The 57,671-nt window shown below is 64.3% G+C and carries 50 protein-coding genes (2 of these 50 running past the window's edge); 22 read left to right on the top strand and 28 right to left on the bottom strand.

Annotated elements, in window-relative coordinates:
• The 3 genes from DCM79_RS23820 to DCM79_RS23810 form a co-directional block, all read right to left on the bottom strand.
• A protein-coding gene (locus DCM79_RS23820) for an extracellular solute-binding protein (RefSeq protein ID WP_257176616.1) crosses the window boundary here: on the bottom strand, window positions 1-1,820 show its 5' portion. It extends 64 nt beyond the left edge of the window; the window shows 1,820 of its 1,884 coding nt (coding positions 1-1,820); it begins with the start codon at window positions 1,818-1,820; the stop codon falls past the left edge of the window.
• Between the two features lie 14 nt (window positions 1,821-1,834).
• Window positions 1,835-3,736 carry an extracellular solute-binding protein gene (locus DCM79_RS23815; protein WP_257176615.1) on the bottom strand — a complete coding sequence of 634 codons (1,902 nt, stop codon included), beginning with the start codon at window positions 3,734-3,736 and terminating at the stop codon, window positions 1,835-1,837.
• 211 nt (window positions 3,737-3,947) lie between these two features.
• A complete protein-coding gene (locus DCM79_RS23810; RefSeq protein WP_257176614.1) occupies window positions 3,948-4,502 on the bottom strand; it encodes a cytochrome c family protein in 555 nt (184 codons plus the stop codon).
• Window positions 4,503-4,748: 246 nt separating this feature from the next.
• Here DCM79_RS23810 and DCM79_RS23805 point away from each other — a divergent pair, with 246 nt between their 5' ends.
• Complete coding sequence (locus DCM79_RS23805; protein ID WP_257176613.1) at window positions 4,749-5,489, top strand: 3-deoxy-manno-octulosonate cytidylyltransferase; 741 nt, start codon at window positions 4,749-4,751, stop codon at window positions 5,487-5,489.
• 21 nt (window positions 5,490-5,510) lie between these two features.
• A complete protein-coding gene (locus DCM79_RS23800; protein ID WP_257176611.1) occupies window positions 5,511-6,371 on the top strand; it encodes a prephenate dehydratase in 861 nt (286 codons plus the stop codon).
• A 127-nt stretch (window positions 6,372-6,498) separates the two neighbouring features.
• Here DCM79_RS23800 and DCM79_RS23795 read toward each other — a convergent pair whose 3' ends face one another.
• Complete coding sequence (locus DCM79_RS23795; protein WP_257176610.1) at window positions 6,499-7,515, bottom strand: LLM class flavin-dependent oxidoreductase; 1,017 nt, start codon at window positions 7,513-7,515, stop codon at window positions 6,499-6,501.
• 408 nt (window positions 7,516-7,923) lie between these two features.
• On the opposite strand from DCM79_RS23795, the gene metF reads away from it, so the two are divergent.
• Window positions 7,924-8,844, top strand: a complete 921-nt coding sequence (gene metF, locus DCM79_RS23790; RefSeq protein ID WP_257176609.1) for a methylenetetrahydrofolate reductase [NAD(P)H] — start codon at window positions 7,924-7,926, stop codon at window positions 8,842-8,844.
• A 6-nt stretch (window positions 8,845-8,850) separates the two neighbouring features.
• Window positions 8,851-12,699 (top strand): methionine synthase, encoded by a 3,849-nt coding sequence (gene metH / locus DCM79_RS23785; RefSeq protein ID WP_257176608.1) that lies wholly within the window; start codon window positions 8,851-8,853, stop codon window positions 12,697-12,699.
• Between the two features lie 329 nt (window positions 12,700-13,028).
• On the opposite strand, the gene DCM79_RS23780 is transcribed toward metH, so the two are convergent.
• A complete protein-coding gene (locus DCM79_RS23780; protein ID WP_257176607.1) occupies window positions 13,029-13,658 on the bottom strand; it encodes a glutathione S-transferase family protein in 630 nt (209 codons plus the stop codon).
• A gap of 140 nt (window positions 13,659-13,798) precedes the next feature.
• Window positions 13,799-14,101: a helix-turn-helix transcriptional regulator gene (locus tag DCM79_RS23775; protein ID WP_257176606.1), complete on the bottom strand. Its 303-nt coding sequence runs from the start codon at window positions 14,099-14,101 to the stop codon at window positions 13,799-13,801.
• Window positions 14,102-14,128: 27 nt separating this feature from the next.
• Between DCM79_RS23775 and DCM79_RS23770 the strand changes: the two genes are divergently transcribed.
• From DCM79_RS23770 to DCM79_RS23760, 3 genes are all read left to right on the top strand, one after another.
• Window positions 14,129-15,112: a threonine/serine dehydratase gene (locus tag DCM79_RS23770; RefSeq protein WP_257176605.1), complete on the top strand. Its 984-nt coding sequence runs from the start codon at window positions 14,129-14,131 to the stop codon at window positions 15,110-15,112.
• Window positions 15,113-15,346: 234 nt separating this feature from the next.
• Complete coding sequence (locus tag DCM79_RS23765; protein WP_257176604.1) at window positions 15,347-16,345, top strand: ParA family protein; 999 nt, start codon at window positions 15,347-15,349, stop codon at window positions 16,343-16,345.
• Complete coding sequence (locus DCM79_RS23760; RefSeq protein ID WP_257176603.1) at window positions 16,342-17,202, top strand: SIR2 family protein; 861 nt, start codon at window positions 16,342-16,344, stop codon at window positions 17,200-17,202. The genes DCM79_RS23765 and DCM79_RS23760 overlap by 4 nt, the downstream gene beginning before the upstream one ends.
• A gap of 114 nt (window positions 17,203-17,316) precedes the next feature.
• Here the strand turns inward: DCM79_RS23760 and DCM79_RS23755 are convergent, their stop codons facing one another.
• From DCM79_RS23755 to DCM79_RS23710, 10 genes are all read right to left on the bottom strand, one after another.
• A complete protein-coding gene (locus tag DCM79_RS23755) occupies window positions 17,317-17,874 on the bottom strand; it encodes a hypothetical protein (RefSeq protein WP_257176602.1) in 558 nt (185 codons plus the stop codon).
• A 161-nt stretch (window positions 17,875-18,035) separates the two neighbouring features.
• The gene (locus tag DCM79_RS23750; protein ID WP_257176601.1) at window positions 18,036-18,629 is read right to left on the bottom strand and encodes a GNAT family N-acetyltransferase; all 594 of its coding nucleotides are present in this window, start codon (window positions 18,627-18,629) and stop codon (window positions 18,036-18,038) included.
• Between the two features lie 267 nt (window positions 18,630-18,896).
• Complete coding sequence (glpK, locus tag DCM79_RS23745) at window positions 18,897-20,402, bottom strand: glycerol kinase GlpK (RefSeq protein WP_257176600.1); 1,506 nt, start codon at window positions 20,400-20,402, stop codon at window positions 18,897-18,899.
• A 281-nt stretch (window positions 20,403-20,683) separates the two neighbouring features.
• Window positions 20,684-21,136 carry an endonuclease domain-containing protein gene (locus DCM79_RS23740; RefSeq protein ID WP_257176599.1) on the bottom strand — a complete coding sequence of 151 codons (453 nt, stop codon included), beginning with the start codon at window positions 21,134-21,136 and terminating at the stop codon, window positions 20,684-20,686.
• Between the two features lie 74 nt (window positions 21,137-21,210).
• Window positions 21,211-21,984: an SDR family NAD(P)-dependent oxidoreductase gene (locus tag DCM79_RS23735; RefSeq protein WP_257176598.1), complete on the bottom strand. Its 774-nt coding sequence runs from the start codon at window positions 21,982-21,984 to the stop codon at window positions 21,211-21,213.
• Window positions 21,985-22,140: 156 nt separating this feature from the next.
• Window positions 22,141-23,283, bottom strand: a complete 1,143-nt coding sequence (gene pimD / locus DCM79_RS23730; RefSeq protein WP_257176597.1) for a pimeloyl-CoA dehydrogenase small subunit — start codon at window positions 23,281-23,283, stop codon at window positions 22,141-22,143.
• A 183-nt stretch (window positions 23,284-23,466) separates the two neighbouring features.
• Window positions 23,467-24,657: a pimeloyl-CoA dehydrogenase large subunit gene (gene pimC / locus DCM79_RS23725; protein ID WP_257176596.1), complete on the bottom strand. Its 1,191-nt coding sequence runs from the start codon at window positions 24,655-24,657 to the stop codon at window positions 23,467-23,469.
• A gap of 170 nt (window positions 24,658-24,827) precedes the next feature.
• Entirely contained in the window at window positions 24,828-26,015 is a 1,188-nt protein-coding gene (locus DCM79_RS23720; protein WP_257176595.1) for an acetyl-CoA C-acyltransferase, read from the bottom strand.
• Complete coding sequence (gene pimA, locus DCM79_RS23715; protein ID WP_257180832.1) at window positions 26,012-27,694, bottom strand: dicarboxylate--CoA ligase PimA; 1,683 nt, start codon at window positions 27,692-27,694, stop codon at window positions 26,012-26,014. Before pimA ends, DCM79_RS23720 begins: the two co-directional genes overlap by 4 nt.
• A gap of 143 nt (window positions 27,695-27,837) precedes the next feature.
• Window positions 27,838-29,934: a 3-hydroxyacyl-CoA dehydrogenase NAD-binding domain-containing protein gene (locus DCM79_RS23710; protein ID WP_257176594.1), complete on the bottom strand. Its 2,097-nt coding sequence runs from the start codon at window positions 29,932-29,934 to the stop codon at window positions 27,838-27,840.
• Window positions 29,935-30,065: 131 nt separating this feature from the next.
• Here DCM79_RS23710 and DCM79_RS23705 point away from each other — a divergent pair, with 131 nt between their 5' ends.
• From DCM79_RS23705 to DCM79_RS23660, 10 genes are all read left to right on the top strand, one after another.
• Window positions 30,066-30,932: an IclR family transcriptional regulator gene (locus DCM79_RS23705; RefSeq protein WP_257180831.1), complete on the top strand. Its 867-nt coding sequence runs from the start codon at window positions 30,066-30,068 to the stop codon at window positions 30,930-30,932.
• A gap of 66 nt (window positions 30,933-30,998) precedes the next feature.
• Complete coding sequence (locus DCM79_RS23700) at window positions 30,999-31,796, top strand: ABC transporter ATP-binding protein (protein WP_257176593.1); 798 nt, start codon at window positions 30,999-31,001, stop codon at window positions 31,794-31,796.
• Window positions 31,793-32,506: an ABC transporter ATP-binding protein gene (locus DCM79_RS23695; protein ID WP_028138571.1), complete on the top strand. Its 714-nt coding sequence runs from the start codon at window positions 31,793-31,795 to the stop codon at window positions 32,504-32,506. Before DCM79_RS23700 ends, DCM79_RS23695 begins: the two co-directional genes overlap by 4 nt.
• A gap of 13 nt (window positions 32,507-32,519) precedes the next feature.
• Window positions 32,520-33,398, top strand: coding sequence for a branched-chain amino acid ABC transporter permease (locus DCM79_RS23690; RefSeq protein ID WP_257176592.1), 879 nt, complete (start codon window positions 32,520-32,522; stop codon window positions 33,396-33,398).
• A 2-nt stretch (window positions 33,399-33,400) separates the two neighbouring features.
• Window positions 33,401-34,420 (top strand): branched-chain amino acid ABC transporter permease, encoded by a 1,020-nt coding sequence (locus DCM79_RS23685; RefSeq protein WP_257176591.1) that lies wholly within the window; start codon window positions 33,401-33,403, stop codon window positions 34,418-34,420.
• Window positions 34,421-34,458: 38 nt separating this feature from the next.
• On the top strand, window positions 34,459-35,694 hold the full coding sequence (locus tag DCM79_RS23680; protein ID WP_257176589.1) for an ABC transporter substrate-binding protein: 1,236 nt from the start codon (window positions 34,459-34,461) through the stop codon (window positions 35,692-35,694).
• A gap of 118 nt (window positions 35,695-35,812) precedes the next feature.
• Window positions 35,813-37,036, top strand: coding sequence for an ABC transporter substrate-binding protein (locus DCM79_RS23675; protein ID WP_257180830.1), 1,224 nt, complete (start codon window positions 35,813-35,815; stop codon window positions 37,034-37,036).
• 258 nt (window positions 37,037-37,294) lie between these two features.
• On the top strand, window positions 37,295-38,524 hold the full coding sequence (locus DCM79_RS23670; protein WP_257176588.1) for an ABC transporter substrate-binding protein: 1,230 nt from the start codon (window positions 37,295-37,297) through the stop codon (window positions 38,522-38,524).
• A gap of 178 nt (window positions 38,525-38,702) precedes the next feature.
• Entirely contained in the window at window positions 38,703-39,932 is a 1,230-nt protein-coding gene (locus DCM79_RS23665; protein ID WP_257176587.1) for an ABC transporter substrate-binding protein, read from the top strand.
• Between the two features lie 193 nt (window positions 39,933-40,125).
• Window positions 40,126-41,409: a glycerate kinase gene (locus tag DCM79_RS23660; RefSeq protein ID WP_257176586.1), complete on the top strand. Its 1,284-nt coding sequence runs from the start codon at window positions 40,126-40,128 to the stop codon at window positions 41,407-41,409.
• 120 nt (window positions 41,410-41,529) lie between these two features.
• Here the strand turns inward: DCM79_RS23660 and DCM79_RS23655 are convergent, their stop codons facing one another.
• The 8 genes from DCM79_RS23655 to DCM79_RS23620 form a co-directional block, all read right to left on the bottom strand.
• Window positions 41,530-42,054: an NADH-quinone oxidoreductase subunit B family protein gene (locus DCM79_RS23655; protein ID WP_257176585.1), complete on the bottom strand. Its 525-nt coding sequence runs from the start codon at window positions 42,052-42,054 to the stop codon at window positions 41,530-41,532.
• Between the two features lie 3 nt (window positions 42,055-42,057).
• A complete protein-coding gene (locus tag DCM79_RS23650; protein ID WP_257176584.1) occupies window positions 42,058-43,572 on the bottom strand; it encodes an NADH-quinone oxidoreductase subunit C in 1,515 nt (504 codons plus the stop codon).
• Window positions 43,573-43,575: 3 nt separating this feature from the next.
• Window positions 43,576-45,015, bottom strand: coding sequence for a hydrogenase 4 subunit F (locus DCM79_RS23645; RefSeq protein ID WP_257176583.1), 1,440 nt, complete (start codon window positions 45,013-45,015; stop codon window positions 43,576-43,578).
• Complete coding sequence (locus tag DCM79_RS23640; RefSeq protein WP_257176582.1) at window positions 45,012-45,674, bottom strand: hydrogenase-4 component E; 663 nt, start codon at window positions 45,672-45,674, stop codon at window positions 45,012-45,014. Before DCM79_RS23640 ends, DCM79_RS23645 begins: the two co-directional genes overlap by 4 nt.
• A gap of 1 nt (window position 45,675) precedes the next feature.
• Complete coding sequence (locus DCM79_RS23635) at window positions 45,676-46,632, bottom strand: respiratory chain complex I subunit 1 family protein (RefSeq protein WP_257176581.1); 957 nt, start codon at window positions 46,630-46,632, stop codon at window positions 45,676-45,678.
• Window positions 46,629-48,629, bottom strand: a complete 2,001-nt coding sequence (hyfB, locus tag DCM79_RS23630; protein ID WP_257176580.1) for a hydrogenase 4 subunit B — start codon at window positions 48,627-48,629, stop codon at window positions 46,629-46,631. The genes DCM79_RS23635 and hyfB overlap by 4 nt, the downstream gene beginning before the upstream one ends.
• 13 nt (window positions 48,630-48,642) lie before the next feature.
• Window positions 48,643-48,915, bottom strand: coding sequence for a helix-turn-helix transcriptional regulator (locus DCM79_RS23625; RefSeq protein ID WP_028138585.1), 273 nt, complete (start codon window positions 48,913-48,915; stop codon window positions 48,643-48,645).
• A gap of 222 nt (window positions 48,916-49,137) precedes the next feature.
• Entirely contained in the window at window positions 49,138-49,683 is a 546-nt protein-coding gene (locus tag DCM79_RS23620; protein WP_257176579.1) for a MarR family winged helix-turn-helix transcriptional regulator, read from the bottom strand.
• A 176-nt stretch (window positions 49,684-49,859) separates the two neighbouring features.
• Here DCM79_RS23620 and DCM79_RS23615 point away from each other — a divergent pair, with 176 nt between their 5' ends.
• Genes DCM79_RS23615 through DCM79_RS23605 form a run of 3 tightly spaced genes read left to right on the top strand, consistent with a single transcriptional unit; the run spans window position 49,860 to window position 53,405 of the window.
• Window positions 49,860-50,900: a branched-chain amino acid ABC transporter permease gene (locus DCM79_RS23615; protein ID WP_257176578.1), complete on the top strand. Its 1,041-nt coding sequence runs from the start codon at window positions 49,860-49,862 to the stop codon at window positions 50,898-50,900.
• Window positions 50,901-50,907: 7 nt separating this feature from the next.
• Window positions 50,908-52,677: an ATP-binding cassette domain-containing protein gene (locus DCM79_RS23610; RefSeq protein ID WP_257176577.1), complete on the top strand. Its 1,770-nt coding sequence runs from the start codon at window positions 50,908-50,910 to the stop codon at window positions 52,675-52,677.
• Entirely contained in the window at window positions 52,674-53,405 is a 732-nt protein-coding gene (locus DCM79_RS23605; protein ID WP_257176576.1) for an ABC transporter ATP-binding protein, read from the top strand. The genes DCM79_RS23610 and DCM79_RS23605 overlap by 4 nt, the downstream gene beginning before the upstream one ends.
• A 438-nt stretch (window positions 53,406-53,843) precedes the next feature.
• Here DCM79_RS23605 and DCM79_RS23600 read toward each other — a convergent pair whose 3' ends face one another.
• Together DCM79_RS23600 and DCM79_RS23595 are read right to left on the bottom strand one after the other, a co-directional pair.
• On the bottom strand, window positions 53,844-54,299 hold the full coding sequence (locus tag DCM79_RS23600) for a GatB/YqeY domain-containing protein (protein ID WP_257176575.1): 456 nt from the start codon (window positions 54,297-54,299) through the stop codon (window positions 53,844-53,846).
• Window positions 54,300-54,350: 51 nt separating this feature from the next.
• Window positions 54,351-55,061 (bottom strand): alpha/beta fold hydrolase, encoded by a 711-nt coding sequence (locus DCM79_RS23595; RefSeq protein ID WP_257176574.1) that lies wholly within the window; start codon window positions 55,059-55,061, stop codon window positions 54,351-54,353.
• Between the two features lie 146 nt (window positions 55,062-55,207).
• Here DCM79_RS23595 and carA point away from each other — a divergent pair, with 146 nt between their 5' ends.
• Window positions 55,208-56,398, top strand: coding sequence for a glutamine-hydrolyzing carbamoyl-phosphate synthase small subunit (carA, locus tag DCM79_RS23590; protein WP_257176573.1), 1,191 nt, complete (start codon window positions 55,208-55,210; stop codon window positions 56,396-56,398).
• A gap of 46 nt (window positions 56,399-56,444) precedes the next feature.
• Here carA and DCM79_RS23585 read toward each other — a convergent pair whose 3' ends face one another.
• Complete coding sequence (locus DCM79_RS23585; protein ID WP_024340377.1) at window positions 56,445-56,660, bottom strand: hypothetical protein; 216 nt, start codon at window positions 56,658-56,660, stop codon at window positions 56,445-56,447.
• Window positions 56,661-56,805: 145 nt separating this feature from the next.
• Between DCM79_RS23585 and DCM79_RS23580 the strand changes: the two genes are divergently transcribed.
• Window positions 56,806-57,327, top strand: coding sequence for a hypothetical protein (locus DCM79_RS23580; RefSeq protein ID WP_257176572.1), 522 nt, complete (start codon window positions 56,806-56,808; stop codon window positions 57,325-57,327).
• Between the two features lie 140 nt (window positions 57,328-57,467).
• Here the strand turns inward: DCM79_RS23580 and DCM79_RS23575 are convergent, their stop codons facing one another.
• A protein-coding gene (locus tag DCM79_RS23575; protein WP_257176571.1) for a Dps family protein crosses the window boundary here: on the bottom strand, window positions 57,468-57,671 show its 3' portion. 321 nt of this gene lie beyond the right edge of the window; only the last 204 of its 525 coding nucleotides appear in the window; its start codon lies off the right edge, out of view; its stop codon occupies window positions 57,468-57,470.

Raw genomic sequence — 57,671 nt, 5'->3', positions numbered from 1 at the left:
ACGCCGTTGGCGTAACGCGGCAGCTTCGGCGGATGACCGAACTGGTCCCAGTAAGCCAGCCGATGCGTCTTGTTGTACCATTGCGGCACCCAATAGCGGCCGGCGCGGAACAGACGATCGAACGCGCGGCAAGCGACGGTCAGCTCCTCGCGGCTGTCGGCCGCCATGATCTTCTCGATCATGGCGTCGATGGCCGGGCTGGCGACGCCCGCAAGATTGTACGAGCCCTTGGTATTCGCGACCTGCGAGGAGAAGAACGCGCGCATGGCATCGCCAGGCGTCGCCGACATGCTGAAGCGCTGGATCGTCATGTCGAAGTCGAAATCCTCCACGCGCGCGCGATATTGCACGGCATCGACCAGACGGAGACTTGCTTCGATGCCGAGCGTTGCCAAATTCTTGATATACGGCGCGTGATGCGGCTGAAGCGACGGCTCCTCCGCCAAGAATTCAATCTTGAATACCTCTCCGCTCGGCAGCATTCGCTTGCCGTCCTTGATCGGATAGCCGGCTTCGTTGAGCAGCTGCTGCGACTTGCGCAAGAGCGCGCGGTCCTGCCCCGATCCATCGGAAACCGGCGGCGCGAAGGGCGCAGCGAACACTTCGTCGGGAACCCGGCCGCGGAACGGCTCCAGCAGCTTCAGCTCTTCCGGCGACGGCGGCCCGTTGCTCGCCATGAGATCGGAGTTCTGGAACGGCGACACCGTACGGGCATAGGCGCCGTACATGATGGTCTTGTTGGTCCATTCGAAGTCGAACGCATCGATCAGGGCCTCGCGCACGCGCGGGTCCTTGAACTTATCGCGCCTAGTATTGATGAACCAGCCCTGCGCGCCGGACGGCGTGTCGTCGGGCACGACCTCGAGCTTGACGCGGCCCTCCTTGACGGCGGCAAAATCATAGCGCGTCGCCCAGATGCGCGAGGTGAACTCCTCGCGGTAGAGATAGTTCTTGCCGGTGAATCCCTCGAAGGCGACATCGCGGTCGCGATAGAACTCATAGCGCACGACATCGAAATTATAGGTGCCGCGGCAGGGCGGCAGATCGGCAGCCCACCAGTCCTTGACCCGCTCATACTCGATGTAGCGATTGACCTCGAACTTGCTCACCTTGTACGGACCCGATCCCAGCGGAATCTCCAGAGACGATTCATCGAACGGGCGAGAGGCGTAATAGGCCTTCGAGAAGATCGGCAGGCTCGCGGCATAGAGCGGCACGTCGCGCGCCCGCCCCTTGGCAAAGGTGACGACGAGCGTTGCATCGTCGACCGCTTCCGCGCCGACCATGTCGCGGAGCTGCACCAGGATCAGGGGATGCCCCTTGGTCTTCAGCGCCATCAGCGAAAACGCCGCATCGTGCGCGGTAAGCTTGGTGCCGTCGTGGAATTTCGCCTCCGGCCGGATCGTGAAGCGGTAGACCAGCCTGTCCGGCGAGATCTGCACGGATTTGGCGGCGAGCCCATACATCGCATCAGGCTCGTCGCTCGCGCGCACCATCAGCGGTGCGAATGTCATGTCCATGCCTTGCGCGCCATCGCCCTTCAGGATGAAGGCGTTGAGCGAGTTGAAGGTCTGGTAGGACTGGTTATAGGCCCGCACCGACGGAATCAGCGAGAACGTGCCGCCCTTCGGCGCATCGACGTTGACGTAGTCGAAATGGTGGAAATCGGCGGGATATTTGAGATCGCCGAACGCCGAGATGCCGTGCGCCTCGGTCCCGGCTTCCGATGCACCCGCACGGCGCAACGGCGCCCCCATGGACGCCCCGAGGGCGCCGCCAACACCCAAGGCCAGCACGTGGCGGCGTGACATCTGCGTCATGCGGGGGATATCCTTCACGACTTCTTTGCGATCCGCGCCGCCTTGTCTGCGTCGTACCACCAGATGAACGGGAAGCCGGACTGACCGTATCTCGGCAATTCAGCCGGCCGGCCAAAGCGGTCCCAGCGCGCCGTGCGGATCTTGTTGTAGGTCCACTGCGGCACGACGTAGTGATTCCACAGCAGCACGCGGTCGAGAGCCTTGGTGGCTGCGACGAGATCATCGCGATCGGTGGCGTAGATCAAGCGCTCGATCAGCTTGTCGATGGCCGGATTCTTGATGCCCGCGATATTGCGCGACCCCGCGATATCGGCCGACTTGGACGACCAGAACTCGCGCTGCTCGTTACCCGGCGACTGCGACTCGCCCCACGAGTTGGTGACGATGTCGAAATCCCACTCGCGCGTCCTGTTCTCGTACTGGGTCGGATCGACCGTCCGCACGCTGACGGCAATGCCGAGCCGCTCCAATGACGGCTTGTAGAACAGGGTGATCCGCTCGAAGCTCGGATCCGAGTTCAGCAGTTCCAGGGTGAACTGGGCGCCGGTCTTGACGTCGACCAGCTTGCGGTCGCGCACCTCGTAGCCGGCTTCCTTGAACAGGCGCAGCGCCTCGCGCAGATTCTCGCGCACAGCCTCCGGACTGCCCCCCACCGGATTGCTGTAGGCCGTCGTGAAGACTTCGGGTGGGACCTGGGCGCGCACGGTCTCGAGGATCTCGAACTCCTTGCCCTGCGGCAAGCCGGTCGCCATGAGCTCCTCGATGCCGTCGAAATAGCTGCTGACGCGCTTGTACTGGCCGTAGAAGATCTGCTTGTTCATCTCCTCGAAGTCGAACGCAAAGTTGAGCGCACGGCGCACGCGCGGGTCGCTGAACTTGCCGCGGCGCAGGTTCGGCACGAAGGCCTGCATCACGCCTGAGCTGCGATTGACGAATTCCTCGAGGATCACGCGCTTTTCGGTCACGGCCGGGAAGTCGTAGGCGGTCGCCCAATTCTTCGCGCTGTTCTCGGTGCGCCAATCGACCTGGTCGGCCTTGAAGGCCTCGATCGCCACGGTGGCGTCGCGGAAATATTCGTAGCGCAGCTCGTCGAAATTGTTGCGGCCGACATTGGCAGGCAGGTCGCGGCCCCAATAATCCTTGACCCGTTCAAGTGCGATCGACCGTCCTGCAACGAAGTCCTTAACCCGGTAGGGACCGGAGCCGAGCGGCACTTCGAGCGTCGTCGCCGAAACGTCCCGCTTGCGGCCCTGCGCGTCGGTCCCCTCCCACCAATGCTTCGGCAGGACCGTGAGCTGGCCGACGATCTGCGGCAGCTCGCGGTTGCCCGGCGCATCGAACACGAATTTCACCTCGCGCTCGCCCACCTTCTCCGCCCGGACCACATGGCTGTAATAGGCCGAGTACATCGGGTGGTGCTTCTTGAACGAATCGAGCGAGAAGATCACGTCATCCGCAGTCACTGGCTTGCCGTCGTGCCATTTGGCCTGCGGCCGCAAGCGGTAGGTGACGAAGGAGAAATCGTCGGGATGGCTGACGGCCTCGGCCAGCGCGCCGTACTCGGTCGAGACCTCGTCGAGCGAGGCCGTCATCAGGGATTCGTAGATGAACGCGACGGCACCTGCGACCTGCCCCTTCACGCCCGACACGACGATGTTGAAATTGTCGAAGGTGCCGACGGCGATCTGGCGGGCGACGCCGCCCTTGGGCGCTTCCGGATTGACGTAGTCGAAGCGCTTGAAATCAGCGGGGTACTTGACCTTCCCGAACAGCGACAGCGCATGGCGCCAAGGCAGCTCAGTTGCTGATTGCGCCTGCGCTGAGCCGATGGCGGGAACGCCGGCCGCGGAACCGAGGACGGGAAGCGCTGCGGCCGCAGTGCCTGTGAGCAGGAGATCGCGTCGGGTAATGGCCAAATCAACATCCCTGTCTTGAAGGAGGTTACTCCTTTAAGTTCCCAATATAGGCGAGGTTTCGACCGAATATGTTGCTTTTTCCTCATCTTGAAGGGCCGGACGGCCCGCCAGATGCGGCCAAACGCCCCGATAAATTCACCGGGAGGCCCGGGTACGAAAACGGCCAGGCTTCTCAGCCTGGCCGCCTCTTCCAAGACAGGTTGTTGAGGCCTTACTTCGAGGCCGTCGGCAACGGCTGCGGATGCTCCGACAGCGAATTCAGATAGGCGATGACGTCGGCGCGCTCGGAATCCTTGGCAATACCGGCGAAGCCCATCGCGGTGCCCGGGATAAAGCCCTTCGGATTGGCGATGAACTTGTTGAGATCGTCGAACGTCCAGTTGCCGCCCTTGGCCTTGATGGCGGCCGAGAAGTTGAAGCCACCACGACCCTGGCCCTTCGGCTCGCCGACGACGCCATAGAGGTTCGGCCCGACGCGATTCGGGCCGCCCTTCTCGAAGGTGTGGCAGGCGCCGCACTTCTTGGCGGCGGCGGCGCCCTTCTCGATGGAGGCGGTCTGGAGCAGCTTTTCGATCGGCTCGGACGGTGCGGCCGCAGCGGCGCCTTCCTTGCCGTGGCCGGCATCTTCCTTCACCGCAATCTCGAAGCCCGGCTTTTCCGGCATCTTGGGCGAGAACAGCGCGCCCGCGGTGAAGCTGGTCAACAGCAGGAAGAGACAGGTGCCGAGCACGGCACCGAGAATTTTATTGAGTTCGAAAGAGTCCATTTCCGGCCAGGCCCCACACCGCAAGAAGGATCGAGCGGCCGGGCGGCCGCCAGGACGAGCCTCGGGAGAATCAACCGTTCGCTATCGTTTCCCCGAGTTTTGCCATTGAGATATCGGTTTGCCCGGGGTCTGGCAACCCGTATAAGCGAGCCGCCTTCAGGCTCGTCCCCACCCCCGTGCTCGGCGCGAAAAACGCCCCGTTTCCAGACCCTTGCTCCAAGAACTTGACCCCAAGAACTTGACCCCATGATCGATCCTCGCATCCTGGTGCTGATCCCGGCCCGCATGGCCGCCACCCGCCTGCCCGGCAAGCCGCTCGCCGATATCGCGGGCCTGCCGATGATCGTGCACGTGCTGCGCCGGGCCGAGGCCGCCGCCATCGGCCGGGTCGCGGTCGCAACCGACACGCCGGAGATCGCCTCGGTCGTCACCGCCCATGGCGGCGAGGCGGTGATGACCCGCCCCGATCACCCCTCCGGCTCCGACCGCATCCATGAGGCCATGCAGAAGCTCGATCCGGAAGGAAGGGCCGAGATCGTGGTCAATCTGCAAGGGGATTTCCCAACCATCACGATCGACAACATCCGTGAGGTGCTGCCTCCCCTGCAAGACCCGGCCGTGGACATCGCGACCCTGGCCTCGCAGATCCATACAGAGGAAGAGGACCTCGCGCCCAGCGTGGTGAAGGCGATCGGAACCTCGCTTGGCGGCAGGCGGATGCGCGCGCTTTACTTTACCCGCGCGACGGCCCCTTACGGCGACGGACCGCGTTACCACCATATCGGGCTCTATGCCTACCGTCGCGCCGCGCTGGAGCGCTACGTCTCGCTTCCGCCGTCTCCGCTGGAATTGCAGGAGAAACTCGAGCAGCTCCGCGCGCTGGAGGCCGGAATGCGCATCGACTTCACCATCGTGGATACAGTGCCCCGCGGAGTTGATACGCCGGCGGACCTGGAAACCGCCCGCAGCATCCTTTCCAAATCCTGAGCCGCTGTTACAAGGCCGATCATGAGCAAGATGAAGATCGCATTCCAGGGCGAACCCGGAGCCAATTCCCACATCGCCATCGTCGAGGCCTATCCGGACGCCGAGCCGATGCCCTGCGCCACCTTCGAGGACGCGCTGTCGGCGATCTCGTCCGGCGAGGCCGATCTCGGCATGATCCCGATCGAGAATTCGGTGGCGGGCCGCGTCGCCGACATCCATCATCTCCTGCCGGCCTCCGGTCTCTTCATCATCGGCGAATGGTTTCTCCCCGTTCGGCATCAGTTGATGGCGGTGAAGGGGACCAGGGTCGAGGACATCAAGAGCGTCGAGAGCCATGTGCATGCGCTCGGCCAGTGCCGCCGAATCATCCGCAAGCTCGGCATCAAGCCGATCGTTCACGCCGATACCGCCGGCAGCGCCCGCGACATTTCCGAGCGCAAGGACAAGACGGTGGCCGCGATCGCCTCGCGCCTCGCCGCAAAGATCTATGGCCTCGACATCCTCGCCGAGGACATCGAGGACGAGGCCCACAACACCACGCGCTTCGTGGTGCTGGCGCGCGAGCCGAAATGGGCCGCGCAGGGCTCGGGTCCGCTGGTCACGACGTTCGTTTTCCGCGTGCGCAATCTGCCGGCCGCGCTCTACAAGGCGCTCGGCGGCTTTGCCACCAACGGCGTCAACATGACCAAGCTCGAAAGCTACATGGTCGACGGCAATTTCTTCGCCACGCAGTTCTACGCCGACGTCGACGGCCACCCCGAGGACAAGGGCCTCGCCTTCGCCATCGAGGAGCTGAAATTCTTCTCGCGCGAATTCCGCATCGTCGGCGTCTATCCCGGCCATCCATTCCGCGCGACGTTCAGCGAATCGCAGCAGGACTAGTCTCGTGTCCCGGACGCGCGAAGCGCGAGCCGGGACCCGGAGGCCGCGAGACACGGGGTTGCGATGGGCCCCGGCTCTGCAGCGCACCGCTGAAGAAGCGCTGCGCTGCGTCCGGGGCACGAGACCGCTACGCCGCGCTCTTCGTCAGCCCGAACGCCTCCGCCAGCAGCGAATACGACCTTTTTCGCGCCTCGTGATCATAAACGGCGGTGATGACCATCAATTCGTCCGGCTTGCTCGCCTCGATCAGCGGCTGCAGCTTCCTCTGCACGGTCGCGGGGCTGCCGACGAACAGGCGGGAACGGTTGCGCAGGATCGAGGTGCGCTCGGCGTCGGAGTAGGGATAGGCCAGCGCCTCCTCGACGCTCGGCAGCGGCAGATACTGACCGCGGTCGCGGCGCAGCCGGTTGAGGTCGAACGAAGAGGCGAGCCGTTCGGCCTCCTCATCGGTATCGGCTGCGATGGCGGCGACCGCGAGGATCGCGTGCGGGCTCGCGCGCCAGGCCGAGGGCTGGAAGCGATTGCGGTAATGCACCATCGCATCGACCGCATCGTGGGAGGCGAAGTGATGGGCGAAGGCGAAGCCCATGCCGATCTGTGCGGCCAACTCCGAGGAATAATCGCTGGAGCCGAGCAGCCAGATCGGCGGCAGGGCGGTATCGTCGGGCATGGCGACGACGTTGTTGTAGGGATGCCCGGCGGGGAATTCGCGGGTCTGCCACAGGATCAGTTCGTGCAGCCGCTCCAGAAAATCGTCGCCCTCGCGGCGATCGAGTCGGCTGCGCAGCGCGTAAGCCGTCGCACCGTCGGTGCCGGGCGCGCGACCGAGGCCAAGGTCGATGCGGCCGGGAAACAGCGCCTCCAGCATCTTGAAGCGCTCGGCTACCACCAACGGGGCGTGGTTGGGCAGCATCACCCCGCCGGAGCCGACGCGGATATGCTTCGTCACCGCCGCGATCTGGCCGATCATGAGGTCGGGCGCAGGGCTCGCGACCGAGGCGAGGTTGTGATGCTCGGCGAGCCAATAGCGGACATAGCCGAGGCCGTCGACATGGCGCGCCAGATCGATGCTGTTGCGCAGCGCCGCGGCAGGCTTGGTGCCGGTGGTGACGACGGAGAGGTCGAGAACGGAGAGCGGGATCATGGCGGCCTAACGTAGTGGACGGCCGCGTGGCGGCAATGGGGCGGCTGTGCAGGTCTGACTTGTGCCGGCGCGAGCAGATGCAGCAGCCGGAGGCGATCCGATGGGCCAATTAAGATCTAGATAACGATCGTATCGACTTGCCCACCGACTGAAACTAACCACATCTCGGCTCCACCCCTACGTAATATATTGATATTTAATGATTTTAATGGAGAACGGGTAATCCCACTAGCACCCATACGCGACCGATAATTCCGGAAAAATTGACAGAAGTGGGCCACTTCCCATTCCCGATGGGCTGTCGATCAAGTCGCCTTTGGCTTATCTTGGGCGCCATGTGAGCTGACCGTCGGCCGCCGAATCCGGCGCCGAGACTTTGGCGGCGGCAAAGCTGGAGTGAGTGGGGCCATGACCGATCTGACGATTCCTGCCCGGGCCGACGGGCAAGACGGGCACCTGAAGCGGCCTGCGATCTCCTTCGAGTTCTTTCCGCCGAAGACCGAGGAGATGGAGCGCAATCTCTGGGAGACCATCAACCGGCTCGCCCTGCTCGACCCGAAATTCGTCTCGGTGACCTACGGCGCCGGCGGCTCCACCCGCGAGCGCACCCATGCGACCATCGCCCGGATCCTGAAGGAAACCGCGCTGCTGCCGGCGGCGCACCTGACCTGCGTCGGCGCCTCGCGCGGCGAGATCGACGAGATCGTCGACCGCTATCACGAGGTCGGCGTCCGCCACATCGTCGGCCTGCGCGGCGATCCCGCCGGCGGCATCGGCACGCCCTATGCCAGCCATCCCGACGGCTACCAGAGCTCGGCCGAACTCGTCGCCGGGATCAAGAAGCGGCACGCCGATATCGAAGTGTCGGTCTCGGCCTATCCCGAGAAGCATCCCGAGGCGCGCGACTTCGACGCCGACATCGACACGCTGAAGGCCAAAGTGGACGCCGGCGCGACGCGCGCGATCACCCAGGTGTTCTTCGACAACGACCTCTACTTCCGCTATCTCGACCGCGTCCGCGCCCGCGGCATCGACATTCCGATCGTGCCGGGCATCATGCCGATGCACAATTTCAAGCAGGCGCGCAATTTCGTCACCCGCGCCGGCACCACGGTGCCGGACTGGTTCGCCGCGAAATTCGAAGGCCTCGACGACGATGCCGAGACCCGCAAGCTGGTGGCCGCAACGGTGGCCGCCGGCCAGGTGCAAAAGCTCGCCAAGCACGGCGTCGACACCTTCCATTTCTACACCATGAACCGCGCCGATCTCGTGTTCGCGATCTGCCATTTGCTCGGCATCCGCGCCAAGAGCGTCCAGAAGGCTGCGTGAGAGAAAATGACCGTCCCCGTTTCCGCCAAGCGAACTGCCCTGCTCAACGCCGCGCGCGAGCGCATCCTGGTGCTCGACGGCGCCATGGGCACGATGATCCAGAATCTGCAGCTCGACGAGCAAGCGTTCCGCGGCGAGCGCTTCAAGAACTTCCATCGCGACCTGCGCGGCAACAACGATCTCTTGATCCTGACCCAGCCGCAGGCGATCGAGGACATCCACGCCGCCTATTTGCGCGCCGGCGCCGACATCGTCGCGACCAACACGTTCTCCACCACGTCGATCGCGCAGGCCGACTACGACCTCGCCGACATCGTCTACGAGATGGCGCGTGAAGGCGCCCGCCTCGCCGGCAACGCCGCACGGCGCGTCGAGGCCGAGGACGGCAAGCCGCGCTTCGTCGCGGGCGCCATCGGCCCGACCAACCGCACCGCCTCGATCTCGCCTGATGTCTCCAATCCCGGCTATCGCGCCGTCACCTTCGACGACTTGCGCAAATCCTATGGCGAGCAGATCCGCGGCATGCTCGACGGCGGCGTCGACCTCCTGCTTGTCGAGACCATCTTCGACACGCTGAACGCCAAGGCGGCGCTCTATGCGATCGCCGAGATCACCGAAGAGCGTGGCATCGACATGCCCGTGATGGTGTCGGGCACCATCACCGACAAGTCCGGCCGCCTGCTCTCGGGCCAGATGCCGGAGGCGTTCTGGAATTCGGTGCGGCACGCCAAGCCCGTCACCATCGGCTTCAACTGCGCGCTCGGCGCCGAGGATCTGCGCGCGCATATCGCGGACATCGGCCGCGTCGCCGATACGCTGGTCTGTGCCTATCCCAACGCCGGCCTGCCCAACGAATTCGGCCAGTATGACGAGAGCCCGGAGTACATGGCGCGGCTGATCGGCGAGTTCGCCCGCGACGGCCTCGTCAACATCGTCGGCGGCTGCTGCGGCACCACGCCGGACCATATCGCGGCGATTGCAGCGGCCGTCGCCCCGCACAAGCCGCGCATCGTTCCCGAGATCGAGCCGCGCCTGCGGCTGTCCGGCCTCGAGCCGTTCGTGCTGACGAGTGCTATTCCCTTCGTCAACGTCGGCGAGCGCACCAACGTCACGGGGTCCGCCCGCTTCCGCAAGCTGGTCACCGCCGGCGACTACACCGCCGCGCTCCAGGTCGCGCGCGACCAGGTCGAGAACGGCGCGCAGATCATCGACGTCAACATGGACGAGGGCCTGCTCGATTCCGAAGCGGCGATGGTGACCTTCCTCAACCTCGTCGCCGCCGAACCCGACATCGCCCGCGTCCCCGTGATGGTCGATTCCTCGAAATTCTCGGTGATCGAGGCCGGCCTGAAATGCGTGCAGGGCAAGCCGGTGGTCAACTCGATCTCGATGAAGGAGGGCGAGGAGAAGTTCATTCACGAGGCCAAGATCGCCCGTCGCCACGGCGCGGCCGTGGTGGTGATGGCGTTCGACGAGGTCGGGCAGGCCGACACGTTCGCGCGCAAGACCGAGATCTGCAAGCGCGCCTACGACATCCTGGTGAACAAGGTCGGCTTCCCGCCTGAGGACATCATCTTCGATCCGAACGTGTTCGCGATCGCGACCGGCATCGAGGAGCACAACAATTACGGCGTCGACTTCATCGAGGCGACGCGCTGGATCCGGCAGAACCTGCCGGGCGCGCATGTCTCGGGCGGCGTCTCCAATCTCTCCTTCTCGTTCCGCGGCAACGAGCCGGTGCGCGAGGCCATGCACTCGGTGTTCCTGTATCACGCCATCAAGGCCGGCATGGACATGGGCATCGTCAATGCCGGGCAGATGATCGTCTATGACGACATCGATCCGGAGCTGCGCCAGACCTGCGAGGACGTCGTCCTCAACCGCGATCCGGGCGCGAGCGAGCGGCTCCTGGCACTCGCCGAGAAATTCCGCGGCAAGAAGACGGAAAGCAGGGAGGCCGATCTCGCCTGGCGCGAGTGGCCGGTGGAGAAGCGACTGTCGCATTCGCTGGTGCACGGCATCACCGAATTCATCGAGCAGGACACCGAGGAAGCCCGCAAGACGTCCTCGCGCCCGCTCGACGTGATCGAGGGCCCGCTGATGGCCGGCATGAACGTGGTCGGCGACCTCTTCGGCGACGGCAAGATGTTCCTGCCGCAAGTCGTGAAGTCCGCGCGCGTGATGAAGCAGGCGGTGGCCTGGCTGATGCCGTTCATGGAGGAGGAGAAGGCGCGCAACCTCGCCAACGGCATCGGCACCGAGGGCTCCTCGTCCGCCGGCAAGATCGTGCTTGCGACCGTCAAGGGCGACGTCCACGACATCGGCAAGAACATCGTCGGCATCGTGCTCCAGTGCAACAATTTCGAGGTCATCGACCTCGGCGTGATGGTGCCCGCGGCCAAGATCGTCGAGACCGTGAAGGCGGAGAAGGCCGACATCGTCGGCCTCTCGGGCCTGATCACGCCCTCGCTCGACGAGATGGCGTTCTTCGCCGGCGAATTGCAGCGCGAAGGCCTGAAGCTGCCGCTGTTGATCGGGGGCGCCACCACCAGCCGCGTGCATACGGCGGTCAAGATCGACCCGAGCTACCGCGCCGGCCCCGTCGTGCATGTCAACGACGCCAGCCGCGCCGTCGGCGTTGCGTCCTCGCTGCTCTCGCCGGAGAAGCGCGAGGCTTATGCCGCCGAGGTGCGCGCCGAATACGCCAAGATCTCGGAGGCGCATCTGCGCGCGCAAGCCGACAAGAAGCGGCTGAAGCTGGCTGACGCCCGCGCCAACCGCGTGCCGGTCGATTTCGCCGCCAACAAGCCGGTGAAGCCGACCTTCCTCGGCATCCGCAGCTTCGACGACTACGACCTCGCCGAACTGATCGACTACATCGACTGGACGCCGTTCTTCCAGACCTGGGAGCTCGCGGGACGCTTCCCCGCCATTCTCGACGATGCCAAGGTCGGCGAGGTCGCGCGCTCGCTCTATGACGATGCACGCAAGATGCTCGACACCATCGTCAAGGAGAAGTGGTTCCGGGCCCGCGCGACGATCGGCTTCTGGCCGGCCAATGCAGATGGCGACGACATCGTGGTCTATGCCGACGAGAGCCGGACCAAGACAATCGCGACGCTGCACACGCTGCGCCAGCAGTTGGAGAAGCGCGAAGGCCGCTTCAACGCGGCGCTGGCCGACTTCGTCGCGCCCGCAGGCGTGCCGGACTATGTCGGCGGCTTCGTCGTCACCGCCGGGATCGGCGAGGACGCGGTCGCCGACCGCTTCAAGATGGCCAACGACGATTATTCCTCGATCCTGTGCAAGGCGCTGGCCGACCGCCTTGCCGAAGCCTTTGCCGAACGCATGCATGCCCGCGTGCGCCGCGAGTTCTGGGCCTATGCACCTAGCGAGGCGCTCTCCAGCGAGGAGCTGATCCTGGAGAAGTATCAGGGCATCCGCCCGGCGCCGGGCTATCCCGCCCAGCCCGACCACACCGAAAAGGCGACGCTGTTCGAGCTGCTCGACGCCGAAGCCACCGCCGGCGTGAAGCTGACCGAGAGCTTTGCGATGTGGCCGGGCTCCTCGGTCTCGGGCCTCTACTTCGCGAATCCCGCGAGCTATTACTTTGGCGTCGGCAAGATCGAGCGCGACCAGGTCGAGGACTATGCCGCGCGCAAGGGCATGAGCGTCGCGGAGACCGAGCGCTGGCTCGCTCCGGTGCTGAACTACATCCCGTCGCAGCAGGCCGACAAGACCTTTGCGGCCAAGCCGGCGAACGACGAGACCCCGGAGAATCTCGCCTCGCATCCGCCGGGCTGCACCTGCGCGGTGCACCTCGTCTGGCAGAAGAAGCGCGCGGGGGCGGGGTAGGCCTGTCCGCCAAACAAAAAGTGCGAAAACAACCCCATGCACAGTAGAATGGGGTTGAAAAGGTTGAGTAATTTCGGCCGTGTCGAAGCCGCTTTGCGGCGTCGGGCAAAACAGGGGTAGGATGGCATCATCGGTTGCTGTGTGGCCCTGGCAACCCCCACGGATGCAAGTGCCTTTCGCCTCCTCTCGATCTCGTGCCCCGGACGCTGCGCAGCACGAAGTGATGCGCTGCAGAGCCGGGCCCACGTCTCCCAGCAATCCGTGCCACCTGGGTCCCGGCTCTGCAGCGCAGCGTTGCACGCTGCGCCGCGTCCGGGACACGGGGTCCCTCACCCCTTCGGCGGCGCCAGGGGCTGCACGATCTCCTGGAACGGTGCCAAGGCCTCGCAACGCTCGGCGTGCCCCGACAGCGCCGGATAGCGCGAGGCGTCGAACAGCTGCGGATGCGCTTCGCGGGTGAAGCGAACGACACAGGCGACCGCGACGTCGGCGTGGCCGATGCGGTCACCCAGCCAGTACGGCGTCGTCACCTTGGCCCGCTCTGATTCCAGCACGCCGAGCACGTCGCCGATCTGCGCCTGGCAGCGCTCGACCCAGAGCGCGAGCTGCTCCTTTCGCAGCACGCGCTCGTAGAGCAGGCTGACCGCCTTGTCGCCGAGGCCGGAGGCCAGCGCGCAGATGCGCAGATGCCTGCGCCGCTCAACGCCGGCGCGCGGCAGCATCGCCTTGGCCTCGCCGACGAGGTCGTCGAGATAATCGAGAATGATCGTGCTCTCGATCAGCGCCTCGCCGTCGTCGAGCACCAGGGTCGGTACCCGGCGCAGCGGATTGTACGGCGCGATCTTGTCGGCATCGCCGAAGGTCGACCACGGCCTGTGCTCGAAGGGAAGCCCGTAAAGCTTCAGCGCAATCGCGACGCGGCGGACGAAGGGGGAATCATATTGGCCGATCAGGAACATGGTTCGCGCTCTTCTCAATCGTTGAACAAGGCAGGGCCGATCAGTCTCCACGACCGGCTCGGTGCGGCGCAACAATTATCTCGGAAATGGAGCATTGCGCCGGCCGCAACGACGCCCGCGATGCCCTCACTCGCCATCCGTCAAAGACCGTCCTGGATCGAGCGCTTGATCGCGGCGATGGCGGTCTCGTTGCGCTTGTACATCGTCCATTGCTTGATCCGCTTGGCGCGCACCAGCTTGGCTGATGTCAGCACCCGCATGTGCTCGCTCACAGTCGGGGCGCTGACGCCGAGCTTTTCGGCGATCAGCAAGCCGCAGACGCCGTCCTCGACCAGGTCGCCATCAGCCTGCTCGCGAAAATGCTTCCGCGGATCCCGCAGCCATTCCAGGATCTGCAGGCGGCGTTCGTTGGCGAGCGCACGCAGGGCGAGGGCAAATTTCATTTAGCCATTTTGCTAATTACCTAATTGATGTCAACTCGTCGATGCGCTATTCTGCGTGGCATCATGACAGCGACAATGGACATCACGCGGGAGCGGATCGCGTCGACCGAGCCGGTCATACGCCCGCATATCAGGCGCACGCCGCTTGTTCAGGCCGATCTCGCCGATTTCGGTCTGCCGGCCGCGCCGGTCACGTTCAAGCTCGAGATGCTGCAGCATTCCGGATCGTTCAAGGCGCGCGGCGCCTTCGCCAATCTGCTGCTGCGGGAGGTGCCGCGGGCCGGCGTCGTCGCCGCATCCGGCGGCAATCACGGTGCGGCCGTCGCCTATGCGGCGCAGCGGCTCGGCGTTCCCGCCACGATCTTCGTGCCCGACATCACCTCGCCGGCCAAGGCCGAGCGGATCAGAAATTATGGCGCGAAGCTCGTGATCGCGGGCAGCCGCTACGCCGATGCGCTCGCCGCAAGCGAGGCGCATGTCGCGCAGACCGGCGCGCTGGCGGTTCATGCCTACGATCAGGCCGAGACCCTGCTCGGCCAGGGCAGCGTCGGACTGGAGCTGGAGCAGGATGCTCCCGGCATCGACACGCTGCTGGTGGCGGTCGGCGGCGGCGGGCTGATCGGCGGCATTGCGGCATGGTACGGCGGCAGGATGCGCATCGTCGCGGTGGAGCCGGAGCAATCGCCAACCCTGCACAGCGCGTTCGAGGCGGGCGCCCCGGTCGATGCGCCGGCCGGAGGCATCGCCGCCGACAGTCTTGCGCCGCGACGCGTCGGCGACCTGATGTTTCCGGTCGCGCGCGCCCATGTCGAGCGCGTCGTCCTGGTCAGCGACGATGCGATCCGGCAGGCCCAGGCCGCCCTGTGGTCGCACCTGCGCCTCGTCGCCGAGCCCGGCGGCGCCGCCGCCTTTGCCGCGGTTCTCTCCGGCCGCTATCGTCCGGAGCCGGGCGAGCGTGTCGCGGTTCTGCTTTGCGGGGCGAATACGACGGCGGTGAATTTCGATAGCTGATGGCGGGGTGTGGCAGCGCGCGATCTACCTTCCGGCCGGAGCAGACGGGCCGACGTAGTCTAACGCGATGCAGCGGGGTTCTGGCTGGGGCCGGGGAAGCATGAGGTATTTCGAGGTTTAAGACCGCATACCCGCTCGCGAACTTACTTGTTGAGGGTGCGGCACCAGCGTCTATCAACCGGCTATCCGATAAGTTAGCATTTTCGCCTCCCAGGACGAGGGGCTCACGAAGCAATGAAATCGATAGCGATTTTCAATAATAAAGGAGGCGTCGGGAAGACCACGCTCCTTTGCAATCTTGCTGCGTTTCTAGCCTTGGAGAAGGGCAGGAAAGTATTGGTCATCGATGCAGATCCTCAATGCAATGCAACACAGCTAACATTCAACGACATTGAAACTGAAAACCTGTACGAACGCAGCGACGTTTTTACGATCTATAGCGTTATTCACCCTCTCTCCCTTGGCAAAGGCTACAACGAGCAAGTTAGCACGAGAAATCGCAAGGACTTCGGGTTTGACATACTGATTGGCGACCCTCGACTTTCTCTCAAAGAGGACTTGCTCGCGCGAGATTGGAGTAGCGGCCTTGGTGGAGACGGCCGCGGCCTCAGAACGAGCTACCTATTTTCCGAGTTACTCACAAGATGCGCTGAATACGACTACGTCTTCTTCGATGTTGGGCCCTCCCTGGGATCGATCAATAGATCCGTTCTCTTGGCCTGCGACTACTTTGTAAGCCCCATGACGATCGATATTTTCAGCCTTAAGGCCGTCGAGAATATCCGAATCTCTATCGAAACTTGGAAGAAGCAACTCTCGACTGCTTTAGAAAATCTGCAGGATAAGGACGCTTTACCCGACGGCATCTCACAAGAGATGGGAATTAGATTTGCTGGCTACGTCACGCAGCAATACAAGGCTAGAACCGACGGAATAGGCGGCCTGGTTGCAGTTAAAGCCTATGAACGGATAATGAAAAAGGTTGCCCCAATAATAAAGACGAACTTCGTCGACAAGCTCCAACCCGAGAATTCAAAGGTACGATATCAACTCGGAACGATTCCGAACCTGTACAGCCTCATTCCGATGGCACAATTTGCAAGGCGCCCTATCTTTGCTCTCCGCTCGAGCGATGGCGTTCGAGGCGCGCATTTTTCGAAAGTAAAAGAATCATACGAGCTCTTTGAGGACATCTCTGACCGCTTCGAGGCAAACTTGAAGAGCCTCGGATGATTCAATGGCCGGATCAACTGGTAACTGATATCGCAAGACGGCGCGCCGTCTTGATGATTGGCTCCGGAATTTCAAGGCATTCGACAGGGCAAGGTGGGTCTCGCCCTCCAACTTGGCGAGGTTTCTTAGAGACAGCCCTCGACCGGTGCAACCCCAAGCCGAAACATATTAAGAAGGCTATTCAGAGAGGCCAGTATCTCGACGCCTGCGAGTGGCTGAAGAAGCATATTGACGATGGGTGGGTACCTTTACTTCGCCAGTCATTTGTCGAGCCGAAATTCCAAACTGCTGACGTTCACAAATTGCTCTACCAACTCGACTGCCGCATTGTTTTGACTCCTAACTTTGACCTGATTTACGACGGCTACGCTGTAGCAGAATCCCAACAGACGATCTTGGTAAAGAACTATGATGACGCTGATATTATCGACGGCATCCGTCGTAACGATCGGCTTGTATTAAAAGTTCATGGATCCATCCATGAACCGGCGAAAATGATCTTCACCCGGAGTGATTATGCTCAAGCGCGAACTAGGTATGCTGGATTCTACTCTCTTCTCGATGCCTTGATCAACACCAACACGGTGCTAATAATCGGCGCAGGCCTCGATGATCCCGATTTTCAACTACTCTTCGAAGATAGCGCTGCTGAATTCTCATCTGGATTGCCGCACTACATGACTTCAGGAGACAACTTTCACCCTGACATGATCGCGACAATAAGAAAGACGAGAAATATAAAGACGCTGCCCTATTCATCGAGACACAATCACGCCGAGCTGGTGAGCTCTTTGACTGAACTAGTCAGATTGGTTGGAGATAGGCGAGCGGATTTGACGAGAACGATGGATTGGTGACGTTTTAGCAAAACTTTGGGATTCTCTACTCCTCCTCGCCGTACATTGCGGACTGCAGAATGGAGCGCGAGTAATCGCCTCCAGTATGCACCGCGATCAACTTCAGCCACAAGGCTAAATTCTAAATAGCAAATCACAGAGCAATCGTGAATTTACCGAGTTCGTGACCGGAGAAGCGCTCGGATGTGCAGCGGCACTGTCAATCGATAGTGCGCTCACGTATCGGCGCCGAGCCATGAATCTCGCCAACCTCTTGCTGATGGCAAACGTGTGGTTGCCCGCTCGATTAGGGCTCAGCCAAACAGCAAAACTTCGTCTGATTTCGAAGTCCGACAAGAGACGAATGAATAGATCCTCGCCTCCAATAAGCCGCGTTGTCGCTGAGATCTGCGCTGGAACCAGCACCTTGTATCTGCGCCGCTCATCAGACCACCCATTCTTGATGTCACGCTTTACATCGGCATAGGTCTCGCCCATCTCATGCCACGACGACAAACGTAGAAACAGATCAACATCTGGATGGACGTTGTAGGTCCGCGCAATCCTTCGCGACTTCGGATAACCTTTATATGCGCCATGGAGTTCAGCCTCTTCAAAGATTGACCTGATCTGATTGCTTTTTCCACCATTCTGATCAGCGAGAACCATCACCAGCGTGTCAATTGCCTTCATCGACATCAACCTCCCTATCTGAAATTTCCGTTGGATGACATTGATCTTCAGGAAGAATCCGCGGCTTTATGTTTGGAGCATATCTGCCATTCTTCAATCGTGTGAGTTGAAGCGATCCTGGATATCACCTCGCCAATTCGGACCACGCTCATCCGCCCGCTCTAATCAATGACCGGCACATGTTTCGCTGCGCCGCGCGGCGCCGTGCCGTCAAGCCTCGGATCGTCGGCGATCTCGATTTGGCGGCGGAACGCGCGGAAGCCGGAGCGCTGGTAGAAGGCGACGGCGGAGGGATGGTCGAGGGTACAGGTGTGGACCCAGACGCGGCTGATGTCGCGTGACCAGGCGCGCTCGAGCGCGCGGTTCATCAGGAAGCGGGCGGCGCCGGTGCCGATCAAGCCAGACGTGACGCCGAAATAGGCCAGCTCGCACTGGCCGGGGTCGCGGAAGTCGAGCTCGAGCAGGCCTTCGTCGCGGTCGTCTGCGACCAGGGCGTAGATTTCAACATCAGGCGCTTGGATGATTGCGGCGAGCTCAGCGTCGGTCATGCGGGCGCGCGAGAACCACAGCCAGTCCTCACCGACGCGGCGGAAGATGTCGCGGTACCAAGGAAGCGCGGGGGAATCGACCTTGCGCAGGGTCCACGTGCCGGGCGGATCGTCGCGGCGTGCGGGAGGTGCGGTCATCTCCAGATGGGTGACGACGGCGGCGATCTTGCCGGCGGGGACGTCGGAATAGCCGTCGGGGAGGATCATGGTTCGCTACTCTGCTTCATCGCGAGGGGTTCCGAGCGGCGCTTCATACTCCTATGTCATCCCGGACAAGCGCGCCTCAAGCGCGCGCAGATCCGGGATCCATAACCACAGGGCGCAGTTTTGCGAAGACCCGTCGTTCAGTACTGCCATCGTTCGCGCTCGATAGATCACGCGGTATGGGTCCCGGCGTTCGCCGGGGACGACAGCCTGCTTGGGGATGCGTCTCGTTCACGTCGACCGCAGCAAGATAGTCTCGGTAGCCTGCGCCTACCCCTCCCCCTCGTCGCTCGCGAGCACGCCCTTCACTGCCCTCGCCCAGCCTGCGAGCTTCCGCTCTCTTGTCGCCTGGCTCATGTTCGGCTTGAAGCGGTGCTCCAATCGCCAATTGTCCGCGAACTTGGTCGGCTCGGGATAGACGCCGGCGTTGAGGCCGGCGAGGTAGGCGGCGCCCAGCGCCGTGGTCTCCTGGATCACGGGGCGGTCGACCGGGGCATCGAGGAGATCGGCGAGGCGCTGCATGGTCCAGTCGGAGGCGGTCATGCCGCCGTCGACGCGGAGCACGACGCTGGCGGTTTCCGAACTCGGCCAGTCCGCGCGCATCGCGGCCCAGAGGTCGAAGGTCTGGTAGCAGACGCTCTCCAGCGCGGCGTGGGCGAGCTCGGCCGGGCCGGTGTTGCGGGTGAGGCCGAACAGCGCGCCGCGCACCCGCGGATTCCAATAGGGCGCGCCCATGCCGACGAAGGCGGGGACGAGATAGACGCTCTGCATGGAGTCGGACTGGTCGGCGAGCGGGCCGGTTTCGGCGGCGTGCTTGATGATGCCGAGGCCGTCGCGCAGCCATTGCACCGCGCTGCCGGCGACGAAGATCGAGCCCTCGAGCGCGTAGGTGCGTTTGCCGTCGAGCTGATAGGCGACGGTGGTGAGCAACTTGTTCTTTGAGACGACGGGCGTGGTGCCGGTGTTCAGCAGAGCAAAGCAGCCGGTGCCGTAGGTGGACTTCATCATGCCCGGGCGGAAGCAGGCTTGGCCGATGGTGGCGGCCTGCTGGTCGCCGGCGATGCCGGAGATCGCGATCGCGCCGCCGAACAGATCGGGCGTGCTCTCGCCGAAGCGGGCGGAGGAATCCTTCACCTCGGGCAGCATCGAGCGCGGCACGCCGATGATCTCCAAGAGCTCGTCGTCCCACTGGCCGGTGTGGATGTTGAACAGCAGCGTGCGCGAGGCGTTGGTGGCATCGGTGGCGTGCACCTTGCCGCCGGTGAGGCGCCAGAGCAGGTAGCAATCGACGGTGCCGAACATCAATTCGCCGCGCGCCGCGCGGGCGCGGGCGCCGGGGACGTGGTCGAGGATCCAGGCGACCTTGGTGCCGGAGAAATAGGGATCGATGATCAGGCCGGTCTTCTGCGAGATCACCGGCTCGCGGCCATCGGCCTTGAGTTTCGCGCAGATGTCGGCGGTGCGGCGGTCCTGCCAGACGATGGCGCGGTGCACGGCCTGCCCCGTCGCGCGGTCCCACACCACCGTGGTCTCGCGCTGGTTGGTGATACCGATCGCGGCGATGTCCTTTGCGCCGATGCCGGCCTGCGCGATCGCCTCGCGGCACACCATCACGGTCGAGGTCCAGATATCCTCCGGCTCGTGCTCGACCCAGCCGGAGGCCGGAAAATGCTGCGGAAACTCCTGCTGCGCCTTGGCGGCAATGGAAATATCGCCGCGAAACACGATCGCGCGCGATGAGGTGGTGCCCTGGTCGATGGCGAGGACGAAAGACATGGCGGCGGATCCTGGCGTTGTCCCCGGGGGGTGCGTTGATTGAGGCAGAGAAAACGGGATTGCCGGCAAGAGGTCAAGGCGTCCGCGGCAGGCGTCTTCTTACCCTCCCCTGGAGGGGGAGGGTCGGCTCACATGGAGCGGTAGCGAAATGTGAGACGGGGTGGGGTGAAGGTCTCTCGACAGCGAACAGTGCCCGTGTGGAGAGATCACCCCACCCCGCTCGCGCTACGCGCGATCGACCCTCCCCCTCCAGGGGAGAGTAAGAAAGAGCGCTGCTCGATTCAGGCTGACGGTTTTCGATTCCGCCGATGCTGAAGGTGCTTGGCTTCCGCTTCACGCGAGCCGAAGAGCTCCACATAGATGCGTTCGAGCACCGCGGTCAGGTCGGCCATGATCTCCGAGTTCCAGAACCGGACAACGCGATAGCCTTCGTTTTCGAGCCAGCGCTGGCGTTCGAGATCACGTTTGGCCGTGTCGTCCTCGTTGTGGTGGCCACCGTCGAGCTCGATGATGAGGCGTTTGGCGGGGCAGAAGAAGTCGACGACATAGGGACCGATCGGCGCCTGCCGGCGGAAGTGCGAGCCTTCGAGCGGGAGCTCCTTGAGGGCACGCCACAGGATGCGCTCGTGAGGCGTCGTATTCGCTCTCAGCTTCCTTGCGGCGGCGCGTCGGATTGACGTTGAGACCATTGCTGTGGCTTCACCCCACCCCGCTTCGCGCTGCGCTCCGCGCAACGCGAAACGACCCTCCCCCTCCAGGGGAGGGTAAGGGAAGCGTAGCGTCGATGCAATCTCTCGTGGTGCAAGACCTACACCGCGGCCGTGGTCACGCCGCCGTCGATGACGATGGTCTGGCCGGTCATGAAGCTCGATGCATCGGAGGCGAGGTAGGCGACGGCGCCGGCGATCTCGTCGGGCTCGCCGATGCGGCGCAGCGGCGTGGTGGCGGTGCGGCGCTTGAGGTTGGCTTCGTCTTCCCACAGCGCGCGGGCGAAGTCGGTCTTGACGAGGCCGGGCGCGATGCAGTTGACGCGGACGCCTTTCGGGCCCCATTCGCCGGCGAGCGAGCGGCACAGCGCGAAATCGGCGGCCTTGGAGATGCCGTAGGCGCCGATCACGGTGGAGCCGCGCAGGCCGCCGATCGAGGAGATGATGATCACCGAGCCGTTGCCGCGCTCGGCCATCTCAGGGATCGCGAGCGCGGAGAGCCAGATGTTGCTCTTGACGTTCGAACCCATGATCTTGTCGAAGGCCTCGTCCGTGATGTCGAGCAGCGGGCCGTAATACGGATTCACCGCGGCGTTGCAGACCAGGACGTCGATCTTGCCGTAATGCTTGGTGGCGCCGGAGATCAGCGCCTCGACCTCGGCCTTGCGCGCGATGTTGCAGGGAATGACGATGGCGTCGCCGCCGGCCGCAATGATGCCGTCGGCGACCTCCTTGCAGGCCTCGGCCTTGCGCGAGGAGACGACCACCTTGGCACCGAGCCTGGCCAGCAGCTCGGCGGAGGAGCGGCCGATGCCGCGGCTGGAGCCGGTGACGACCGCGACCTTGCCGGTGAGATCGAACGGGGTGTTTTTCATTGTTGTTGCCTCGCTCATTCCGCTTGTTCGGTGTCATCGCCCGCGAAGCGGGCGATCCAGTATTCCAGAGACGGCGCGACTGGAACCGAGCAGCCGCGGCGTACTGGATCCCCCGCCTTCGCGGGGGATGACAGTCGCGCCGTGGTTCAGATCAAGTCAGACCAACCCGCCCGCGTCGGCGACGCGGCGCTGGTGGTAGTCGGTGTCGCCGAAGGTGTTCTCGATCATGGTGAGGCGCTTGAAGTAGTGGCCGATCTTCGCCTCCATGGTCATGCCGATGCCGCCGTGGAGCTGGATCGATTGCTGGCCGACGAATTTGGCCGACTTGCCGATCTGCACCTTGGCCGCCGCGATCGCGTTGCTGCGCTCCTTGGCGTTCTCGAAATCGTTCGCCATGGTGGCGAACATCGACATCGAGCGCGCCTGCTCGGCGGCGACGAACATGTCGGAGGCGCGGTGCTGCAGCGACTGGAACGAGCCGATCGCGACGCCGAATTGCTTGCGCGTCTTGATGTACTCGACCGTGGTCTTGAGCGATTCGTCCATCAGCCCGACCGCCTCGGCGCAGAGCGCGACGCGGGCCTCGTCCACCACGCGCTCGATCAGCGCGAGCGAATCCTCGGGATTGCCGAGCACGGCATCGGCGCCGACCTCGACACCGGTGAAGGTGATGTCGGCGGCGTGCAGGCCGTCCTGGGTCGGATAGCCCTTCCTGGCGACGCCCTTGGCATTCGCCGGCACCAGGAACACGCCGATGCCGGACCTGTCGCGGCGCTCCCCCTTGGTGCGCGCGGTGACGATGAGCGTATCGGCGTTCTCGCCGTTGAGCACGACGAACTTCTCGCCGTCGATCACCCAATTGTCGCCCTTCTTCTTCGCGGTCGTGGTGACGTCGAACAGATCGTAGCGCGAGTTCTTCTCGAGCTGGGCGAAGGCGAGCGTCTTGCTGCCGTCGATGATCGAAGGCACGTGCGCGGCCTTCTGCGCATCGGTGCCGGCATGGCGCAGGAAGCCGCCGCCGATCACCACGGTCGCCAGATAGGGCTCGAGCACCAGCGCCTTGCCGAGCGCTTCCATCACGATCATGGTCTCGACGCCGCCGCCGCCGAAGCCGCCTTCGGCCTCGCTGAAGGGCAGACCGAGCAGGCCCTGCTCGGCGAGCTTGAGCCACACCGTCTTGCTCCAGCCGCCCTTCTCCGCCATGTATTTCTTGCGCTGCTCGAAATCGTAGGAGTCGGTCAAGAGGCCGTCGATGCTTTCCTTGAGAAGCCGCTGCTCCTCGTTCAGATCAAAATCCATTTCTTAGGTTCCTCGTACCCGGAATTATCGCTTCGTCATTCCGGGATGGCCCGAAGGGCCAGGCCCGGAATCCATTTCGCCTCAGCGTATGCGGCCCGATGGATTCCGGGCTCGCGACTTCGTCGCGCCCCGGAATGACGGTGGAAACATTGCCCTCCCCGCCTCCGCGGAGAGGAAGCGGGATCACAGCCCCAGCACCGCCTTGGCGATGATGTTGCGCTGGATTTCGTTGGAGCCGCCGTAGATCGAAACCTTGCGGTTGTTGAAGTAGCTCGGCGCGATCTGGGCGGTCCAGTCCATGGCTTCGTTCGAGCCGTCGTCGCCGTGCACGTCGTAGGGCGCGGCGAACGGGCCGATCACTTCCATCAGCAGCTCGGTGGTGGTCTGCTGGATCTCGGAGCCCTTGATCTTCAGCACCGAGGACGCCGGATTGGGCTTGCCCTTGCCGTGCTTGCCCTCGTCGGCGACGACGCGCAGCTGCGTCAGTTCGAGCGCCTTCAGCTCGATCTCGCAGGCCGCGAGCTTCTCGCGGAACGCGGCGTCCTGGATGATCGGCTTGCCGCCGGATTCGACCTTGCCGGCGAGATCGCGGATGCGGCGGAGCCGCTCCTTGGAGACGCCGACACGGGCGATGCCGGTGCGCTCGTTGCCGAGCAGGAATTTGGCGTAATCCCAGCCCTTGTTCTCCTCGCCGATCAAATTCTCGACCGGCACCGCGACGTCGTCAAAGAAGACTTCGTTGACTTCATGGCCGCCGTCGATGGTCTGGATCGGGCGCACGGTGACGCCCTTGGACTTCATCGAGAACACGATGAAGGAGATGCCCATCTGCTTCTTGGCATTGTTGTCGGTGCGGCAGAGGCAGAAGATCATGTCGGCGTGCTGGGCCAGCGTGGTCCAGGTCTTCTGGCCGTTGATGATCCACTTGTCGCCACGGCGCTCGGCCTTGGTCTTGAGCGAGGCAAGGTCCGAGCCGGAGCCGGGCTCGGAGAAGCCCTGGCACCACCAATCGTCGACATTGGCGATGCGCGGCAGGTATTTCTGCTTCTGCTCCTCGTTGCCGAAGGTGTAGATGACCGGGCCGACCATGCTGACGCCGAAGGCGAGCGGCTGCGGCGCCGGATGGGCCTGAAGCTCCTCGTTGAAGATGTAATGCTGCACGGCGGTCCAGCCGGTGCCGCCATATTGCTTGGGCCAGTGGCTGACGCCCCAGCCCTTCTTGTTGAGGATGCGCCACCAAGTTACCATCTCGTCCTTGGAGAGATGACGGCCCTCGACCATCTTGCGCCGCGTATCCGGCGGCACGTTGTCGCGGAAGAACTGCCGTACTTCCTCGCGAAACGCCTGCTCTTCTTTCGTGAATGCGAGATCCATCGGATCCTCCTGTGAGCGACTTTTTTCCTATTCAACCCGCCGTCATTCCGGGATGCGCCGTAAGGCGCCGGCCCGGAATCCATATCCCCGACTGGTGGCTATGGATTCTCAGATGCGCAATTGCGCATCGTAGCTCGCCGCTTCGCGGCGCCCCGGAATGACAGAAACATTTACTGCAGCACCTCGAACAGACCCGCCGCGCCCATGCCGCCGCCGACGCACATGGTGACGACCGCGTATTTGGCCTTGCGGCGACGGCCTTCGATCAGGGCGTGGCCGGTCAGGCGCGCGCCCGACATGCCGTAGGGATGGCCGACCGCGATCGCGCCGCCGTCGACGTTGATCTTATCGGGGTCGATGCCGAGCTTGTCGCGGCAATACAGCACCTGCACCGCGAAGGCCTCGTTGAGTTCCCACAGGCCGATGTCGTCGACGGTGAGGCCGTGGCGCTTGAGCAGCCGCGGCACCGCGAAGACCGGGCCGATGCCCATCTCGTCCGGCTCGCAGCCGGCCGAGACGAAGCCGCGGAAGATGCCGAGCGGCTTGAGGCCGCGCTTGGATGCTTCCTTGTCGGTCATGATCACGCAGGCGCTGGCGCCGTCGGAGAGCTGGCTGGCGTTGCCGGCGGTGATGCTGAAGCCGTCGCCGCGCACGGGCTTGAGGCCGGCGAGGCCTTCGATCGTGGTCTCCGGACGCGGGCCTTCGTCCTGCGACAGCGTGACGTCCTTCATCGTGACCGCGCCGGTCGCCTTGTCGGTGACCGCCATCTGCGTCGTGATCGGCGCGATCTCCTCCTTGAACTTGCCGCCCTGCTGGGCCGCCGCGGTGCGGCGCTGGCTCTCCAGCGAATACTCGTCCTGCTTCTCGCGCGAGATGCCGTAGCGCTTGGCGACGACCTCCGCCGTGTCGATCATGGGCATGTAGACCTCGCCCTTGATCTTGAGCAGCGCCGGATCCTGGGCGTGGAAGCCGTTCATCTTGTCGTTCTGCACCAAGCTGATCGACTCGCCGCCGCCGCCGACCGCGATCTCGACGCCGTCGTAGATCACCGAGCGCGCGGCGAGCGCGATCGCCTGCAGGCCCGAGGCGCATTGCCGGTCTATGGTGGTGCCTGCGACGGTGACGGGAAGGCCGGCGCGCAGCAGCGCCTTGCGCGCGATGTTGCCGCCGGTCGCGCCCTGCTGCAGCGCGGCGCCCATCACGACGTCCTCGATCTCCTTGGGATCGACCTTGGCGCGCGCGACGGCTTCGCCAATGGCGTGGCCGAGCAGGGTGGCGCCCTCGGTGGCGTTGAGCGCGCCGCGATAGGCCTTGCCGATCGGGGTGCGGGCGGTGGAAACGATGACGGCGTCGGTCAAGAACGACCTCCTGATGCTTGTTGAACGGATTGTGACGGTTTCTGCTGCTGGCGCAATTCGTGGCGCGACAATTTTCCGACCGGCGTGCGCGGCAGATCGTCGACGAACTCGACCGCGGCCGGCACTTCGTGCTTGCCGAGCTTGCCCGCCAGCTGGGTGCGCAGCTCGTCGAGCGAGAACGGCTTTGCGCCCGGCTTCAGCTTGATGAAGGCCTTGGCCGCTTCGCCCCGATAGGGGTCGGGAATGCCGAGCACGATCACCTCGTGCACGCCTGGAACGGTGTAGATCGCCTGCTCGATCATCTGCGGATAGACGTTGAAGCCGCCGGAGATGATCATGTCCTTCTTGCGGTCGACCAGGAAGAAATAGCCGTCGGCGTCGACATAGCCGATGTCGCCGGTGAGGAAGCGGCCGTCGACGAAGGCGTCGGTGGATCCGTCCGGCCTATTCCAATAGCCCTTGGTGACGTTCGGGCCCTTGATGCGGATCTCGCCGACCTCGCCGGGCGGAAGCACGCGCCTAGGATCGTCCAGCGCGACGACGTCGAGCTCGATGCCGGGCAGCATCAGGCCGATCGAGCCGGGCTTCTCCGGCCCCGTGGGCGGATGGCCGGTGCCGGGCGAGCAGGTCTCGGTCATGCCCCAGCCGCTCTTCAGCTTCTTGCCGACCTTGCGCTCGAAGAAGCTCGCGATCTCTACCGGCAGCGGCGCGCCGCCGGAGCCGATGGTGACGAGCGAGGAGAAGTCGCGCTTGTCGAGGTCGGGAAGCGCCGCGATCGCGATCCACATCGTCGGCACGCCCGGAAAGTAGGTCGCGCGCTTGACCTCGATGTCGCGCATCACGGCTTCGACGTCGAAGCGCTGATGCAGTGAGATCAGGTTGCCGCGGCTGAGCGAGGACAACAGCACCACGGTGAGCGCGTAGATATGGAACAGCGGCAGCACGCAGATCACACGCTCGATCACGTCGCCGCGCGTGGCGCGTCCCGGCTTGCCCCAGACATCGTAGATCGACACCGCGGAGGTGAGGTTGCCGTGGGTCAGCATGGCGCCCTTGGGCAGGCCGGTGGTGCCGCCGGTATATTGCAGCAGCGCGACGTCATCGGCCGTCACGACCGGCCATTGCGCCGGCGCAGTGGCGCCCGCGACGAAGGCCTTGAAGGTAACGATGCGGGGATCGTCGGGGATCGCCGCCTGCGGCGTGCCGACCTTGCCCCAGGTGTCGTCCTCGCAGACGACGAGGCGGTCGATCAGTCCCTTGTCCAGGAATTTGAGCGCGGTCGGCAACAAGGCCTGGAGGTTCGAGGTGACGAGCAGACGCGCGCCGGAATCCGACACCTTGTGCGTCAGCGCGATCTCGCCATCGAGCGGCGAGAGGTGCGCGACACGAGCGCCCGCCTTCAGCGCGCCGAAGAAATTAACGGGATGGTCGGGCGAATTGCCGAGGAACAGCGCAATCGACGTGCCCTTACCGCAGCCGGCGCGCAGAAACGCCGCGGCGGCGCGCTCGGCCAACGCAGCGAGCTCGGTATAGGTGATGGCGCGATCGCGGAATTCCAGCGCGGTGCGCGGACCGTAATCGGCGGCGGCCTTCGACAGCAGGTCGGGCAACGTGCCCTGGACGATGGGATCGTCCCAATGCACGCCCTCAGGGTAAAACTGTTCGCCGGGATGGGTCATTGTCTGCATCACACTCGGTCGTCATTCCGGGGCGATGCGAAGCATCGAACCCGGAATCCATCGGGCAGCGCACTCAAAGGCGAAATGGATTCCGGGCCTGGCCCTGCGGGCCATCCCGGAATGACGCCGAGTGCGAGCCCCCATCACGCCGCCTTCGACGCCGCCGCGAGCGAAGCAAAGGTCTTGCCTTCCGCCGCGAGCTTCTTCAACAGCGGCGCGGGCTCGAGGCTCGGATCGTCGGTCTCCTTGGCATAGAAGGAGAGCCGATCGGCGATATGCTTGAGGCCGACGCTGTCGGCCCAGAACATCGGGCCGCCGCGGTAGATCGGCCAGCCATAGCCGTAGAGCCAGACCACGTCGATGTCGGAGGGACGAGCCGCGATGCCCTCTTCCAGGATCTTCGCGCCCTCGTTGATCATCGGATACATCATGCGCTCGAGGATCTCCTCGTCGCTGACGACGCGCTTCTTGCGGCCGAGGCGGGCAAGCGTCTCGTCGATCAGCTTCTCGACCTCGGGGTCGGGCAGCGGCGCGCGGGAGCCGGCTTCGTACTTGTAGTAGCCCTTGCCCGTCTTCTGGCCGAAGCGGCCGGCTTCGCACAGCGCATCCGCGATCTCCGACTTGATGCCGCGGTCCTTGCGCGAGCGCCAGCCGATGTCGAGGCCGGCAAGGTCGCCCATCGCGAACGGTCCCATCGGCATGCCGAACTTGGTCACGACGGCATCGACCTGCTGCGGCAAGGCGCCCTCGAACAAGAGCTTCTCCGACTGCTTGCCGCGCTGGGCCAGCATGCGGTTGCCGACGAAGCCATCGCAGACGCCGACCACGGCCGGCACCTTTGCGATCTTGCGCGCGATATTGACGGCCGTCACGAGGGCGTCCGGCGCGGTCTTGTCGGCGCGCACGATCTCGCACAGCTTCATGACGTTGGCCGGCGAGAAGAAGTGCATGCCGAGCACATCCTGCGGACGCTTGGTCGACTTCGCGATCTCGTCGATGTTGAGGTAGGACGTGTTGGAGGCGAGCACGGCGCCCTGCTTGGCGTACTGATCGAGCTTGCCGAACACTTCCTTCTTCACCGCCATGGTCTCGAACACGGCTTCGATGACGAGGTCGGCGTCGCCGACATTCTCGATGCCGACGACGCCGTTGATCAGCGCCATGCGCTTGGCGGGCGCATCGGCCGGAATGCCGCCGCGCGCTGCGGTCGCTTCCCAGTTCTTCTGCATGATGCCCATGCCGCGCTTGAGCTGCTCCTCGCCGGTCTCGATCAGGGTGACGGGGATGCCGGCATTGGCAAAGGACATCGCGATGCCGCCGCCCATGGTGCCGGCGCCGAGGATGGCGACGCGGTTCACGGGGCGCGATTTGGTGCCTTCGGGGACGCCCGCGATCTTGGCGGCTTCGCGCTCAGCGAAGAAGGCGTAGCGCTGCGCCTTGGACTGGTCGCTGGCGACGAGCTTCAGGAAGCCCTCGCGCTCTTTCTTGAGACCCTCGTCGAAGGGCAGGTCGATGGCGTAGCCGACCGCGTCGGCGGCGGCGAACGGCGCCTCCAGACCGCGCGACTTCTTGGTCATGGCGGCGACCGCGTTGGTGAAGATCGAGCGGTCGGCCTTGGCGGCCGCGATCTTGGAATCGTCGTCGCGCAGACGCCGCAGCGGACGCTTCTCCGCGATGAGCTTGCGCACGAAGGCTTCGCCGCCCGATGCCGGCCCCTCGACGATCTCCTCGATCAGGCCGTTCTTGAGCGCTTCCGCCGCACCGATGGGATCGCCGCCGACGATCATCTTGACCGCGAGTTCGGGACCGACCGCGCGCGGCAGGCGCTGGGTGCCGCCGGCGCCCGGCAACAGGCCGAGCTTCACCTCGGGCAGGCCGAGCTTGGCCTCTTTCACCGCGACGCGGAAATGACAGGCGAGCGCGACCTCGAGGCCGCCGCCGAGCGCCGTGCCATGGATCGCGGCGACCACCGGCTTCGGCGAGTTCTCGATCTCGGACAGCACGTCGTTGAGGGCGGGCGGCTTCGGCGGCTTGCCGAACTCGGTGATGTCGGCGCCCGCGATGAAGGTGCGGCCGGCGCAGGTCAGCACGATGCCCTTGATGGCGGGATCGGCGATCGCGGCCTTGATGCACTCCAGGATGCCACCGCGGACCGCGGCGCTCAGCGCGTTGACCGGAGGGCTGTTGACCGTGACGATCCCGACCTCGTCATGACGCTCAAGCTTGACCACTTCGCTCACGGTGTTCCCTCCTTGGTGGGGATTAACTTTTGTTCGATTTCGCGGTGCGGAATTTAATTCCGCATCTTGACGGCAGGGTTATTTTGAAGCACGTGGCTTGTCAACGACTCCGCGCAAGAAGCAGATCAGGGATGAAGCGTACAGGAAAGAAGACAGCGACCGATCGGAATTTCGTCGTCGCGCTTTCCCGCGGACTGGACGTATTGCGAGCATTCCACCCCAATGACGGCCTTCTGGGCAATCAGGAGATTGCGGCGCGCACCAATCTGCCGAAGCCGACGGTGTCGCGGCTGACTTATACGCTGACCAAGCTGGGTTATCTCGCGCCGGTTCCCCGCTTCGAGAAGTACCAGCTCACCCCTGCCGCGATGTCGCTCGGTTACGCCGCGCTTGCCAATCTCGGCGTTCGGCATTTGTCCGAACCGTTCCGCGAGGAGGTGATGCGCGCGACCGGCGGCGCCGTCGCGGTCGGCGGCCGCGACCGTCACAGCATGATCTATTTCGGGCAAAGCCGCGGCAGCGAGACGGTCGGCGTTCAACTTGACGTCGGCGCCCGCGTGCCGATCGCAACCAGTGCGATGGGCCGCGCCTATTTCTGGGCGCTCGACGACGCCGATCGCGCGGAGTTGTCGCGCCTGTTGCGCGAGCATTACGGCAGCCGCTGGCCGAAGATGCGCGATGGGTTGGAACGTTCCGGCGAAACCGTCGCGAAATACGGTTTTGCGATTTCGGTCGGCGACTGGCACGACGACATCGGCGCCGCCGGCGTCGCGCTCAAGCTCAACGACGGAACCGGACCTTACGCATTCAATTGCGGCGCGCCCGCATTCCGCTTCACGGAAGAGCGTTTGATCAACGACATTGGACCGCGTCTCTTGGCGATGGTAAGGAACATCGAAGCGGCACTCGGGGGTCTGATGCCGCATTCAAAAAAAGACGTCAGCAAAAAGCTGAAATCAGGAGGGAAAGTTGCTCGTTTGGCCGAGGGGATCAGATAGCCTTTGTCATCGTCGGGAGCGGTTCGCATCGCCCCTGCGCTCACTGAACGACGTGAGCGAGACGAGATGACGCAGGCACAGCTCGCGCAGGGGACATCGCCCCTGCTCGCGGTTCGCGACGTCAGCGTCGTGTTCGGCGGCATCGTCGCGCTCAACGGTGTGTCATTCGACATGCACAAGGGCCAGATCCTCGGCTTGATCGGCCCCAATGGCGCCGGCAAGACCACGCTGTTCAACTGCCTGTCCCGGCTGTATCAGCCCTCGTCGGGCGACATCCTGATGGAGGGCGTCAGCATCCTGACGCGCCCGCCGCACCGGATCGCCGAGATCGGCATCGGCCGTACCTTCCAGAACGTGGCGCTGTTTCCGAATCTCTCGGTAATGGACAACGTCCGCGTCGGCGCCCATGCGAAGACCTCCAGCGACATCATCAGCGACTCCTTGAGGCTTGCCTGGGTCCGGCGCAGCGAGGCCAGCATCAACAGGAAGGTGCAGGAGATCCTCGCGTACCTCGGCCTCGAGGATGTCGCCCATACCGTCGTGTCCGGCCTGCCGTTCGGCACGCAGAAGCGCGTCGAACTGGCGCGCGCGCTGGCGGCGGATCCGAAGATCCTGCTGCTCGATGAGCCGGCCGGCGGCCTCAACCACGAGGAAGTCTACGTGCTCGGGGACCTCATCCGCAAAATCCGCGACGAGCGCCACATGACCGTGCTGCTGGTCGAGCACCACATGGGCCTCGTGATGTCGATCGCCGACCACGTCGTCGCGCTGAATTTCGGCAAGAAGCTCGCGGAAGGCACCCCCGCCCAGGTGCAGGCCGACCCCGACGTCATCAAGGCCTATCTCGGGAGCAAGGACCAATGACGCCACTGCTCAACGTCAAGGACCTGCGCGCTTATTACGGCCAGGTCCAGGCGCTCCACGGCCTGTCCTTCTCGCTCAACGAGGGCTCGCTGACGACGCTGCTGGGCGCCAACGGCGCCGGCAAGACCACCACGCTGCGCGCGATCTGCAACATGGTGCGCTCCACCGGCGGAGTCGAGTTTGAAGGCAAGCCGCTCAACAACCGCTCCACCGAGAGCATCGTGCGGTTCGGCATCGCCCACGTGCCGCAGGGCCGGGGTACCTTCACCAACATGACCGTGGAAGAGAACCTCCAGCTCGGGGCCATCACCCGCAAGGACAGCGCCGGCATCGTCTCCGACATCGAGCGCATGTATGCGCATTTCCCGGTGTTGAAGCAGCGCCACACCCAGCAGGCCGGCACGCTCTCCGGCGGCGAGCAGCAGATGCTCGCGGTCGCCCGCGCCCTGATGCTGCGGCCGCGGCTGATGCTGCTGGACGAGCCGTCGTTCGGCCTCGCGCCGCTGGTGGTGCGCGACCTGTTCGGCATCCTCAGCAAGATCAACCGCGAGGACAAGGTGTCGATCCTGGTGGTCGAGCAGAACGCCCAGCTCGCGCTCGAGCTCGCCGATCAGGCTTACGTGATCGAGACCGGCCGCATCGTGATGTCCGGCAAGGCCAAGGACATCGCGAACAACGAAGAAATCCGCAAATCCTATCTGGGTTACTGAGGGAGCCGGGACAATGGAACTGTTTACCAACCAGGTCCTGGCCGGCATCGCCACCGGCGCGATCTACGCCTGCATGGCGCTCGCCGTGGTCATGATCTACCAGGCCATCGACCATCTCAACTTCGCGCAAGGCGAGATGGCGATGTTCTCGACCTTCATCTCCTGGCAGCTGATGCAATGGGGCGTGTCCTACTGGGCCGCCTTTGTGATCACGCTGGCATTTTCCTTTGTCGCCGGCATCGCGATCGAGCGCATCCTGTTCAAGCCGCTCGCCAAAGCGCCGGTGCTGACCAACGTCGCCGGCTTCATCGCGCTGTTCGCCATCATCAACTCCTCGGCCGGCCTGATCTGGGACTTCACCATCAAGCAATATCCGACCCCGTTCGGCTCCTCGCCGTTCCTCGGCAGCCAGCTGATCTCGACCCACCAGGCCGGCATGATCGGCGTCACGATAGCGCTGCTGCTCGCGCTGTATTTCTTCTTCCAGTACACGCGGATCGGTCTTGCGATGCGCGCCGCGGCATCGGTGCCCGAATCGGCCCGCCTCGTCGGCATCAACACGAGCTGGATGATCGCGCTCGGCTGGGGCATGGCGACCGCGATCGGCTCGATCGCCGGCATGCTGATCGCACCGGTGGTGTTCCTGGAGCCCAACATGATGGGCGGCGTGCTGATCTACGGCTTCGCCGCCGCGGTGCTCGGCGGACTGTCGAGCCCGTTCGGCGCCGTGGTTGGCGGCTTCCTGGTCGGCGTGTTCGAGAATCTCGCCGGCACCTACATCCCCGGCGTCGGCAATGAGCTGAAGCTCCCGATCGCGCTCGCGCTGATCATCTCCGTCCTGGTCGTCAAACCCGCTGGCCTGTTCGGCCGGCACATCGTCAAGCGAGTTTGATCATGAGCGCAGCAGAAGAAGTCGTCGCCGAAGGCCACGAGGCGGTCGAGGCGGTTCCGAAGCGGGCCATGACGCTGGGCACCGGCACCTCGCTGGTGGTGCTGGCGGCGCTGTTGCTCGTGCCGATGTTCGTCAAGAACTTCATCATCTTCCAGATGACGATGCTCCTGATCTACGGGCTCGCGGTGCTGGCGCTGAACATCCTGACCGGCGGCTCCGGCCAGTTCTCGCTCGGCCAGAGCGCTTTCTACGCGGTCGGCGCCTATACGTCGGCGGTGCTGATGGAGTACTTCAACGTCAACTACGCGCTGACAATTCCGGTTTCCGCCGTGATCTGCTTCGGATTCGGTTACCTGTTCGGCAAGCCGGCGCTGCGGCTGTCGGGCATCTACCTGGCACTCGCGACTTTTGCGCTCGCGACCGCGATGCCGCAACTGCTCAAGCTGAACTTCCTCGAGCACTGGACCGGCGGCGTGCAGGGCCTCGTCGTCACCAAGCCGGACGCGCCGTTCGGCCTGCCGATGTCGCAGGACATGTGGCTGTACTACTTCACGCTCGCCGTGACGGTCGCGATCTACATCTTCTCGGTCAACCTGCTGCGCTCCCGCTCCGGGCGCGCCTTCATGGCGATCCGCGACAACGAGATCGCGGCCTCCTCGATGGGTGTCAACGTCGCCTTGTACAAGACGCTGGCCTTCGGCGTGTCCGCCGGCATCACCGGCGTCGCCGGCTCGCTCGGCGCCATCGCGGTGCAGTTCGTGGCGCCCGACAGCTACACCATCACGCTGGCGATCTCGTTGTTCCTCGGCATGGTGGTCGGGGGCGTCGGCTGGCTGCCGGGCTCGTTCGTCGGAGCGGCCTTCATCATCTTCGTGCCGAACATGGCGGAGAGCATCTCCAAGGGCCTTTCCGGCGCGGTGTTCGGCGTGCTGCTGTTCCTGGTCATCTATCTCGTGCCCCATGGTTCAAGGCAGATCGCGATCCTGGGCCAGCAACTCGCCGGCAAGCTCAGAAGAAACTGAAACACCCGAAGACTGTTGTTTAAACGAAGGAGACCGAATTGCGATTTGGAAGAACACTGCGAGCCGCCGCGCTGGTCACGGCAACGGCGGCCACTGCCCTCACCTCCGGCGCTGCACTCGCCCAAAAGAAATACGACACCGGCGCGTCCGATACCGAGATCAAGATCGGCAACATCATGCCGTACAGCGGTCCGGCATCGGCCTACGGCATCATCGGCAAGACCGAAGAAGCCTATTTCAAGATGATCAACGACAAGGGCGGCATCAACGGCCGCAAGGTCAACTTCGTCACCTATGACGACGGCTATTCGCCGCCGAAGGCGGTCGAGCAGGTGCGCAAGCTGGTCGAGAGCGACGAAGTTCTGGTCGTCTTCAATCCGCTCGGCACGCCCTCGAACAGCGCGATCCAGAAGTACCTCAACTCCAAGAAGATCCCGCAGCTGTTCGTCGCTACCGGCGCTACCAAGTGGAACGATCCGAAGAACTTCCCCTGGACCATGGGCTGGCAGCCCTCCTACCAGAGCGAAGCGCAGATCTACGCCAAATGGCTGATGAAGGAGAAGCCCGACGCCAAGATCGCGATCCTCTATCAGAACGACGATTTCGGCAAAGACTACCTCAAGGGCACCAAGGACGGCCTCGGCGCCAAGGCTTCGTCCATGATCATCATGGAAGAGAGCTATGAGGTCTCGGAGCCTTCGATCGACGGCCACATCGTCAAGATCAAGGCGGCCAATCCCGACGTGCTCCTGATCTACACCACGCCCAAGTTCGCGGCGCAGACCATCAAGAAGACCGCCGAGCTCAGCTGGAAACCGCTGCAGATCCTCACCAACGTGTCGATCTCGGTCGGCAGCGTGATGAAGCCGGCCGGCTTCGAGAATGCGCAAGGCGTGCTGTCGGCGGCCTACGCCAAGGATTCGACCGATCCGCAGTGGGCCAACGACCCCGGCATGAAGAAGTGGAACGAGTTCGTCGACAAGTACATGCCCGGCGCCGACAAGTCCGACACCAGCATGGTCTACGGCTACGGCGCTGCTTCGACCCTCGCCAAGGTGCTCGAGATGTGCGGTGACGATCTCACCCGCGCCAACATCATGAAACAGGCGGCTTCGTTGAAGGATTTTGCGCCGGACACGCTCCTGCCCGGCGTCAAGATCAACACCAGCCCGACCGACTTTGCTCCGATCGCCCAGCTCCAGATGATGCGCTTCAAGGGCGAGAAATGGGAACTGTTCGGCGAGATCATCAGCGGCGACGTCAAGACCGAGTGACGCTGAGCCAATAGTCCGAACCCGAGAAGCCCCCGCGAGCGATCGCGGGGGCTTTTTGTTGACGTCACGCGTCAATCTTGTTCAATGCGGCGCCGATCCAACTCGGGGTGGGAGAATGATGACTGCCGTTCGATGTCAGGTTGTGGCGCTTGCCGCAGTCATGTTGTGCACTGCAATGGGCAGCCCGTCACTGGCGCAGAACAGATACGACACCGGCGCCTCCGATACCGAGATCAAGATCGGCAACATCATGCCCTATAGCGGCCCGGCTTCGGCCTATGCCGCGATCGGCAAGGTCGAGGAAGCCTATTTCAACAAGATCAACGCCGAGGGCGGCATCAACGGCCGCAAGATCAAGTTCATCTCCTACGACGACGCCTATTCGCCGCCGAAGACGGTGGAACAGGCGCGCAAGCTGGTCGAGAGCGACGGGGTGCTCTTGGTCTTCGGCTCGCTCGGCACCTCCACCAACAACGCCATCCGCAAATACATGAACGAGAAGAAGGTGCCGCAATTGTTCGTCGCGAGCGGAGCCTCGAAGTGGAACGACCCGAAGCAATATCCCTGGACCATGGGCTGGCAGCCGAGCTACGCCAGCGAGGCGCGCATCTACGCCAAGTACATCATGAAGGAGAAGCCGGACGGAAAGATCGGCGTGCTCTACCAGAACGACGATTTCGGCAAGGACTATCTGAAGGGGTTGAAGGACGGCCTCGGCGCCAAGGCCTCGATGATCGTGCTGCAAGAGTCCTACGACACCTCCGAGCCCGCGATCGACGAGCACGTCGTGAAGCTGAAGGCCTCGGGCGCCGACGTCTTCATCAGCATCACCACCCCGAAATTCGCCGCGCAAGCGATCAAGAAGGCGGCGGAGATCAACTGGCATCCGGTCCACATCATCTCCAACGTCTCGGCCTCCGTCGGCGGTGTGATCGAACCGGCCGGCATCGAGATATCCCAGGGCATCCTGTCGGCGACCTACACCAAGGACAGCTCCGATCCGCAGTGGAGTGCCGACGACGGCATGAAGAGGTTCTATGACTTCCTCGCGAAGTACGATCCCAAGGCCAACAAGCTCGAAGCCGGCGTCGTGTACGGCTATGCCGCCGCGCAGACGATGGTGAAGGTGCTGCAGATGTGCGGCGACGATCTCACCCGCGAGAACGTCATGAAGCAGGCGGCTTCCCTGAAGGATTTTGAACCCGACACGCTGCTGCCCGGCATCAAGATCAGCACCGCGCCGGACAATTTCGCCCCGATCGAGCAGCTGCAAATGATGCGCTTCAAGGGCCGGAAATGGGAGCTGTTCGGCGAGGTCATCTCCAGCGAGATGGGGCATTGAAGCCGCACCAGGGCGCAATTGAAAATAGCCTTGATCTCACAAAACAACCTCTGCGCAGCTGAGTGACGGCCCGCTTCATCTCGCGCGCCGGAATATTCCGCATCCCCTCGAAAAAGAAGCACCTCGCCGCGATGGCGCCGGCGGGCGTTCTCCTTGCTGGGCGCCCGAGAAGGGTATTCAATGCGTATCGGAGCGGCGCGCAATGATCGCTCCCAACAAGAACAATCGACACATTCAAACCGAGCTAGGGAGAGCAAGATGCCTGCAATGCATGTGCGATTGGGGGCCTTTTCGGCCGCCCTCGTACTGGCTGCCACCCTGTCCACGACAGCGTTCGCGCAGAAGAAATACGACACCGGCGCCTCCGATACCGAAATCAAGATCGGCAACATCATGCCCTACAGCGGACCGGCTTCCGCCTACGGGGTGATCGGCAAGACCGAGGAGGCGTATTTCCGCAAGATCAACGCGGAAGGCGGCATCAACGGCCGCAAGATCAACTTCGTCTCCTATGACGACGCCTATTCGCCGCCGAAGACGGTGGAGCAGGCTCGCAAGCTGGTCGAGAGCGACGAGGTGCTGGTGATCTTCAATCCGCTCGGCACGCCACCTAACTCGGCGATTCAGAAATACCTGAATCAGAAGAAGGTGCCTCAGCTGTTCGTCGCCACCGGCGCCACCAAGTGGAACGACCCGCAGAACTTTCCGTGGACGATGGGCTGGCAGCCGAACTACCAGAGCGAGACGACCATCTACGCGAAGTATATCCTGAAGAACAAACCCGACGCCAAGATTGCGGTGCTCTATCAGAACGACGATTACGGCAAGGACTATCTGAAGGGCTTCAAGGACGGACTCGGAGCCAAGGCAGCCTCGATGATCGTCATCGAGGACAGCTATGAGGTCTCCGAACCGACCATCGACTCGCACATCGTGAGATTGAAGGCCACGGGCGCCGACGTCTTCATCAACATCACCACGCCGAAATTCGCGGCGCAGGCGATCAAGAAGAACGCCGAGCTCGGCTGGAAGCCGCTGCATTTCCTCAACAACGTCTCGGCCTCGATCGGCAGCGTGATCAAGCCCGCCGGCTTCGAGAACGCGCAGGACATCATCTCTTCGCAATATTTCAAGGACCCGACGGACGCCCAATGGAAGACCGACCCGGCAATGACCGCCTGGAACCAGTTCCTGGACAAGTACTATCCGGAAGCGAACCGCGCCGACGCCTCGGTGATGTACGCCTACATCGTGAGCCAGGGTCTCGTTCACGTGCTCAAGGCCTGCGGCGACAATCTGACCCGCGAGAACGTCATGAAGCAGGCCGCCAGCATCAAGGACTACGAGCCGGCCGGCCTGCTGCCCGGCATCAAGGTCAACACCTCGGCCACGGACTTCGCGCCGCTCTCGCAGGTGCAACTGATCCGCTTCAAGGGCGAGCATTGGGAGCGATTTGGCGAGATCCTGAGCGGGGACGTCGGCGGTTGACCTTAACCAGCCGCTAAAGATGTCGTCTCAATCGACGAAAGAATCAGCCCCTGCGGCTTTGCCGCAGGGGCTTTTCCTTGAAGCTTTCGAGCAAATCGTATTGAATTGCGGCCGCGTCACCAAGAACCATCAAGCCAAGAACAAGGACGCGCACATCAAGAAAAATAGGGAGATTGGAATGCCTGCTGTTACCGGCAAGATTGCCGCTGCGTCACTGGCGCTTGCGCTCTTTGCGGCTACGACATCCACCGCATCGGCCCAGAAGAAATACGATACCGGCGCGACCGACACCGAGATCAAGATCGGCAACATCATGCCCTACAGCGGACCGGCCTCCGCCTACGGCGTCATCGGGCGGACCGAAGCCGCCTATTTCAAGAAGGTCAACGACGAGGGCGGCATCAACGGCCGCAAGATCAATTTCGTCTCCTACGACGACGCCTATTCGCCGCCCAAGACGGTGGAGCAGGCGCGCAAGCTGGTCGAGAGTGATGAAGTCCTGCTCATCTTCAACTCGCTCGGCACGCCGCCGAACTCGGCGATCCAGAAATACATGAACTCGAAGAAGGTGCCGCAGCTGTTCGTCGCCACCGGCGCCACCAAGTGGAACGATGCGCAGAATTTCCCCTGGACGATGGGCTGGCAACCCAACTACCAGAGCGAGACGCAGATCTACGCGAAGTACATCATGAAGGCGATGCCGAACGCCAAGATCGGCGTGCTCTACCAGAACGACGATTACGGCAAGGACTACCTGAAGGGCTTGAAGGACGGCCTCGGCGCCAAGGCCGCCAGCATGATCGTGCTCGAGGAAAGCTACGAGACGTCGGAGCCGACGATCGACAATCACATCGTCAAGCTGAAGGCGTCCGGCGCCGACGTCTTCGTCAACATCACCACGCCCAAGTTCGCGGCGCAGGCGATCAAGAAGATCTCCGAGATCGGCTGGAAGCCGACCCACTTCCTCAACAACGTCTCTGCCTCGGTCGGCAGCGTGATCAAGCCCGCCGGCTTCGAGAATTCGCAAGACATCATCTCAGCCGCCTATCTGAAGGACGTGTCCGACCCGCAGTGGAAGGACGACGCCGGCATGAAGGCCTTCCTGGAGTTCATGGCGAAGTACTTCCCTGAAGGCGACAAGCTCGACGGCGGCACCGTCGTCGGCTACGGCGTGGCCCAGACCCTGGTGGAAGTGTTGAAGAAGTGCGGCGACGACCTCACGCGCGCGAACGTCATGAAGCAGGCGGCGAGCCTGAAGGACTTCCGCACCGAGGTGCTGCTGCCCGGCATCAAGATCAACACCGGCCCGACCGACTTCGCACCGATCAGCTCGCTTCAGCTCATGAAGTTCAAGGGCGAGAAGTGGGACCTGTTCGGCGACGTGATCAGCGCCGACGCCGGCGGCTAGCCCCGCGCCCCTTGCAAATGCCACGCCCCCTGCGCCGACCGCGCAGGGGGTTTTTGCTTGCGCGCCGATCATGATGACGCGATTGCACAATCGAATAATGGCAGCGGCCGCTTACGCTTTTGCGCCCGATGCGATAGGCATGTGAGCGGCGCGTGACCCGCCAGCTTGTTCCGTCTGCTCAAGGCCTTTCGTGATGACCGATCGACGCCCCCTGCTCCGCGCACTCTATGATGCCGCCGTCGCCGCGGCCCATCCCAATGTGGTGCTGGCGCCGCGCTTGCCGCCCGCGCCGAAAGGACGCGTGATCTGCCTCGCCGCCGGCAAGGGCGCAGGCGCCATGGCTGCAGCGGCCGAGCGGCATTATCTCGACACGCTCCGGCTCGCACCGGAACGCCTCGTCGGCATCGCCACCACGCGCCACGGCTACGGCGTGCCGACGCGCCGGATCCGCGTGGTCGAAGCCGGTCATCCCGTGCCGGACGAGGCCGGCCTGAAGGGCGCCGCCGACACGCTCGCGCTCGCAGGCGAGGCCGGGCCGGACGATCTGCTCCTGGTGCTGCTCACCGGCGGCGGCTCGGCCAACTGGATCGCGCCGAGCGAGGGCATCAGCTTCGCGCAGAAGCAGGCGGTCAACAAGGCGCTGCTGCGCTCGGGCGCGCCGATCGGCGAGATGAACGTCGTGCGCAAGCATCTCTCGCGGATCAAGGGCGGACGTCTCGCCCGCGCCGGCAAGGATGCCGCCGAGATCGTGACGCTCGCGATCTCGGACGTGCCGCATGACGACCCCTCCGCAATCGCCTCCGGCCCGACCGTGCCCGATCCGACCACGCTGGCGGACGCTCGCGCCATCGTCGCGAAATACAAACTCGACATCGACGACGCCGTCCGCCGCGCGCTCGAAGATCCCGCCAACGAAAGCTGCAAGCCCGACGACGCCGCCTTCGCGCGCGCGCGTTTCGAATTGATCGCGCGGCCCAAGCAGTCGCTCGATGCCGCGGTAAAGCTCGCGCACGAATCCGGCTACGAGACCATCGACCTCGGCGCCGACCTCGAAGGCGAGGCGCGCGAGGTTGCCGCCGCGCATGCCAGACTGGCGCTGGACGCGCGCGCGCAAGGCAAGCGCCTTGCGATCCTCTCCGGCGGCGAGCTCACGGTGACCGTGCGCGGCCAGGGGCGCGGCGGGCCGAACCAGGAATACGCGCTGGCGCTCGCCAACCTGCTCAAGGACACGCCGGACGTTTCGGCGCTGGCAGCCGATACCGACGGCGCCGACGGCGGCGCCGGCCACCCCACGGACCCCGCCGGCGCGCTGATCGACGCGGCGACGTTCGCCAGGATGAAGGCGCAGGGACTGCAACCGCAGCAATATCTCGACAACAACGACGCCACCGCATTCTTCGAGGCCACCGGCGACCTGCTGCTGCCGGGCCCGACGCTGACGAACGTCAACGACATCAGGGTCATCCTGGTGGATTAGGGCTCGCCCTGTTCGACGCAACCGCGGCTTGGCCCAACCGTGATCGCTTCCACAAGGCCGCTGCTGTTCCGTGCGGAAGCAGCGGATGCAGGACATTCGCAACAAGGGAGCGTGAGCGGCCTAGCCTTTGCCGCCGACATGCTCCAGCAGCGCGAGCAGGCCCTTCAACAAGTCCGTCGGTGACGGCGGGCAGCCCCCGATGTGCAGATCCACCGGGATCGTCTCGGATACGCCGCCGACGCAGGCGTAGCTGCCTCTGAACATGCCGCCATCGACCGCACAAGCGCCGACCGCGACGACCCATTTCGGATCCGGCGTCGCGTTGTAGGTCCGCTCCAGTGCTTCCCGCATGTTCTTCGTCACGGGCCCCGTGACCAGCAGCACGTCGGCATGGCGCGGCGAGGCGACGAAGCGCAGGCCGAAACGTTCGACGTCGTAGAAGGCGTTGGAAAGCGCGTGGATCTCCAGCTCGCAGCCGTTGCAGGATCCGGCATCGACCTCGCGAATGGCGAGAGAACGCCCCAGCCGGGCCTGGGCAGCGCGGTCGACTTTCGCTGCAAGCTCCGCCAGCGCCGAACCATCCGGCGCCGGAGCGGGCTCCGTGAGCGAACGATGGGTGAGGCTTTCGAACAGCGTGTTGCGCATGGCTTAGAGGTCCACGCCCGAATAGGAACAGTTGAACGACTTGTTGCACAGCGGGAAGTCGGCGATGATGTTGCCTTCGATCGCGGTTTCCAGCAGCGGCCACTGGAACCACGAGGCGTCGCGCAGGTGGCAGCGATCGATACGCAACTCGCCATCGAGCCGCAGCCACACCAGAACGTCGCCGCGGAAGGCCTCGGTGAGCGCCATACCTTCACAGGCACCCCCGCCGCTCCGGGCCGGCAGTGCGGTCTCGAGCCCGCCCGGCCCAAGCCGGTCGAGAATCTGCTCGATCAACGCGACGCTCTGCTCGACCTCGCGAATTCGGATCCAGACCCGCGCATTCACGTCACCGGCCTCCAGCACCGGCACCTCGAACGACAGCGCGTCGTAGGGCCCGTAGGCCAGCGCCCGCCGCGCATCAAAATCGCGGCCCGAGGCGCGGCCGACATAGCCGCCGGCGCCAAACCGGCGCGCATATTCCGCCTTCACGATGCCTGTGGTGACGGTGCGGTCCTGCAGGGACGCCGTATTGTCGTAGAGCTCGATCAAGCGCGGAAACACCTTGCGCAGCTGGGCGACCAGCGCGCGTAGCGCGGACACGCCGTCCGGCGCAATGTCACGCCTCACGCCACCGGGCACGATGACGTCCATCATCAAGCGATGGCCGAACGCTGTGTCCGCAGCGCGCAGGCAGCGCTCACGCAAGACGCCGGTCTGGGCATGCATCAGCGCGAACGAAGCGTCGTTGCAGATGGCCCCGATGTCGCCCAGATGATTGGCGAGCCGCTCCAGCTCCGCCATCAGCGCTCGCAAAAGCGTCGCTCGCCTCGGCGCCTCGATCTGCAGTGCCGCCTCCACGGCACATGCGAAAGCAAAGGCGTAGGCGACGGTGCTGTCGCCGGAGGCGCGGCCGGCGAGCTTCGCGGCGGCCTCGAGGCTCGCCCCCTGCATCAGCGCCTCGGTGCCCTTGTGGGTGTAGCCGAGCCGCTGCTCCAGCCGCACCACATGCTCGCCGTTGGCAGTGAAGCGGAAATGGCCGGGCTCGATGATCCCGGCATGGACCGGGCCGACCGCCACCTGGTGCAACGCCTCGCCCTCGGCCGGCAGGAACTGGTACGGCCGCACATCGCGCGATGCGTTGCCGCCGGAGAGCGGGTAGGATTGGCCCCAGGCACCGTGATCGAGCCATGGCCTCAAATCGTCGGCAGCGGTTGGAACAAGCCCGAACAGGTCATGGATGGTCCGCTCCAGCCGAAGCGCCGGCGGATGGCGGTTGGCGACGCTTGGAAATGTGCCGGCCGGACACTCGTAGGTGACGACCGCGATCGCGGCCGAGCCTGCATCGCGCATCGCCATATGCACCGCGGTCGGCTCGCCCCAGAAGCCGAGCAGTGTGAGCTCCCCGTCGGCGAGCCGATCGATCGCCGCCTGCCAGCCCGCCTCCGTCACGATGGCGCGCGGCCAGGGCCGGTGCGACGGCACCGCTTTGACATGGGGGATGCTGTCGAGGATGCCCATCGCCTATCCCAGCAGCTTCGCGACGTTCTGGAAGCCGGTGACCAGCACCGGCGGCAGATAGATGCCGGCCATCAGCACCAATCCGAGGTGCGTGAACATCGGCACGTAGGAGGCTTCAGCGGGCGCGGTCTTGCCCTTGGGCTCGCCGAACATCACCACGCCGACCCGCAGGAAAAGCCCGCCCAGCGCGATGATGATGCCGAGCACCAGGATCACCGTCAGCCAGGGCGCGCGGGCGAATGTCGAGCTCACCACCAGAAACTCGCTCATGAAGATGCCGAACGGCGGCAGCCCGACGATGGCGACCACGCCGAGCATCAGGCCCCAGCCGAGCACGGGGTTGGTCGTCGTGAGGCCGCCGATATCGGCGATCTTCTGTGTGCCCTTGACCTGCGCGATATGGCCGACGGCGAAGAAGATCGCCGACTTGGTCAGCGAATGCATGGCCATGTGCAACAGGGCCGCGAAATTGGCGAGCGGGCCGCCCATGCCGAAGGCGAAGACGATGATGCCCATATGCTCGATCGAGGAATAGGCGAACATCCGCTTGATGTCGCGGCGCCGGTACAGCATCAGCGCGGCGAAGATCACCGAGGTCAGGCCCATGGTCACCATCAGCGGACCCGGCGTGATCGCCTCGGAATTGACCGCGAGCATCATCTTGAATCGCAGCAGCGCATAGAGCGCGACATTGAGCAGCAGACCTGACAGCACCGCCGAGATCGGCGTCGGGCCCTCCGCATGCGCATCCGGCAGCCAGGCGTGCAACGGCGCAAGCCCGACCTTGGTGCCGTAGCCAAGCAGGAGGAAGACGAAGGCGACGTTGAGCAACGCCGGATCGAACTGTGCGGCGTGCTTCACCAGCACCGTCCACACCATGCCGTCGAGCCCCTCGCCCACCGCGGGGCGCGCCGCCATATAGACCAGGATGGTGCCGAACAGCGCCAGCGCGATGCCGACGCTGCCGAGGATGAAGTATTTCCACGCGGCTTCCAGCGCCTCATGGGTGCGGTAGATACCGACCATCAGCACGGTCGTCAGCGTTGCCACCTCGACCGCGACCCACATCAGGCCGATATTGTTGGCGACGAGCGCGAGGTTCATTGCGAACATCAGCATCTGGTACATCGCGTGATAGAAGCGCAGGAAGGCCGGCGTCAAGCGCCCGATCTCGATCTCGTGGTGGATGTAGCTCGCGCTGAAGACCGAGGTCGTGAAGCCGATGAAGGTCGTCAAAACTATGAAGACCTTGTTGAGGTCGTCGAGCAGCAGATATTGCCCGGACGTCGGCTCGATCACGAACAGGGACACCGAAGTGAGGAAGGTCGCGAGCGCCGCGACGATGTTGAGCTTCGCCGCCAGCATGTAGCCGGGCAGGACCGCGAGCAGAGCGGCGGAGACGGACGGGATCAGCAGGATCGCACCGAGCGCATCGATCGTCATCGCCGCTCTCCCCGGAAGCGATCGAGCGCCTGTACGTCCACGCTGTCGAAGCGCTCGCGGATGCGGAACAGGAATATCCCGATCACGATGAAGGCGATCAGCACCGAGAAGGCGACGCTGATCTCGACCACCAGCGGCATGCCCTTGGCTCCGGTTGCCGCCAGCACCAGCCCGTTCTCCAGCGACATGAAGCCGACGACCTGGCTCACGGCGTTGCGTCGCGTAACCATGATCAGGAGCCCCAGCAGCACCACCGACAGCGCGAAGGCGAGGTCCTCGCGCGCGAGCGCGTCGGCGCCCGGCGTCACCCGCAACATCACCACCATCGACAGCGCGACGAGGCCGATCCCGGCCATCATCGTCAGCCCGATGCCGATCACGTTCTCGATCTCGCGGTGGATACCGAGCCGCTTGATGATGCGGTGCAGCGCCACGGGGATGATGATGGCCTTGAAGACCAGCGCGATCAGCGCCGTGATATAGAGGTGCGGCGCGTGCTGCACATAGGCCTGCCAGCCCACCGACAGCGCCAGCACGCCGGCATGCAGCGCATAGACGTTGAGCAGAGCATAGAGCCGATCCTGGTAGAGCATCATGAAGCTCGCCAGCACGAGGGAGCCGGCGAGCAGATGGGCGATGTCGAATTGCAGGCTGCTCATCTCAGAGGCTCCCCGACACGAAGCGCAACAGCGTGGCAAGCAATGCCAGCATCAGCGCCGCACCCAGGAACTCCGGAATCCGGAACACGCGCATCTTGGCGATCGCGGTCTCGAACAGCGCAAGGAGGAAGCCGAGGACCATCAGCTTGCCGAGATAGACCAGCGCGCCGGATGCGAGCCTTGCAAGGCTCGCATCCGCGGTCGCCGTGCCCCATGGCAGGAACACGCAGGCGATCAGCGAGACATAGAGCAGAAGCTTGAGCTGCGAGGACAAGTCGATCAGCGCGAGATGCCGCCCCGAATATTCCAGCACCATGGCCTCGTGCACCATGGTGAGCTCGAGATGGGTGGCGGGGTTATCGACCGGGATGCGGGCATTCTCCGCCAGCGCCACGATGGTCAGCGCCACGAACGCCATCCCCAACGACACACGCAGGCCGACCGCGTCCGAGCCCATGAACTCGGCCACCGTGGAAAGCTGCGTCGAGCCGGCGATCATTGCGACCGAGAACGCGGTGATCAGCATCGCGGGCTCGGCGAGGGAGGCGATCATCACCTCTCGGCTGGAGCCGATGCCGCCGAAGGCGGTTCCGACGTCCATGCCGGCGAGCGCCTGGAAGAAACGGGCGCTGCCGAGCAGCGCAGTGATGGCGATGAGATCGGCGGTCCAGGAGAACAACAGACCGTTACCGAAGGTCGGCACCAGCGACGCGGCGACCCAGGTGCCCGCGAACATCAGGTAGGGAATGACGCGGAACAGCCAGGATGCGTTGTCTGCGAGCACGACGTCCTTGCGCATCAGGCGGATGAGGTCGCGATAAGGTTGGAGCAGCGGCGGCCCGCGCCGGCGTAGCAGCCGTGCCTTCACTTTCCGCACGAATCCCGTCAGCAGCGGCGCGAGTCCCAGCACCAGCGACATCTGCGCGCCCTGGGAGAGGATGTCGCGCAGCCCGCTCATAGGGCCACCACCAGCAACAGCACGATCAGCGCCACGAACACCAGCGTCAGGTAGCGGCGGATGCTGAAGAACTGCAGGATATTGATGCGGTCCGTCGCAAAGCCGATGGCCTTCGCGACCGGCGCGTACAGCCCATCCCAGATCAGATCGTGCAGTTCGACCGTGAGCCGCGCGGGAAGCGGCGAGGACGGCGGCGGCATCTCGCCGATCTCGCGTGCGCCAAAGATGACGCTGCCGAACACCCGGCGGATCGGCTGCGAGAAGCTGGAGGCCGAGTACTGGATCGCCGGGTCCGCGTCGGGATAGCCGCAATCCCAGGCCGGCGCGCGGCGTACGCGGTCGGAGGCGAGACGGTGAATGGCTGACGCCGCCGCCGTGCCGCACAGTGCCACGAACAGGAACACCAGAAGGCCGTTATAGGAACTGCGGCTTTCCGCGATCGGCACGATGGTGAGCCATTGCAACCCGACCTGATGCGGCATCACGTTGCCGACCATATCCTTGCTCACCGGCGCCAGTACGTCGATGAACAGTCCCGGCAGGATTCCGGCAATGAGGCAGAAGGCGGCAAGCCCGAACATCGCGGTCAGCGAGAACCGGTCGGTCTCGTGCGCCGCCGCCGCGACATCCGAACGCGGCCGACCGAGGAAGCTGATGCCATAGAGCTTGACGAAGCAGGCCGCGGCAAAGGCGGCCGCGAGCGCCAGCAGACCTCCGACCGCCGGGATGACGAGCTTGAGGCCCCAGGAGGGCAGTTGCGGCGAAAGCAGGATCGCCTGGAAGGTCAGCCATTCCGAAACGAAGCCGTTGAACGGCGGCAATGCCGAGATCGCGACGCAGCCGACCAGCGTCGCGAACGCCGTCTTCGGCATGCGGTGGATCAGGCCGCCGAGCTTCTCCATGTCGCGCTCGCCGGTCGCTCCCAGCACCGCGCCGGCGCCGAAGAACAACAGGCTCTTGAACAGCGCATGATTGAAGACGTGCAGCATCGCCGCGGTGAAGGCGAGCGCCGCCACCCAGTCGAGCCCTTCCGCCTTGAAAGCCAGCGCCAGCCCGAGGCCGGTGAAGATGATGCCGATGTTCTCGATCGTGGAATAGGCGAGCACGCGCTTGATATCGCGCTGCATCAGCGCATAGAGCACGCCAAGCGTCGCCGTCGGAGCGCCGACCAGCAGCACCACCATGCTCCACCACCACACCGGTTCGGGCACGAGATCAAAAACGATGCGCACGAAGCCGTAGACGGCGACCTTGGTCATGACGCCGCTCATGAGCGCGGAGACGTGGCTGGGCGCGGCGGGATGGGCGAGCGGCAGCCAGGCATGCAGCGGCACCAGGCCGGCCTTGGAACCGGCGCCCAGCAGCACGAGGATGATGACCGTGCCGGTCAGCGTAGCGGAAGGATGCGAGGCTCGGATCGCATCGAAATCGTAACCGGCGTCGCTCGCGAGCAGGCCGAAGGCGAGCAGCAGCGCCAGCGTGCCGAAACTTGCCATCAGGATATAGACGAAGCCGGCGCGGACATTCTCCGGGTCCCGGTGATGCGACACGACCATCGCCCAGGAGGTCAGCGACATGAATTCCCAGGCGACCAGGAAGCTGAAGGCGTCGTTTGCCAGCACGACGACGTTCATCGCTGCGAGATAGGCGGGATAGAACGGCAGCACGCGGCCGGGGGAGTCCTCGTGCCTGAAATAGCCAAGCGCGAACAGGCTCGCAGCGACGCCGCCGAGATTGACGACGACGAGGAAGAAGGCGGACAGCGCATCGAGGCGGAAATGAGCACCGAGCCAGGGCAGGCCGATCGGCAGTACCGCGCTCGGCGCCGGCTGAGGGGAATGGAGCAGACCGGACAGCGCCGTGACGCAGAGCGTCGCTGTCGCGATCAGGCAGCCGCCGTAAAGGATGATCGAGCCGCGCCGGTGCGTCGACAGCAGGATTCCCGCAGGCGCCAGCGCCAGCAGAGCCGCCACCGACCATAGCGCGACGGCGATCATGGCGGGGCCTCGATCATGGCTTGTCGTCCGCGCCCGGAGGTGGAGATCTCAACCGCACCCCGCGGCCCCCGGCCGTTGACACCGCTCCCTCGGCGATCAGCTCGATGCCGGCAACCGACAGCGCCTCAACCAGCTTCACCAGGGAATCGACATTGCCGCGGATCACCCCTTCGGAGGCCTCCATGCGCTGGATCGTCGGCAGCGACAGCGAACAGCGCTGCGCGAGTTCGCGCTGATCGATCCTGAGCAAGGCACGGGCGGCTCGAAGCTGCGCGGCGGTGATCACGGGGCAGAATGTCCGTGGCGGCTACAATGATTGATTTGCCGAGCTTATGGCCCATGAAATGATGTTTCAAGCATCATTTTATATATGCAGCGCGTCATATCCGGTTGAGGGGGACGCGGACGCCCGCGCCGGAGGCCAATCAAGCCGGTGGCATGGCAACCACGGAAATGCGCCGAAAGATTCCAGGGGCGCTCTCGCGCACTTAAGGAGTGACCGCCCGCCTCAAAACTCGTTGGCGATCTTCGAGAGCATCGCGATCAGCGCTTCGCGGTTGCTTTGCCCGAGCAGATCGTTCAGCCGGGCCTCGTGCTTGGTGGCGACCAGCTTCTTGGCGCGGGCCAGCACGGCCTTGCCCTTGTCGGTCAGCACCAGGATGTGCGAGCGGCGGTCGTTGGTGGAGCGGATCCGCGCGCAGAGGTCGCGGCTCTCGAGGTTGTCGAGCATCGCCACGAAGTTCGGCCTGAGGATGCCGAGGGTGGATGCGATCTCGGTCTGGTTACGGCCGGGATTTTTCTCGACCAGCAGCAGCACCGAGAACTGCGCCGGCGTGAGCTGGAGCGAGGCCATGCAGCGCAGGAAATTCTCGAACACCTTGAGCTGCGCCCGCTTCAAGACATAGCCGAGCTGCTCGGAAAGCCCGCCGAGCTGGAGCGCCTCGGCGACCCCCTGCCCCTGCGATTCGGCCGTGTCCTTGCGGCCCTTGGCCGGATTGGCCGGCTTTTCGGAGGTCTTTTCAGCGGACTTTTCGACGGCTTTGGAAACGGTCATCGCCTCGTGCTCGTAATCCCGTTAAATTCGGGACGGGTCGTTCCCCACCCTTGATGTTATATTTGATAATTGTTATGGACCATATCAAATATCGCATGCGTGTTTCAACGGCTGTGAGCGGACCGTCCACCGCAATCGAGCGGACCGGTTCGTAATATGAGGGGGAGCGTCCGGTCTTGAATACCACAATCATGCTGTTCCTGGTGCAGGACGGCATCACCAATGGCGCGATCTATGCGCTGCTCGGCCTGGCGCTGGTGCTGGTATTCGCCGTCACCCGCGTCATCCTCATCCCCCAGGGCGAATTCGTCACCTACGGCGCGCTGACCTATGCCTCGCTGGCCGCCGGCCAGATGCCGGGGACGGCAAAGCTCGCGCTGGCGCTCGGCATCGGCGCCTTCGCTTTCGACCTGTTCGTGGCGCGCAAGGCGCTGCACGGCCGGCTGGTCGTGCGCAGCGTCATCACGAACATCGTGCTGCCTTCCATCGTGCTGGCGCTGACCGTGTACTTCGCCGCCCAGAAGCCGCCGGTCGCGATCTGCATCGCGCTGTCGCTGGTGATCGTCGCGATGATCGGCCTTTATCTCTATCGCATCGCGTTCCAGCCGCTGGCGCACACTTCGGTGCTGGTGCTGCTGATCGCCTCCGTGGGCGTCCACCTCGCGCTGCAGGGCCTCGGCCTTCTGTTCTTCGGCGCCGAAGGCCAGCGCGGACCGGCCGTGCTGTCCGGCGCCTTCACCGCCGGCGCGCTTCGCTTCACCGGCCAGAGCATCACCGTCTACGCCATCACCGTCGCCTTCATCGTCGGGCTCTGGTTGTTCTTCGGCCTGACGCTCTACGGCAAGGCGCTACGCGCGACCGCCGTGAACCGTCTCGGGGCGCGGCTCGCCGGCATCCGCACCACCTTGTCGGGGCAGATCGCTTTCCTGCTGGCCTCCGTCATCGGTGCGCTGTCGGGCATCATGATCGTGCCGATCACGACGCTCTATTACGACTCCGGCTTCCTGATCGGCCTGAAAGGCTTCGTCGCCGCAATCATCGGCGGCCTCGTCAGCTACCCCCTGACCGCCGTCGCGGCGCTGGTGGTCGGCATCGTCGAGGCGTTCTCGTCCTTCTATGCCTCCAACTACAAGGAAGTGATCGTTTTCATGCTCTTGATCCCCGTGCTGCTGCTGCGCTCGCTCGCCGCGCCGGCGGTCGAGGAAGAGAAGGACTGAGGCCAAGATGCAGAGCCGGCTTCCTATCATTGTCTTCGCGCTCGTGATGGCGGCGATCCCGTTCGTCCCGGGAATGCCCCCGTTCTGGATCGTGCTGCTCGACAATATCGGCCTCGCCGCCCTGGTCGCGATGGGCCTCGTGCTGCTGACCGGCGTCGGCGGTCTCACCTCGTTCGGCCAAGCCGCCTTCGTCGGCTTCGGGGCCTACACCACCGCGGTGCTGTCGACGGCCTACGGCGTGTCGCCATGGCTGACGCTGCCGCTCTCGCTCCTCGTCAGCGGCCTGTTCGCGGTGCTGCTGGGTCTGATCACGGTCCGCCTGTCCGGCCATTATCTGCCGCTCGGCACGATCGCCTGGGGGCTCGGCCTGTTCTATCTGTTCAGCAAGCTGGAATTCCTGGGGCGGAACGACGGCATCTCGGCGATCCCGCCGTTGTCGATCGGCAGCTTCAAGATGCTCTCGGCCGGCTCGATCTACTACGCGATCTGGATCGCGGTGATCCTCTCGGCCCTGTTGACCACGAATCTCCTGGATTCCCGCACCGGCCGCGCCATCCGCGCGCTCCGGCGCGGCCATGTCGCAGCGGAGGCCTTCGGCGTGCACACGCCCAGCGCCAAGCTGCTCGTGTTCATCCATGCCGCGGTGCTCGCCGGTCTTTCAGGCTGGCTCTATGCGCATTTCCAGCGCGCGGTGAACCCGACGCCGTTCGGCGCGCATATGGGCATCGAATACCTCTTCATCGCGGTGGTCGGCGGCGCCGGCTATGTCTGGGGCGGCGTGCTGGGCGCTGCGATCGTCGTGATCCTGAAAGAAGTGCTGCAGAGCTACCTGCCGCTGCTCCTGCCCGGCTCCGGCCAAGTCGAGACCATCGTGTTCGGCATCATGCTGGTAGCGCTGCTTCAGCTCGCGCCCGGCGGTCTCTGGCCCTGGCTGATGTCGTTCCTGCCGGAGCGCACGAGCGGCAGGAAGCCCGATACCTCGCAGAAGCTGGAACATCGCGCCCGTGCGGCCGGCGAGTCCGGCGTCCTGCTCCAGGTCGACAAGGCGCGGAAACAGTTCGGCGGCGTGGTCGCGGTCAACAACGTCTCGTTCGACGTGCAAGCCCGCGAGATCGTCGCGCTGATCGGCCCGAACGGCGCCGGCAAGAGCACGACGTTCAACCTGATCACCGGCGTGCTGTCGGCGACGTCGGGCTCGATCTCGGTGCTCGGCAAGAAGGTCGACAACGCGCCGCCGCAGGAGATCGTCAAGCTCGGCATCAGCAGGACCTTCCAGCACGTGAAGCTCGTCCCCGACATGACCGTGCTGGAGAACGTCGCGATCGGCGCGCATCTGCGTGGCCATTCCGGGCCGATCTCCTCGATGCTGCGGCTCGATCGCGCCGACGAGGCAAAGCTGCTTGCGGAGGCCGCCCGCCAGATCGAGCGCGTCGGCCTCACCGAGCAGATGCACCAGCTCGCAGGCTCGCTTTCGCTGGGGCAGCAGCGCATCGTCGAGATCGCGCGGGCGCTCTGCGTCGATCCGATGCTGCTTCTGCTCGACGAGCCCGCGGCAGGCCTGCGCCACATGGAGAAGCAGCGGCTGGCGACGCTGCTGCGCGACCTGCGCGACGGCGGCATGAGCGTGCTCCTGGTCGAGCACGACATGGGCTTCGTCATGAACCTCGCCGACCGCATCGTGGTGCTCGATTTCGGCACCAAGATCGCGGAGGGCACCCCCGCCACGATCAAGACCAATCCCGAAGTGATCAAGGCCTATCTCGGAGTGGCGGCATGAGCGCGCTGTTGTCCGTCACCGACGCCCATGTCGCCTACGGCAAGGTCGAGGCGGTGCGCTCGGTCTCGCTCGAGGTCGGGGCCAACCAGATCGTCACCATCGTCGGCGCCAACGGTGCCGGCAAGACCACGCTGCTGTCCGCCATCATGGGCATCCTGCCGCTGAAAGGCCGCGTCGTCTTCGCGGGGGAGGATCTCGCCCGGCTCGACATCGAGGACCGCGTCGCGATGGGGCTCGGCCTCGTGCCCGAGCACCGCGAACTGTTCGTAACCATGAATGTCGAGGACAATCTCGAGCTTGGCGCCTTCCGTATCGAGAGGTCCAAGGCGAGGGCCTCGATGGAGCGGGTCTACACGCTGTTTCCGCGGCTGAAGGAGCGGCGCAAGCAGCTCGCCGGCACGCTCTCGGGCGGCGAGCAGCAGATGCTTGCGATGGGCCGCGCCCTGATGGGCGAGCCGAAGCTGCTGATGCTGGACGAGCCGAGCCTCGGCCTCGCCCCGATCATCGTCGCCGACATCTTCCGTATCGTCGCCGAGCTCCGCGCCGCCGGCGTCTCCGTGCTGCTGGTCGAGCAGAACGCGCAGGCGGCGCTGAAGATCGCCGACCAGGCTTACGTGATGGAGCTCGGCGAGTTCGTGCTCAGCGGCAAGGCCAGCGACATCGCCGCGAACGAACGGGTGGCGGCGAGCTATCTCGGCTTCCAGCACGAAGGCGAAAGCGCGATCTGAGTTCGCTGCTGGTTCCTCTTCCTTCTCCCCTTGTGGGAGAAGGTGGCGCGAAGCGCCGGATGAGGGGTTTCTATCCGCACGGAGAGCGCTTCATTCGTGGAGAGAGACCCCTCACCCGTCTCGCCGCTGCGCGGCGATCCACCCTCTCCCACAGGGGGTGTTCAGACCGGGGAGATGGTGGACGGGTGTTCGGAGACATCGTGGACACTTTCGACAGCTCAGTAAGGAGGCTGTCGGATGCCGTTCCGCGAGGTGTCTCGGATGGACGCGAGATTGGAGTTTGTCTGGCGTCTTCGACGTCGTGTTCAGAACCCAAACGATTGCAACCGTCGACATCCGACCTCTCGACGGGAGCCCAGAAAGTGTCCACGATGTCTCCGAACACCCGTCCACCATCTCCCCGGTCTGAACACCCACAAGGGGAGAGGGGAAGACGAGCTAGCCCGACAGCGCCGCCTTCACCAGACCGCTGGCCTTGCCGAAATCCATCTGTCCCGCGTATTTCGCACGCAGCACGGCAATCACCTTGCCCATGTCCTTCATGCCGGCAGCACCGGTCTCGGCGATCGCATCCGCGATCGCCTTGTTCACCTCGTCGTCGGCCATCTGCTTGGGCAGGTAGGCCGAGATCACCGCGATCTCCTCGCGCTCCTGGGCCGCGAGCTCAGCGCGACCGCCCTTATCGTAGAGCTCGACCGCCTCCTGGCGTTGCTTGATCATCTTCTGGAGCACACCGAGCAGGTCGGCGTCCGACAGCGGCGGCTTGCCGTTGCCGCGGGCGTCGATATCGGCATTCTTGATGGTCGAATTGACCATGCGCAGCGTGGACAGCTTGCGCTCGTCCTTGGCCTTCATGGCCTCCTTGACCGCATTGTTGATGTCGTCGCGCAGCATGACCGTGGTCCCTTCGAATATCTGATGCCTGATCTAGGCGGTTCGTGGCCCCTAGACAACCTTGGTTCCGAGCCATTCAGTGAGCGCGCGCACGGTCGCGTCCGGCTGCTCGGCCTGCGGCAGGTGCCCGCAGCGATCCAGGATCACGAGCCTTGCACCGGCAATGGCCTCGGCCATCTCCTTCGAGAACGCGTTGGGAATCGTGTTGTCGGCATCGCCCGTCAACACCAATGTCGGGCAGGTGATGGCGGAGAGCGACGGCCGCGAGTCCACCCGCGCGATGATCGCGGCCTGCTGCCGCAGATAGCCGTCGACGCCGACATCCTCGTCCTGTGCGTGCACGAGCTCGAGGATCTCGGCATCGTCGCGCCGCGACGGATGCACCAGCTCGGGAAAGCTCTCCTCGCGAATAGCGCGAAGCTCGCCGCGCCTGGCGCGCGCCATCAGGCCGCGGCGGCGCGCGGTCGCCTCCGGCGTATCGGGCCGGGCCTGGGTGTTGATCAGCGCGAGTTTTGCCACCCGCTCGGGCGCCTGGCGCATGATCTCGAGCGCGATGTAGCCGCCCATGGAATGGCCGGCGAGGGCGAAGCGCGGCGGCGCCTCGCTCAGCACCCGGGCCGCGATATCAGACATGTTGTCGTCGCGGATATGGTTGGCGATCATCACGGGGCCAAGTCGCCACAGCGCCGGGATGACGGGGGCGTAGATCCGGGCCGAGGAGGCCAGCCCCGGAACCAGCAGAATCGGGGTCGTCTGGTCCATTATTGCCTCGCAAGCCCCTGAGATTGCCGGAAATTATGCGGCCGAGCTTAAGGGCCCAAGGAGACCTGTCAAATATGCAAAAACGCATGTGAATCCGGCTTCTGGCGCTTTGACGGCGGCGCCCGCGGGGACTATGAAACGCGCTCATGACACAACATGACAACGATCCCGCCTGGCCGGACCACAAACCGACCGCGCTCCTCGTGCTCGCCGACGGCACGGTGCTCGAAGGCTTCGGTCTCGGTGCCGAAGGCCACGCCGTCGGCGAGGTCTGCTTCAACACCGCGATGACCGGTTATGAGGAGATCCTCACCGATCCCTCCTATGCCGGCCAGCTCATCACCTTCACCTTCCCGCATATCGGCAACGTCGGCACCAACGACGAGGATATCGAGACGGTGAACATGGCGGCGACGCCGGGCGCGCGCGGCGTGATCCTGCGCACCGCGATCACCGATCCCTCGAACTACCGCGCCACCAGGCATCTCGACCAGTGGCTGAAGGCGCGGGGCATCATCGGCCTCTCCGGCATCGACACCCGGGCACTGACCGCGCTGATCCGCAGCAAGGGCATGCCCAATGCCGTGATCGCGCATTCCAGGACCGGCGAGTTCGACCTGCACGGCCTGAAGGAAGAGGCGCGCGAATGGCCGGGCCTCGAGGGCATGGATCTCGTGCCGATGGTCACAAGCGGCCAGCGCTTTACCTGGGACGAGACGCCCTGGGCCTGGGACAAGGGCTTTGGCCGGCAGGACAAGCCCGAATTCAACGTCGTCGCCATCGACTACGGCATCAAGCGCAACATCCTGCGCCTGCTCGCCGGCGTCGGCTGCAAGGTGACGGTGGTGCCGGCGACGACCTCCTCCGAGGACATCCTGGCGATGAAGCCGGACGGCGTATTCCTGTCCAACGGTCCGGGCGACCCGGCCGCGACCGGCAAATATGCCGTGCCTGTGATCCAGGATGTCATCAAGTCGGGCACGCCGACCTTCGGCATTTGTCTCGGCCACCAGATGCTGGGCCTTGCGGTCGGTGCCAGGACCAAGAAGATGCATCAGGGCCATCACGGCGCCAACCATCCCGTCAAGGACGAGACCACCGGCAAGGTCGAGATCACCTCGATGAACCACGGCTTTGCCGTGGACGAGACGACGCTGCCGAAGGGCGCGACGCAGACCCACATTTCCTTGTTTGATGGGTCCAACTGCGGCATCCAGCTCGACGGCAAGCCGGTGTTCTCGGTGCAGTACCATCCCGAGGCCTCGCCCGGCCCGCGCGACTCGCATTATCTGTTCCAGCGCTTCGCCGACCTGATGCGGCAGAAGAAGAGCGCGTAAGGCGACAACACCGCCCGGCGGATAAGTCCGCCGGGGCCCGGCTCCGTCACGGGCGCATGAACATGAAGTCCGTGTCCGGATCGCAGTTCTCGGCGATGAAGCGCAGCTCTGCCTGGATGTCGGCGACCGACCTCGTCTCCAGATATTTCGAAATCACCAGATTGAGCAATGCCCGGCAGACGGCCTCGTGCCCGAGGCCTGCAGTCTCCGCCTCGTCGACGGCCGCCGAGAAATGACGCTGCGCAACGTCGGATGCGTACATGGCGTTCCCTCTTCTTCGCTCGAACTGCGTGCCCGCCAACGGCCGCCAGTGCCTTGATCTCGGTCAAGCCGGCGTGTGGAGTGCCGTCAGGAACAAGAGCGCTTGCGCCCGCTTGATTCCGGTCCGTTGCCAGTGGGAGTCCCACATGTCCGTCGTCCGCGACCATGCCGAGCCGCTCGCCATCGTGTTCGAGGATGACGGCCTCGTGCCGAACAACATCCTCCCGTTCCTGGTCTACCAAAGCGCGGTGAAGCTCGATCCGGAGCATCCGGAAGCGACCATCGAAGACCTGTTCGAAGCCAATGGCTGGGGCGGCACATGGCGCAACGGCGTCTACGATTATCTGCATTATCACGCGACGGTGCATGAGGTGCTCGGCGTCGCGCGCGGCAGCGCGCGCGTCCGTTTCGGCGGCGACCACGGCCAGGAGCTGGACATCAAGGTAGGCGACGTCGCGATCCTGCCCGCCGGCACCGGGCATCAATGCATCAAGGCGAGCGACGATTTCTGCGTGATCGGGGCCTATCCGCCGGGTGCAAAGATGGAGATCACACGCGCGACGCCGGAGAACCACGCCAAGGCGCTGACGACGATTCCCCAAGTCGCGCTGCCGCCGGCCGATCCCGTCACGGGGAGGGATGGCGCGTTGATGAGGTTGTGGCGCTAACGACACGCGCGGTGCAGTAGGGTGGGTTAGCCGTAAGGCGTAACCCACCTCTTCTGTTTCCGCGGTTAAGAACAATGGTGGGTTACGCCTTGCAGATGCGCTGCGCACATCTGCAAATCTAACCCACCCTACGCATCCCCTTACGTTTCGTTCGCGCCTTCCTGCCGCGTCGCCTCGAACAGGAACCAGGTGCGGCGCTCGGTCTCGTCGATGAAGTTTTCGAGGATGCTGGCGCTGGCGACATCGCCGGCCTCGTCGCAGACCTCGTGGGCCTTGCGCATCGCGGCCGCGACGTGCTTGTTGTCCTGCATCAGCTCGCGCAGCATTTCCCGCGGCGGGACGTA

It is taken from the genome of Bradyrhizobium sp. WBOS07 (assembly GCF_024585165.1).
Taxonomy (GTDB): domain Bacteria; phylum Pseudomonadota; class Alphaproteobacteria; order Rhizobiales; family Xanthobacteraceae; genus Bradyrhizobium; species Bradyrhizobium japonicum_B.
The sequence above is the reverse complement of the archived record's forward strand: the minus strand, read 5'-3'. Positions and strand labels throughout refer to the sequence as shown.

What these genes read in the sequence shown, in the direction of transcription:
- DCM79_RS23810 (WP_257176614.1), bottom strand. Translation starts at nt 4,502, where the DNA reads ATGGACTCTTTCGAACTCAATAAAATTCTCGGTGCCGTGCTCGGCACC.
- DCM79_RS23805 (WP_257176613.1), top strand. Translation starts at nt 4,749, where the DNA reads ATGATCGATCCTCGCATCCTGGTGCTGATCCCGGCCCGCATGGCCGCC.
- DCM79_RS23800 (WP_257176611.1), top strand. Translation starts at nt 5,511, where the DNA reads ATGAGCAAGATGAAGATCGCATTCCAGGGCGAACCCGGAGCCAATTCC.
- DCM79_RS23795 (WP_257176610.1), bottom strand. Translation starts at nt 7,515, where the DNA reads ATGATCCCGCTCTCCGTTCTCGACCTCTCCGTCGTCACCACCGGCACC.
- metF (WP_257176609.1), top strand. Translation starts at nt 7,924, where the DNA reads ATGACCGATCTGACGATTCCTGCCCGGGCCGACGGGCAAGACGGGCAC.
- metH (WP_257176608.1), top strand. Translation starts at nt 8,851, where the DNA reads ATGACCGTCCCCGTTTCCGCCAAGCGAACTGCCCTGCTCAACGCCGCG.
- DCM79_RS23780 (WP_257176607.1), bottom strand. Translation starts at nt 13,658, where the DNA reads ATGTTCCTGATCGGCCAATATGATTCCCCCTTCGTCCGCCGCGTCGCG.
- DCM79_RS23775 (WP_257176606.1), bottom strand. Translation starts at nt 14,101, where the DNA reads ATGAAATTTGCCCTCGCCCTGCGTGCGCTCGCCAACGAACGCCGCCTG.
- DCM79_RS23770 (WP_257176605.1), top strand. Translation starts at nt 14,129, where the DNA reads ATGTCAACTCGTCGATGCGCTATTCTGCGTGGCATCATGACAGCGACA.
- DCM79_RS23765 (WP_257176604.1), top strand. Translation starts at nt 15,347, where the DNA reads ATGAAATCGATAGCGATTTTCAATAATAAAGGAGGCGTCGGGAAGACC.
- DCM79_RS23760 (WP_257176603.1), top strand. Translation starts at nt 16,342, where the DNA reads ATGATTCAATGGCCGGATCAACTGGTAACTGATATCGCAAGACGGCGC.
- DCM79_RS23755 (WP_257176602.1), bottom strand. Translation starts at nt 17,874, where the DNA reads ATGAAGGCAATTGACACGCTGGTGATGGTTCTCGCTGATCAGAATGGT.
- DCM79_RS23750 (WP_257176601.1), bottom strand. Translation starts at nt 18,629, where the DNA reads ATGATCCTCCCCGACGGCTATTCCGACGTCCCCGCCGGCAAGATCGCC.
- glpK (WP_257176600.1), bottom strand. Translation starts at nt 20,402, where the DNA reads ATGTCTTTCGTCCTCGCCATCGACCAGGGCACCACCTCATCGCGCGCG.
- DCM79_RS23735 (WP_257176598.1), bottom strand. Translation starts at nt 21,984, where the DNA reads ATGAAAAACACCCCGTTCGATCTCACCGGCAAGGTCGCGGTCGTCACC.
- pimD (WP_257176597.1), bottom strand. Translation starts at nt 23,283, where the DNA reads ATGGATTTTGATCTGAACGAGGAGCAGCGGCTTCTCAAGGAAAGCATC.
- pimC (WP_257176596.1), bottom strand. Translation starts at nt 24,657, where the DNA reads ATGGATCTCGCATTCACGAAAGAAGAGCAGGCGTTTCGCGAGGAAGTA.
- pimA (WP_257180832.1), bottom strand. Translation starts at nt 27,694, where the DNA reads ATGACCCATCCCGGCGAACAGTTTTACCCTGAGGGCGTGCATTGGGAC.
- DCM79_RS23705 (WP_257180831.1), top strand. Translation starts at nt 30,066, where the DNA reads ATGAAGCGTACAGGAAAGAAGACAGCGACCGATCGGAATTTCGTCGTC.
- DCM79_RS23700 (WP_257176593.1), top strand. Translation starts at nt 30,999, where the DNA reads ATGACGCAGGCACAGCTCGCGCAGGGGACATCGCCCCTGCTCGCGGTT.
- DCM79_RS23695 (WP_028138571.1), top strand. Translation starts at nt 31,793, where the DNA reads ATGACGCCACTGCTCAACGTCAAGGACCTGCGCGCTTATTACGGCCAG.
- DCM79_RS23690 (WP_257176592.1), top strand. Translation starts at nt 32,520, where the DNA reads ATGGAACTGTTTACCAACCAGGTCCTGGCCGGCATCGCCACCGGCGCG.
- DCM79_RS23685 (WP_257176591.1), top strand. Translation starts at nt 33,401, where the DNA reads ATGAGCGCAGCAGAAGAAGTCGTCGCCGAAGGCCACGAGGCGGTCGAG.
- DCM79_RS23675 (WP_257180830.1), top strand. Translation starts at nt 35,813, where the DNA reads ATGACTGCCGTTCGATGTCAGGTTGTGGCGCTTGCCGCAGTCATGTTG.
- DCM79_RS23670 (WP_257176588.1), top strand. Translation starts at nt 37,295, where the DNA reads ATGCCTGCAATGCATGTGCGATTGGGGGCCTTTTCGGCCGCCCTCGTA.
- DCM79_RS23665 (WP_257176587.1), top strand. Translation starts at nt 38,703, where the DNA reads ATGCCTGCTGTTACCGGCAAGATTGCCGCTGCGTCACTGGCGCTTGCG.
- DCM79_RS23660 (WP_257176586.1), top strand. Translation starts at nt 40,126, where the DNA reads ATGACCGATCGACGCCCCCTGCTCCGCGCACTCTATGATGCCGCCGTC.
- DCM79_RS23655 (WP_257176585.1), bottom strand. Translation starts at nt 42,054, where the DNA reads ATGCGCAACACGCTGTTCGAAAGCCTCACCCATCGTTCGCTCACGGAG.
- DCM79_RS23650 (WP_257176584.1), bottom strand. Translation starts at nt 43,572, where the DNA reads ATGGGCATCCTCGACAGCATCCCCCATGTCAAAGCGGTGCCGTCGCAC.
- DCM79_RS23645 (WP_257176583.1), bottom strand. Translation starts at nt 45,015, where the DNA reads ATGACGATCGATGCGCTCGGTGCGATCCTGCTGATCCCGTCCGTCTCC.
- DCM79_RS23640 (WP_257176582.1), bottom strand. Translation starts at nt 45,674, where the DNA reads ATGAGCAGCCTGCAATTCGACATCGCCCATCTGCTCGCCGGCTCCCTC.
- DCM79_RS23635 (WP_257176581.1), bottom strand. Translation starts at nt 46,632, where the DNA reads ATGAGCGGGCTGCGCGACATCCTCTCCCAGGGCGCGCAGATGTCGCTG.
- hyfB (WP_257176580.1), bottom strand. Translation starts at nt 48,629, where the DNA reads ATGATCGCCGTCGCGCTATGGTCGGTGGCGGCTCTGCTGGCGCTGGCG.
- DCM79_RS23620 (WP_257176579.1), bottom strand. Translation starts at nt 49,683, where the DNA reads ATGACCGTTTCCAAAGCCGTCGAAAAGTCCGCTGAAAAGACCTCCGAA.
- DCM79_RS23610 (WP_257176577.1), top strand. Translation starts at nt 50,908, where the DNA reads ATGCAGAGCCGGCTTCCTATCATTGTCTTCGCGCTCGTGATGGCGGCG.
- DCM79_RS23605 (WP_257176576.1), top strand. Translation starts at nt 52,674, where the DNA reads ATGAGCGCGCTGTTGTCCGTCACCGACGCCCATGTCGCCTACGGCAAG.
- DCM79_RS23600 (WP_257176575.1), bottom strand. Translation starts at nt 54,299, where the DNA reads ATGCTGCGCGACGACATCAACAATGCGGTCAAGGAGGCCATGAAGGCC.
- DCM79_RS23595 (WP_257176574.1), bottom strand. Translation starts at nt 55,061, where the DNA reads ATGGACCAGACGACCCCGATTCTGCTGGTTCCGGGGCTGGCCTCCTCG.
- carA (WP_257176573.1), top strand. Translation starts at nt 55,208, where the DNA reads ATGACACAACATGACAACGATCCCGCCTGGCCGGACCACAAACCGACC.
- DCM79_RS23585 (WP_024340377.1), bottom strand. Translation starts at nt 56,660, where the DNA reads ATGTACGCATCCGACGTTGCGCAGCGTCATTTCTCGGCGGCCGTCGAC.
- DCM79_RS23580 (WP_257176572.1), top strand. Translation starts at nt 56,806, where the DNA reads ATGTCCGTCGTCCGCGACCATGCCGAGCCGCTCGCCATCGTGTTCGAG.